Source organism: Rhodococcus sp. IEGM 1379, assembly GCF_030056815.1.
Taxonomy (GTDB): Bacteria; Actinomycetota; Actinomycetes; order Mycobacteriales; family Mycobacteriaceae; genus Rhodococcus_F.
The window spans coordinates 1-57671 of record NZ_JASHKR010000016.1; the positions used below are offsets into that span (position 1 = coordinate 1).

A 57671-nucleotide genomic window follows, 5' to 3' on the forward strand; every position below is an offset into this window, starting at 1 on the left:
GGCACTGACATTCATCGACACACTGTTGAGTTCTCAAAGAACACGCGCACACCGTCACCGCCGACCCTCTGGCCGGCTGCTCTGGGGCAACTTTTCCAGCTTATCGGATTCTCGGCACCGGCGCAAACCGGGCTGATCATCGTCGTGAACTGGAGGTGAAGCACAACCATACAGGATGGAAACTGCCTCGGATTTCGTCAGGCACTTCGTACAACCTCGTGTCACTCACCCTTGCAGGTGGGAGTCGGTGTCCGTGTCGCTCTGACTTGGAATAAGTTACGCGACCCGCGAAGCCTTTAACAAATCCGCAGGTCAGCGCCCCGCGTTTCGCCATCGTCCCAGCTAGGGCCCTCGCGGCCACAGCAATTCCCGAAAACTGTGCCAATGTGACGCCGGACACCGACCTTCCCACTCCCTTGTCCCCTATCCGAACCCGCGCGGCGTTCACGCAATATCGACGCAAAACTGCCGCATCTTCGAACAACACGACCCCCTTCCCGCCAACTGCGGAATCGGCTACCGGAACCTGGAAGCGCCTCGTCAACCTCGACTCCCCTTGAAGACGGTTCGGCGACCGATCCGACAAAACCCCAGGCTGAGCTGCCACGACGTCCCCCCAAGGCATTCGACCCAAACCCCATCAGATTTGGCCAGAGCCGCGAAAGCAGCCAGTTCCCACCAATTGGCATACAATTCGTCACGTGACGTAAAAGGTTGCCATCGCTGACGCGCCGTGGTGTCGGCCTCAACGTGCACGGCTTCTCCGGACCGAACCTCTGAGGTCACCCACTCCACATTTGCCCATTTGCCGGCAAATCCCTCCATCTCGCGTTGGCACAAGGAGAGGTCAGGATGCAGGTTGGGCACAATCCCGGCGCCAGACCGGCAATATGACCTTGCGCAGACAGCCGTGACATACCTCGATCCTGAGGTTGACGTGTGGCACCATATTCCGATGAGTCCTAGGCGCCATGTCTCCGACGATGAGCGGCGTGCACGGATATCCGTCCGCCATGCCTTAGCCCCGGAATTCCGCGTCGATTCACCTGAAGCTGCGACTCGGGCAATGACGGTTCTCCACGCCACCGAGTCCGCGACGGTCTACCTGTCCTGCTGGGCGCGCGTCCGGTCAGTCGATATCGTTGATATTGATCAAACCCTGTACGACGAGCGGACCGTTGTGAAGCAATTGGCAATGCGGCGTACCCTTTTCGCATTCCCCCGTGACCTGCTGTCGTCCGCCTGGCCAAGCGCGTCGGCCCGAGTCGCGAATACCGAGCGTGCGCGAATATCGAAAGATATTGTGAATGCCGGCCTCGCCATTGACGGCAATGACTGGCTTGATCGCGCCCGGGCAGAAGTTCTTGCACTGCTCGCCGACGCACCAGAAGGTCTTTCAGCTCTCGACGTCCGCCAGGCCGTGCCGATGATCGATGTGAAGGTCTCAGGAATATCGGGTGAGATCTGGTCTGCACCCAGGATTCTCACGCATCTCGGCGCAACCGCCGACATTGTGCGCGGAACAAACGTCGGCCGATTCCCCACCGCGCGTACACGATGGACTCTCACCCAGCACTGGCTCGACGACGCTTCCTCCCTGGGCAGCGCCGTCGACGGATACCGAGAAATCATTCGACGCTGGTTGTACACCTTCGGCCCCGGCACAGAAGACGACATCGTGTGGTGGCTCGGATCCACAAAGACAGTGGTGCGCACGGCGCTTGCCGAACTCGACGCCGTCTCCGTCTCGCTCGATGATGGCGGCACCGGTTGGCTGCTACCCGAAGACCTCGACGAGATAGTCGATCCAGGCCCTTGGGTGGCACTGCTCCCGGTGCTCGACCCGACGATCATGGGTTGGAAAGGCCGCGACTTCTACCTGGGCCAACACCGCAACCAACTCTTCGACAACCGCGGCAACGCCGGCACAACAGCCTGGGCGAACGGACGGGCCGTAGGGTGCTGGATCCAAGACGACGCCGGCGTCGTACAGGTTCGGTTACTCGAAACCGTTTCCTCCCAAGCGAAACACGCCCTCCAGACAGAGGCTGCACGACTGTCCGAGTGGCTGGGCGGCGTCAAAATCGGCACCGGATACAACTCACCCAGCATGAAATCGGAGTCAGTCAGCCCCTCCACCCAGCTGTGAACTCCTCACTGTGACAGTTCTATCTTCAGTTCGGCCCCGGTTGCAGAAACAACGTCGGCAACGGAGACACCGGGTGCGAGTTCACGCAATACCAAGGTTCCTTCGTCGGCTACGTCAATGACTGCAAGGTTGGTGATAATCCGATCCACGACGCCCTGCCCGGTCAGCGGCAATGTGCAGGCGTCGACGATCTTCGGATTACCTTCGCGGTCAGTGTGTTCCATGACTACGATCACGCGGCGGGCACCGTGAACGAGATCCATCGCACCGCCCATACCCTTGACCATCTTCCCCGGAACCATCCAGTTCGCGAGGTCGCCGGTACGTGAGACCTGCATGCCGCCAAGCACTGCGGTGTCGATGTGGCCACCGCGGATCATGCCGAAGGACAGAGCGGAATCGAAGTACGCCGCACCGGGATTGACTGTGACAGTCTCTTTACCGGCATTGATGAGATCGGCGTCGACATTGTCTTCAGTCGGGTACGGACCAGTGCCGAGGATTCCATTCTCCGAGTGCAGGACGACTCGCACATCCGAACCAAGGTATCCGGGAATCAGTGTGGGAAGGCCGATCCCTAGGTTTACGTATTCGCCGTCGATCATCTCGGCTGCCGCACGAGCAGCCATGTCCTGACGGGTCCAACCTGCAACTGCCACAGGCGCCTTCATCGTGTGACTCCTTCCGAAGCGCTGACGGTTCGCTTTTCGATTCGCTTGTTCTGAGGCCCGGTATGCACGACACGTTGCACAAACACACCCGGTAGATGCACTGACGCCGGATCGATCTCGCCCGGTTCGACGAGGCGCTCCACCTGAGCGATGGTTACCCGACCGGCCATCGCGGCGAGCGGATTGAAGTTCATCGCAGTCTTGTCGAACACGAGGTTCCCCTCGGTGTCACCCAATAGAGCGTGCACGAGCGCGTAGTCGGTGTTGATCGCTTCTTCGAGAACATATCGCTTGGTTCCGAAGACACGAGTTTCCTTGGGCGGGGACGCAATAGCGATAGAACCGTCGGCGTCGTACCGCCAGGGCATTCCACCTTCGGAGATCGGACTGCCCACACCAGCGGGAGTGAAGAACGCCGGAATTCCGGTACCGCCGGCGCGAAGGCGTTCCGCCAAGGTGCCTTGCGGTGTCAGTTCCACTTCGAGCTCACCGGCCAGATACTGGCGCGCGAATTCCTTGTTCTCACCGACATACGACGCGGTTACACGCCGAATTCGACCAGCGGACAGCAAGATTCCGAGCCCGTGATCGTCAACGCCACAGTTGTTGGAGAACACTTCGAGGTTTGTGGCAGTCGTTGCCGCGATCGCATTGATCAGCGAGTCGGGGATACCGCACAATCCGAATCCGCCGACGGCCAACGTGGCGCCGTCGACGATGTCGGCGACCGCATCAGCAGCGGACTCGTACATCTTCGTTGCCATCTTCTGCTTCCAATCTTGCGTCCATTGAGTGAACGCACTATTTCGGGTTCGTTCGATTGAACTATGACCAGGTAAACAGATCAATACTCACACCCATACCGGGCCAAGATTGGTCGATGGTTGAGCACTATCAAGAATTACGTTCAGTCAGTGAACGCTAAGATGGACATGTGCCATCTCCAGAAAAGTCTCCCCACATGGTCGCTCGCGTGGCCGCCGTTCTGCGGGCAGTCGCCGCGTCGGAACCTGCGGGGGCGTCAACTACCGAACTGAGCAAGATGGCCGATCTTGCTCGTCCGACGACACATCGCCTATTGGCGTCTTTGGCTACCGAGGGATTGGTGGACCGAGATGCGAAGAACGGACGTTGGTCATTGGGCCCCGAGTTGTACTTGTTGGGCGCAGCTGCAGGACACCGGTACGACATCATCGACAACGCTCGCAGCGTTCTTGACGAGCTAGCCAGTGCCACTGGCGAAAGCGCGTTTCTCTCGGCACGACGCGGCGACGAGACCGTGTGCGTGCTGTCCCAAGAAGGTAGCTTTCCTCTGAGATCCCATGTGCTCCATGAAGGAAAGCGATTTCCGCTCGGTGTCGCGTCGGCCGGCCTGGCAATCCTGAGTCACATGCCGGTAGGCGACGTCAATGACTACTTCAACCGGAAGGACCTTGCAGCCTCGTTGGGAGAAGGCCACAGCGAGGATGCAGTCCGCCGTCGAATCGCCTTGACCCGCACCACCGGTTACTCGGTAAATCCCGCACTCATCGTCGAAGCAAGCTGGGGCGTCGGCGCTGCCGTATTCGATCGGGGTGGACGCCCCGCTTGGGCCCTCAGCTTGACTGGCGTCGAGACACGCTTTCGTCCCGAACGGATCACCGAACTGGGAACCCTACTTCTCGAAAATGCCCATAAGCTGTCGACGCAACTGAGAACGGGGACAAGCGGATAGCTGGCCAAGGTCGACCCAGCAGCGCCCTGCATCGCCCCTACTTATCGTTCTGTCGACGCACCATCTCGGTGATCCAGCTCGGCGCAAACGGAGAAGTACAGTTCGGAGGCGTCGGGTAATCCTCGAGCACCCTCAGACGTTCACCGATATCGATTGCACGGGCGCGATACTCGGGGTGCTCGATCCCGATCTGAGCCAGGCAGTGATTCATCGCCCATTGCAGGCGATCCGGCGCATCTTTCATCTCCAACTCGATCACATCGAGTAGCCCAGAAAGATCAAGGCCCTCAGGCTCCTTCGCCACGCGTTCGGTGGTCAGCGCCCATCCGGCAGACGCAACCACTGGGTCCGGATCAGCCGACCAGACCACTCGCAACTCATCCGCGTGCGGACTCTTCTTCACTACATAGTTCACGTGCCAGTCATGCACTTTAGGGGTGCGAGACTCGCGCAGCATGGCGTCCAACTCGTCCTGGGTGAACGACTTTGGGCGGCAGATCAGGATCGCCAACAGCCTGGCCGCGGCGTCCCCTGTCTCCCAAAGCCGGCACGCAAGTTCTTGCTGCGTTTTCAACCGCTTCGCGAGCCCGCGCAGTTTCGTGAGATTGACACCGTGATCGTCACCGTGCTTCTCATTTACCTTGCGCGCCTTCGGATCTTCGAGCGCAGCCAACTCGGCCATCACCTCGGACACTGTCGTCTCGATCATCCCGGTCCCCTGTCAATAACGTGCGAGAGTCGCCGACAAGGAAAGCTCGACCAACCACACAGTCAGCGGATGCGCAGTCAAGTAGCAATCGATGAGACGAAAACAATGCCGCCATAAGTTCGCGCCACCCCAGAAGTCAGCGAAGATCCGAAGCTAAACAACTAAATTTTGGTGACAATTCGGATATGGTGCACTTTGTGGCCATTGCGCAAAATGGACGCACATGGCCAGGCGTCGTTCACAGGCAATGCCTGGAGAATACCTCGACGAAGGAGCCCTCGCATGAACCTGCCCACCGAACTGGCAGAATTCCTCGACATCGCGCTACGCGGCCGGATCGGCACCGTCGCCGAACTTGCCGACGCCACGGGCGCTTCCGTCGATACCACGGAGCAGGAAGTAGCACGCCTCGGAGAACTCGGATTCCTCTCCCTTGCAGACGGAGTCATCACCTACCGGCGCCCCGATGCCACCGTTGCGGACGCCACCCACCGCATTCTGGCCGGCCTGACACAAAACCTCGACGAGAACATCGCCAAGACGCAAAACCTACTCGACACGCTGCCACAACTGCTCCAAGCCTGGCAGCACGGCGACTCCGACATCCAAGGTCTACCCATCGACGTGACACGCGGACCGTGTGCACCCCAGGACATGTACGGACTGCAGGCCTCACGCTCGCGACCCCGCACCTCCTACACATGCATGCCCGACACCACACCGCTGTACACGATCCTCCGCGATCAGAACGCCCCCGAATCGTATTGGGAGAAAAACGCCCAGCCCGACCACGACATCCGCCTCATCGTCAGCACTACCGACGCCGCTTCCGAGTTGGGACGCAACCAAATCGCGATCGAAATCAAAGCCGGCTCACAAGTTCGGATGCACCCGAACCCGCCGAGCTTCTTCTGGATACTCGACCACAAGAGCGTCGGAATCCCCTTCTCCTGGGGCCAGGCCTGGCCTACCGGCATGATGGCCATCCACTCACCCACACTCGCCGACACCATGACTTGGATCTACAACCGCATCTGGGAAGAATCCATACCGGTCACCGGACACAAGGACCAGAAATGGGAGAACCCCTGGGATCCCATACTGCACCTGATGAATTCGGGTACGACGATGGAAGCCGCGTCGGTCGCTCTGGGATTGACCCCCCGAACAGGACGCCGCCGGGTCGCCGAAGCTATGCAACACTTCGGTGCGTCAAATCATTTCTCACTGGGCGCGGCCTGGAACGCGTCACGCAGCCTTACCCACAACGGGGACAACTGACGTCAAAGGCTGCAGTACAGCATCTTTCGTCCATCGCGACAGATGCCACCCGCTGGCAGCAATGGCTGGTTCGAACGAATCTTCATGCATCCCTTCAGCCCAGCCTTCTCACGCCGGCGGGTTCTTTCGACTCGCGCCGCCGTTGCGGGCTTCGATAGCCTCGACGGACTTCTTGAACTGCTTTCCCAGGACGCGGGTACCGAAGATGCTGAGCACCGCCGCGAGCATCCGCCCCTTGAGGTTCTTGCCATCGCGGATCACAACGGCGTCGACGTCGGTCATACCCGAAGGCTGCTGCATAAGAGTGTAGGTGTGGCCCGACTCGCCACCCCACAAGTTGGAGTCGGTGGTCGTCATCCGGACGCGATGGGGATCGGTCCAGTCGTAATGCAGTCGTTCCCAGATACCGCTCGAGCCCTCCGTGACATCCGCGTCATGGGGGCCTTCGTGGTGCACCTTGAGGTAACTGTCTGCGCTGTTGCCGAAGATTTCCTCGCGACCGGGCCCGAAGTCAGTTAGGCCGGCAAGGACCTGTTCGGGCGTCGCGGTGGTCGTTTGGTGAAGATGGATCGTGGTCATGGCGCCTTCCTCGATACTTGGATGATCCAATCCGGCCCTGAGGCCGAGGGTGACATATCCAGCACATCACTCGAGCGAGCGCCGCGAAAGGGGTTGCCCGACCCTGAGTGGCCGGAGGCGCAGAAGTCCAGTGCAGCAAGCGTCCCAGCCCAGGGTGTGATACAGCGCTGATCGGCCAACGTGGCGTCGATTTCTTCGGAGCTTTACGACAGGAAGCATTGAGAGACAATGTATTTCGGTCATATTTGCGGCATCCGATAATTCGGCAATCGGCAAGACAACGCCAGTAGTGAGTAACCTCGAAGTTGAGTGCATCAGAGAGGAACCACCCTCATGAAGCCCAGTACGGGAAGTCCTCAGCTCAGATAGCCCCACAGCGCTATCAATCCCCCGAATGGTTCGCATCGCATTGCTACCTCGTCGTGATCCAAGACGTGCGCGGACAAGGTAGCTCGAGTGGAATTTTCAGTGAATTCGCTCCCGATATGAACGACGGCTACGACTCCGTCGAGTGGGCAGCGGCGCTTCCGGGTTCGACCGGCAAGGTCGGGATGTACGGATCCTCGTACGTCGGAGCCACTCAATGGCTCGCGGCGACCCAACGCCCACCGCACCTGACCACCATCATTCCAGCGAATACCGCATCCGATTACTACGACGGATGGACCTACGAGGGCAGCGAATTCCGACTCGGGTTCGTCGAGTCGTGGGCCATGGGAACGATCGCGACAACCGCCGCGGAGAACCGTGGCGATCAAGCCACCCTCGACGAATTGACCGCCGCCGGCGCGGACATCAGCCGATGGCTCGCGGACCGTCACTACCAAACATTCCCACCGATGCAGCCCGCCAATCCCGCAGTCGCACCCTGGTTTTTCGACTGGATCAACCATCCGACCCGAGACGACTACTGGAAAAACATCTCCATCCGAGACAAGTATTCCAACGTCGATGTACCAGTCCTCGACATCGAAGGCTGGTACGACGCATTCCTGCAAGGAGGGTTGGAAAACTTCACCGGCATGACCGTACAAGGCGCGTCACTCGACGCTCGCCAGGACCAGCGGATAGTGATCGGCCCCTGGGATCATCTCTCGTGGGGAAGGCCGGACTCCAACGGATCGGCTCTACTGAAAGCAGCAGGTCCCGGTGGGAACAGCCCGATCAACGATCTGATGATCACCTGGTTCGACCACTACCTCAAAGGTGAGGCCAACAGCATCGGCAACTCACCACGAGTGGACTACTTCGTCATGGGTTCCAATACCTGGAAGAGCGCCCCCACCTGGCCTCTGCCGAACACACAGTTCACCACCTACTACCTCTCGGGGAACGGAACATTTCCCACCCGCCAAGGAACCCTCACCACCACCGCACCCACACAACCGCAAGCAGCTGATCCGTACCTCTACGATCCGGAAAACCCCACTCCGAGTATCGGCGGACATTCCTGCTGCGCCGCCGCTTCCGGACCACAGGATCCGTTCGACCAGGCACCGAACGAACAACGATCCGACATCCTGCTCTACGACTCACCCGCCTTCACCGAGCCCACGGAAATGGCCGGACCGATCACCGTCGACCTCTACGCCCAAACATCGGCGCCCGACACCGACTTCGCCGCGAAGATCGATGTCATCAAACCCACCGGCGAAAAAAATCAACCTCAATAACGGCATCATCCGAGCGAACTACGCGACTCCCTCGATCAACCCGAACCCCTTGCCCCCGAACAGATCAATGAATACTCGATCAAAGTCTGGCCCACCAGCTACGAACTTTCCCCCGGCGATTCGATCCGCGTTGAAATCAGCAGCGCCGACTACCCCCAATTCGCGGCCAACCCGAATACCCGCCTCCCACTGTGGATTTCAGACGCAACGGCGAATGCAAGCCAAAAGATCTACCACGACCCGCAACACCCCTCCGCAGTGAACCTGCCTATCATCACCAGCCCCGCCGACGGAACCGAAAGCTTCCCCCAATAAACACTTTTCACCGGTTGATCCGGGCCGGAGGCGTGCGTGCGTTACCAAGGGGCGGCAGATCACTGTTGCATCGGTTCCTTCGGTCACGGTCTGGTGCCCACTGTGCCTGTTGAAGTCGGTGCTGGTGCAGCCCGGGTCGCTGGCGTTGACCCGGAATTCCGGCAGGTTCTTCGCGTACTGAACAGTCATGGCGATCACGGCCGCCTTCGAACTCGCATAGAGCACGGCCCGCACAAAGTACTCGTCGGCTCCGGGGGCGCTCAGCGAGCGGGCGAAGCCGACGCCGGAGGCGACATTGACGATCACCGGGTTCATCGAGCGCCTCAGCAGCGGAAGTGCGGTCTACGTAAGTCGCACGATGCCAAGGACATTCGTGTCGAATACCTCCTGCATCGCGGCGGCGTCCAAGTCGTCGATACCGAACGACTTGCCGAGGACACCAGCGTTGTTCACGAGTACGTCGGCCCAGGCGTCCAGCGGATCGTGGACCGTCTCGGTGACCTGCCGGTCGGCGTGTTCAGCGCCGCGCATGACATCTTGTTGTGGAACCCGCTCTGGGCCGCACTGCTCGGTGACCCGTCGGCTCAGCCCGGACTCCGAAGAAACCTTGCCTGGCGGGTCTTCTCCGAAGAAGGAACCACTGTCACACATACCGCCGGCAGCGAGGACGAATTCAGAGCGGACCTCGTCGCAGACCTGCGATCTGCGGTAGGGCGTTACCCCGACGATGCCCCACTGCAAGACCTCGTGAACCGTCTCCTCGCGGAGTCCGACGAGTTCGCGACCCGCTGGGCGCAGGCGCACGTGGCCCTATACCGGTCCAGCCGAAAGACTGTGCACACCAAAACTATCGGAGACATCACGGTCGACTGCGATGTTCTCAGCGAGCCGGGTAGCGGCGACCTACGGATCGTCGTCTACACAGTCGAACCCGAATCTCCCGACGCATAGAAACTCGACCTACTTCGCGTCACCGGTCTGCAGGATCTGACGCACCATCAACGAATACCGGACACCGCCCGGTGAACCGTGGACACCGAAAACGCGAGAAGACCGATACAACGCCGCCAAGCCGTGCCATCACCACAGATCACAACACCCATGGCACCGCACGTCGGAAAGTCGCTACGGACGCGGACTACAGCGTGGCCAGCAACAACTAACCCCGCGCCATATCCACGAACTTGGACAAGTGAAGTTGGTGCGCCACAGTGATTGTCGCGGTCGGACCGTTTCGGTGCTTACCGAGAATCAGGTCGGCTTCACCACCACGAGGGTCGTCACGCTCAGTCGCGTCGGGGCGATACAGCAGGATCACCATGTCAGCATCCTGCTCCAGCGATCCCGATTCACGAAGGTCAGATACCATGGGGCGCTTGTCAGTTCGCTGTTCCGGACCACGGTTCAGCTGACAAATCGCGACCACGGGAACTTCGAGTTCCTTGGCCAGAAGCTTGAGGCTTCGTGAGAATTCCGAGACTTCCTGCTGACGCGACTCGACCTTTTTGCCCGAGCTCATCAGCTGCAGGTAGTCGATGACGATCAGACGAATATCGTGTTTCTGCTTGAGCCGCCGCGCTTTTGCGCGAATTTCCATCATCGTAAGGTTGGGGGAGTCGTCGATGAAGAGCGGCGCTTCACTGATCTCACTCATACGACGCGCGAGCTTGGTCCAGTCGTCGTCGGTCATCTTGCCGGAGCGCATGTCACCGAGCTTGATCTTCGCTTCTGCGGAAAGCAGACGCATCACGATCTCGGTTTTGCTCATTTCCAGCGAGAACATAACGCTGGCCATGCCGTGCGTGATGGAGCAGGAACGCAAAAAATCCATTCCGAGCGTGCTTTTACCGACACCAGGTCGGGCCGCCACGATGATCATCTGACCGGGGTGCAGGCCGTTGGTGATTTCGTCGAGATCCTTGAATCCGGTGGGCACACCGAGCGAAATACCGCCACGGCTGGCGATGGAGTCGATCTCGTCCATCGTCGGCTGCAGGAGTTCGGTAAGGGGCACGAAGTCTTCGGTAGTACGACGCTCGGTGACCTCGAAAATTTCGGCCTGGGCGCGGTCGACAACCTCGGCAACATCCTGGCCGTCGGTGCCGGCGTAACCGTATTGAACGATGCGGGTGCCGGCGTCGACGAGGCGTCGTAGCACCGATTTTTCGGCGACGATCTCGGCGTAGAAGGCAGCGTTGGCAGCGGTGGGCACTGTCTGGGTAAGCGTCACCAGATAGGAAGCGCCACCGATTTTGCGAAGCTCGCCGCGACGGTCCAACTCGGCCGAGACTGTCACCGGGTCGGCGGGCTCACCACGGCTGTAAAGGTCCAGGATCACGTCGTAGACGGACTGATGGGCCGGCCGGTAGAAGTCGCCTGGCCGCAGCACCTCGAGGACGTCAGCGATGGCGTCCTTACTGAGGAGCATGCCACCGAGAACGGACTGCTCGGCAACCATGTCCTGGGGTGGCTGGCGCCCGAATTCCTGATCGGGCTCGGATTCGGGGGGACCTGGGTAGTCGGAAGGTCCTCGATCATCAACAACAGCCATCAGAGAGACCTTCCCGTATAACACTTGACGACACTGCGAGAAAATCGCAGCGTCCTCTCTATTTGTACTCGCCCCGACCGACATCCCGCGGCTGGAAACAGCCGGTCTGCAGATAGACGCCGAGACGACGTTAGGGACTCGCCGACCCACAAACAAACCGGCCTGTGGATAACTCTGTGGAGTAATTGTGGAAACTCCTGAAAAACCGTGTGCACGATCTGTGGATAACCTGGGGACAACTTTGTAAGTTTCTCTCATAACACCAGCTAGATGCATGTGAGCAAATTCGCACGCCTGTTAGTGGAAAAAGTTTCTCCACAGTCGGCGCGTCGGCGTGTCGGGCGTGTTGCCGAGCCCGAATCATCACCGATCACCGAAGTTGAACGTCACACTGTGACGGTTATCCCCAACCTGATTTCGCGCCGTCCGACACACGAGACGCACACAAAAAGGTCGAGCCCCGCACACCGAAATGTGCAGGGCTCGACCGAAGAACCAGTTGACTATGCGCCAACGACGTTCAGGTTGAACTTGGCAACCACATCGGGATGCAGGTTCACGGCCACGGCATGCTTGCCCGTGTTCTTGATGTGAGCCTTCGGCAACGCGAGGGTGCGCTTGTCCAGGACCGGTCCACCGGCAGCCTTGATCGCAGCAGCGACGTCAGCAGCGGTAACCGAACCGAAGAGCTTGCCCGAGCCACTGGCGGTCTTGACCGTCAGCGAAACATCGAGTGCTTCAATTGCAGCCTTGAGCTCCTTGGCGTGATCCAGGCCGCGCACTGCGCGCAGTTCCTGTGCACGACGGATGCCTTCGACCTGCTTCTCGGCGCCACGGGTAGCGACAATTGCCAGCCGGCGGGGGAGCAAGTAGTTACGGCCGTAGCCGTCCTTGACCTCGACGGTGTCGCCAGGCGCACCGAGGTTGTCCACGTCAGCGGTGAGGATGAGCTTCATGTTCTTTCCTCCCTTTCCTTAGCGAGCCACGGTGGCGTAAGGCAGCAGTGCTACCTCACGTGAGTTCTTGACGGCAATGGCAACGTCGCGCTGGTGCTGGACGCAATTGCCGGTGACACGACGGGCACGGATCTTTCCGCGGTCGCTGACGTACTTACGCAGCAACGTCGTGTCCTTGTAGTTGATCTGCGTGTTCTTCTCTTTACAGAAGGTGCAGACCTTCTTCTTCATAACCTTGTCGCGCAAGGGCGGCTTCGGCATGTCTTTGCTCTTTTCTGGATGTCCCTGATCAGGTACGGATCAGAAAGGCGGTTCGTCGTTGCCGCCGCCACCGAAGGAGCCCGAAGCCTGAGGCGCACTGCCCCAAGGATCGTCTCCACCCGAAGGTGCAGCAGCCGGACGTCCGCCGCCCGATCCGCCGGAGGAACCTCCGAAGTTGCCGCCCGCGCCCCCACCACTGCCGCCACCACGGTTGGCCTTGTTGACCTTTGCCGTGGCGTACTTCAGGGAAGGACCGATCTCGTCAACTTCGAGCTCGACGACTGTTCGCTTTTCGCCCTCACGAGTTTCGTACGAACGCTGCTTGAGCCGACCGCTCACGATTACTCGTGAACCACGGGTCAAGCTCTCCGCGACGTTCTCGGCTGCTTCGCGCCAGATGTTGCAACGCATGAACAGCGCATCGCCGTCTTTCCATTCATTGGAATTACGGTCGAAGGTGCGGGGTGTGGATGCAACCGTGAAGTTTGCAACCGCAGCACCCGCCGGGGTGAAACGAAGCTCAGGATCAGCCGTCAGGTTTCCGATGACGGTGATGATGGTGTCGCCAGCCATGTGGTTCCTCCTGCATTTGATGTAAGTCTGTTGGGTGCGAGGTTAGAGCCCGCTACCGACAGAAATTACTTGTTGTGGCGCAGAACCTTCGTGCGCAGAACCGACTCGTTCAGACCGAGCTGACGATCGAGCTCAGCGACGGTGGCGGGAGTGGCGTTGATGTCGATCACCGCGTAGATACCTTCAGCATGCTTCAGGATCTCGTAGGCGAGACGACGCTTACCCCAGACATCGACCTTGTCGATCGTGCCGCCGTGCTGGCGCACAACATTGAGGAACGTATCCAGTGAAGGAGCGACAGTGCGCTCGTCCAGGCTGGGGTCAAGGATGACCATCAATTCGTAATGACGCATAAGACCTCATCACCTCCTGTGGACTAAGTGAAAACGGCCACGGACTATCCGTGGCAGGAGGGTCGTTGCGTCAGCAACCCTCGTAGGTTACACGAGGTGCCGCTGACCAGGGAAATCGCACCGCCTAGGGTTGGTCCATGCGAACGGACCGAAAAACATCGGCGTCGATCCTGACGCTCGTCGTCGGTCTCTGCGGACTGGCCATGACCCTGGGCTACTTCAACAAGGCACGATGCGCCGGCGCGCCCTTCGCGCCGGACGGTCGGAGCTTGAGCTTCGACATCAACAAGAACGTCGATGTTTGTTACTCCGATATCCAGCTGCTGTGGCTCGGACGCGGCATCGACCAACACCTCTTTCCCTTCATCACCGGCGGCATCACGCCCGAAGGTTTCCTCTACGGCGGAACCGTCGAATATCCGGTACTGAGCGGAATCTTGATGTGGTTGGGCGGAATCGGCTCCCACAACGACGCCGAGTTCCTTCTCCATTCTGCGTTGATCCTGGCACCGTTCGGCCTCCTGACCGCCTGGATGCTGGGCCGGATGAGCGGCGGGTACGCCCTGATCTGGTCGGCCACACCGCCGCTGGTGCTGTACGCGTTCCACAACTGGGAACTGCCCGTGGTGGCGACCAGCGTCGGCGCAATTTTCCTGATGACGTTCGAGCGCATCCCTTTTCGAACGCGAGCAATTCTGGCATCGATCATCCTGGCCGTCGGCTTCTGTTTGAAGCTGTATCCGGGGATGTTCGTTCTCCCGCTGGTCGCGTACGTATTGCTCCGGGGGACCGAAGGCAAGAAATACGACGTCCGCGGCGCCTTGATGACGGCGGGCGCGGCAGTGATGACCGTCGTCCTCGTCAACCTCCCGTTCGCGCTTATCTCCTACGACGGATGGCGCGCGTCGATCAGCTTCCAGGAGAAGCGCAGCGCCGACATCACCACCAACTCCCTGTGGTTCTGGGGGTTGCGACCGTTCTACGGCTTCGGCGTACGTGAAATGAACGCGGACTACGACGCTCTGGTGAGCATGCTGTCTCCACTGATGGTCCTGGTGTCGTTCGCGTTGGCGATGTACCTGGGTTGGCGACGGTACCTTCGCGACGGCTATTTCCCGTGGATCGCCGTGAGCGCCGCAATGCTGTGCGGATTCATCTTGCTGCACAAGGTGAATTCACCCCAGTACACGCTGTGGCTGCTGCCGTTCCTCGTGTTGTTCAAGATCCGCTGGTTCTGGATTGCGGCATACCTTCTTGCGGATGCCGCGCTGGGAATCGGCATCTTCCGCTACTTCTACCAACTGGACATGAACTTCGATCCGAGCAAATACGAGGCCGTCGTACAAGCAAGCGTGTGGGGCCACGTCGTATTGCTTATCGTGTTCTTCTTCCTGTTCCTGCGGGTGCCGCTGCGCTACCCATTGGCCGGGACAGGAGCCGACACGGATCAACCAACCTTGGAGCACGCACGATGACCGAATCCTGGTTCAAATCACGGACGTTGGCGGGCGAGCACGTTCGCCTCGAACCGTTGGGCCACGAGCACGCCGACGCCCTGGTGATCGCGTCGGACGATCCGAGCATCTTTCAGTGGACCGCCGCACCGATCGACACTCGCGCCGACGCAATCGCGTACATCGATGCGGCGTCGGAAAACCCGGAGCGTGTGGCTTTTGCACAGGTAGCGGTCAAGACGGGTGCCGTAGTGGGCACGACGTCGTTCTACGAGATCGACCCCACGCATCGCAGTCTCGCAATCGGTTACACGTGGCTGTCGAAGGCCGCTCAGGGAACCGGGATCAACCCCGAATCGAAGCTGCTTCTGCTTCGGCGAGCGTTCGACGATCTTGGTGCCGTCCGCGTCGAATGGCACACCGACGAGTTCAACAAACAGTCGCGCGCAGCAATCGCGAAGCTAGGAGCGCAGTTCGAAGGCCTCCTGCGCAAGCACCGCCAGCGCCCGGACGGAAGCTGGCGTACCACTGCCTTGTTTGCGATGACGGACGAGGATTGGCCGGCAATCGCATCGCAATTGGAGCGACGCGTCCGCAGCTAAGTCTCCCGGTTGCCCGCTTTGCCGGGCTCCGTGCCGCAAAATCGCAGAATGAGCGAACAGGGCGGATACGGATACCCGCAGCAGCAGTACCCACAGAATTGGCAACCACGACCGACCAACACACTTGCCGTCCTGGCATTGGTGTTCGCGTTCCTCGTTGCTCCACTAGGAATCGTCTTCGGACACATCGCGCGCAGCCAGATCAAACGGACCGGCGAACAAGGCGACGGACTGGCGCTGGCCGGTCTCATCATCGGGTACATCTTCACCGCTCTGGGCATCCTCTTCTTCATTGCCTGGGTCGCCTTTTGGGGTCTGTTCGCCAGTGCGGTAAACGAAGCGGCAAATAATGCGAACTCGAGCACATACAGCTCGCGCGCGAACACTTACAGCGCATCGCAGAGAGCCACCCCAACGCCCCGAACCACGGCGCCGCCGTCGACAGTGCCCCGGACAACCACAACAACTGCGCCCCGCGTGACCACCACGGCCGTCGGCCCACTACCGACCGTCACCGGCACGGACCGTCAGGGATTCATCTCCAACGGACCGAGCTGCAACGCGAACAACCCGGCCGTCGCTGTTGCGATCACCACCGGTTCACGAATCGTGGTTTGTGAAACCGGCGTCGGTCGCTATTACTACAAGGGTGAAAGGGGCAGCGACGGAGCAGTAATCGAGCTCGACGATCCGATTCGCACCCGAGAAGGTTTCGCCGCCAGCAATGGCGATGTCGTCTACCAACTCAGTCCCAGCGGATTGGTGATCCTGGACGGTGGATCCGAAGTGGCCAGCGAATCGGCCGTCGAAGTCTGGCTGAACTGAGTTCCGTCAGGACCCACACAGATCTCGGTACGGCACACCGGGAAGATAACGCTCCCACTCCTTCTCGGTGATGAGGGTTCCGGCGTTGCTGCAGATCCCCGCAGAAACTGCGTCCGGATCGGTGCCCCACAAGCGAATTGTCTTGTCGGGGCCACTGCCGGCAATCACGTTGGCACTACCCGCGAACTGAGCGTCGTTGACACGCACGGGATAGGCCGTCAGCTGCGCAAACCGCTGAGGGTATTCGGGATTCGTGATGTCCCACAACCACAGGGATCCACCGCTGACCCCGGCCGACAGCAAGGTGCCCGCCTGGTTGACGGCTACCGAGTAGATCGCCCCCTCCGGCCCCGTGATGCGCGACAACGCTCTCGGCTCCGACGGATTCTCCACGTTCCACAATTGCAGACTGTGGTCTGCACTGCCGGCTGCCATGACCTTGCCGTCCGCACTGAAAATAACGGCCTGGGCGTAACTTTCGAACCCACCGACCGTGGACGCGATCTTCGGCGCATTGCGGTCGGAGATGTCCCACAGATCTACTTCGTTCTGGGCGTTGGCAACTGCCAGAATGTCGTCGCCCGGCCGGAACGCCATCATCTGCGGATAAGACCCGGTATCGGTAGACGACAGCACTTTCGGCGCAGCCGGATCGGAGACGTCGACCAGGGCAAATCCGTTGTCGTCCTGTGAAGACACCGCCAGTAATGATCCCGACGGATCCAGGGCGACAACCGCTACGATTCCTTCGACGTACTTCTGCGGAGCGCCAGTCAGTTTCGGAGCTGCAGGATCACTGAGATCCCACAAGTACGCGCCGCCGGTACCGGTGCCGGCCACTGCCAGGTCACCGTCCGCTGACAACGCCGACGCCCCCGTAAATCGGTCCTCACCGAGCGGTGTCAACTCGGGCAGCAGTACCGGATTTTCCAGATCCTCGGTATTCCATGCCAATATCGCACCTCCCTTGGCGCCGATGCCCGCCAGGAGACGTGAACCGTCGGCAGCAAAAGGACTGGTGTAGATGGTGTCTCGCGCCCCCGCCCACACCGGTCCGGGCATCGCCCATACCCGTGTCACACCGTTGAGTCCGCCGGTAACGAGTGTGCGCCCGTCCTCGCTGTAGTCGACAGTAGTGATGGCACCGGTATCCGGCAGAACCTCGATCAGAGCGCCGGTATGAGGGTCCCAGACTCGCACGGTGTTGTCGGAACTGCCTGCAGCAAGCCTGGTTCCGTCCTTGCTGTAGTTGAGTTCGTTGACGTAGCTGGAGAACCCGGGCAAGGCTGCCACCGGAACCGGGTGCGCCGGATCGCTCATATCCCAGCGCGCAACTTCGCGGCCAGTGGTACCCGCAGCAAGTTCCCGCCCGTCCGGACTGAATGCAACACCGAGGTAGTGGACGGTTGTGCCGTCTGGTTCGGTCGCGAAAATCGTTGGCGCGGCGGGATCTTCCCACTTTTCGACGTCCCACACCCGCAGGGTTCCCTGTCGCCCGCCTGCGACAAGCAACCGGCCGTCGGGGCTGAACGTAGCCGTCGCAATTCCCGTCGCCGGATATGGAAGGGGTGGCAAGGCAACAGCATCGGTAGAACTATCGATATTCCAGCGCAACACGTCCGGCGTCGAGGTCCCAGCTATCAGCTTTGTACCATCCGGGCTGAACTCCAAGTCCTGCACCACGTGGTCCGCGTCGACGAACAGCGTTCCGCGCACCGGGTTTTCGGGGTCCGACACATCCCACAATGCGCCGCCGCCGGTGCCGCCCGTAGCCAACAGTCGCCCGTCCGGACTGAAGGACACGGCGAACAATGCCGTCCCCTCGGACACCCCGAGGAATTCCGACTGCGGTGTTACCGATACAGCGCCGTCGACTACAGGGTACAGGCGAACCATTCCGTCGGAACTCGCCACGGCCACAACGGTTCCCGCATTATTGATGCGCGCCTTCATCGCGCCGGGCGGACCCACGATGCGCGTCGCGGAATGAACTCCGGACGCATCGAGTAGTGCCGAGCGCGCCTCGGTGGTCTCGTTGACATCGAACGCCGCCAGCGCAAGCTGCGCCGCCAACGACGGATCCTTGTCACGCATACGGATGGCCTCGGTAGCGACCTGACGAGACATCGCCTCATCGCGGGCCGCATCTGCCTCGACACGTTGATGATTGGCGCCGATACCCGCGACGGTGGCGACTACCGCCAACACCAACGCAATTACCGACGCGGCAGCCAACGCCGAGACAAGCCGTCGTAGCACAATCGTCCGTCGGCGATCAGCACTTTCCTGCTGATCACGATGCGCGATACTCGCGGCCAGGAAATCTCGCTCGGTGACGTTGAGATCAGCGGCCCTCGTCTCGCTCGGCTCCAGCGCCGGACCGAGATCACCCGCACTCAGCCACTCTTCGGTCAGTTGGAGCCTGGCGGGCCCGAGCAACGAACCTGGGTCGCGTCCACTGTCTTCCCAGACCTGCGCCGCATAGGTGAATCTGCGGTGCACTGCCAATCCGGCACGATCCGAATCGATCCACGTACGCAACCGACTCCAGGCCGACAGCAAGACCTCGTGCGAAACCTCCACGGTCTCCTCGTCGACGGTGAGTAGGCGTCGCAACGCAAAGTGGTCGATGACGGTATTGACGTCGTCGACGTCGTCACCGAGAAAAAGTTCGGCACGAGGAGCGCGTCGCCGCGTCTGCGTGACCTCGTCGACGTTGACCAATCGCAAGAAGATTCTGCACGCCAGCTTCTGTTGCCGCTCGGTCAGTTGCCCGTACACCTCCTCGGCGCTCTGCTGAACAGCTCCCGCGATTCCGTCGGTGGCGTAGTAGTCGGACACAGTCAGGGTTTTGCGTGTGGACCGTTGCCACGTACCCAACAAGGCGTGCGACAGGAGGGGGAGCGAACCGGGATCGCTCGCCGTGTGCGAGCCTCGCGGCGAAAGCTCGCTGATCAGAACCTGAACCAGTTCGGGTTGAACCGTCATCCCTGATTTGAGCGCCGGTTTGACGATCACCTCGTGCAACTGCTGCTCGGTGAGCGGGCCGACCACCATCGGAGAATCGTCGAGTAGCGGGAGCAACAACGGCTCCTCCGCGGCGAGTCCGTAGAAATCGGCACGCAACCCGATCACGACAACTGCGTTCTCACCGGCCTCCGACAGCGCCCGCAGAAACTCCTCACGCCGATCGCGATCGCACTGCGTCCACAGTTCCTCGAACTGATCGACGATCAGAACCGTGCGTTGGTCACCGACAGTCGGGATCGTGCCCGAACCCGGCGCCACGATCTCGACGTTCCATCCGTCGAACCGCGGATCGTCGCTGCCGACCTTGGGAGCGAGGCCCGCCCGAAGCAACGACGACTTACCGGAACCGGACGCCCCGATGACCATGAACTGACGTCGACTCTCACCCCGAATCGCCGACGCCACCCGCTCGGCCAAAACCGAGGTGAGTTCCTCGCGGCCGAAGAACCAATCCGCGTCCTCCTGCCGGAAGGATTCGAGTCCTCGGTAGGGAACCGTGGTGTCGCCGCGTCGACGCGCCGTCAACTGCCTTACTCGTTGGACTGCGCTGAGCCAGCGCTGGCGCTGCTCCTCGGAATCAACCCCGCAGGCCTCGAGAAGTTTGTCGAACATCGGCGTACTCGCCGGCGTCGGCAAGTGCTGTCCGGAGAACCAGCCGCTGACTGTTCCGTGGAGTCCGCCCGAACGGTCGACTGCTTCGCGGACCGTAAGCCCAGCGACCTTTCTCAGCGCGGTGAGCGCCTCAGCAAACTGCCCCCGCGACTCGATTTCTTCCGGATCGATCAGTTTGCCTGTGCCGGGTCCCGGCTGAGATTCCATAGCGAGGAACTTTATCCGAGCAGGTCAGCGAATTGTCCGTTGTATGGACTATGTATCGACCGCGTCGCGGACACAAACCTTTGCCAGATTGCTGGACATACTGGACAGACCGCATTTCGGCTGCTCGCAGCCCTCTCGCAAATATTTGCCGACTCCGGCACTTCCAGACCAGACAGCAACCGAAAGGCTTCATTCGTCATGGAATTCATCCACTCCACACGAACCCCCAACGGTTGCCTGATCCGCGTCGTCGACCGACGCCCGCTCAACCGCACACCGCGCCTGAGCGCACGAGAAATCGAAGTTTTGCTCGCCTGGCTTCGATCGGACTCCAAAGGGGAAGTAGCCGTGCTACTAGGTGTCGGCATCGGCACGATCAACACGCACATCGCCCGAATCCGCGCCAAGTACATCGGCGTCGGCCGACCCGCTCCGACCAAGGCTGCGCTGTTTGCCCGGGCCGTCCAGGACGGCCACACCACGCTCGAAGAATGGTGAATTACGCCGGCTGAAGCTCGGCCTCTTTCACCTTCGGCTGTGCCGGACGCAACCAACGTGGGAACCACGACGGCTGCTTGTCGGGCGCCTGATCGAGGACGCCGCCGGCAGGATCGTCGATGAACCCGTACCGCACCAAGTCCTCGTCCGGACGGTAAATCTGGCGCAGCACCACCGCGCACAGAACCAGAACGGCAATATCTCGGATCACGACTGTTCCGGTGAACCACTGCTCGGGCAGTCCCTTGTTGGAGACACCGAGGTAATACATCATCCGCGGAACCCACACCAACGCGTCGATAGTCATCCAGGCAAGAAGCAACCGGCGATGCGGCAAGGCCAGAACCGCCAGCGGCACCAGCCACAGTGAGTACTGCGGACTCCACACCTTGTTGGTCAGCAGGAATCCCGCGACCAACAGGAAACACAATTGCGCGACGCGAGGGCGTCGTTGCGCCGTCAGCGCGACATACCCGACGCCGACACACACGACGGCAAACAGAACGAACGAGACTGCGTTGAGGTTCGACGGTGACTCACCCTGTGCAAGCGGACCGTCCAGACCCGTCCACGGCGTAAACGACATGATGACGTTGTAAATCGAATCGGGATCGGCCCCGCGCTCGGAATTGAGGCGGAAGAACTCGTACCACCCGTTGGGGAACAAAGCCGCGATCGGCAGGTTCACCGCAAGCCACGCCGCGAGGGCACTGAGCGCCGTCACCAGCCACTCACGAGTTTTTCCGGTACGCAGACACAGGACCAACAACGGCCCGAGCAACAACAGCGGATACAGCTTGGCCGCACCGCCCAACCCCAACAAGATGCCCGCCAGAACAGGCCGCTTACGCGCCCACGCCAACAAGCCACCCATCGCGAAGGCCGTCGCCAAAGGATCGAAGTTCGTGAAGACATGCACGATCACCAACGGCGAACACGCGACCATCGCGCCGTCCCATACGCGTCGGCCGGCCAGGAGCGTGCTCGCCCACACCGTCACCAACCACGCCAAAGCCAAACCGAAAGCGACCACGTTGAAGTAGAGCGCCACCTGAATTGCGCCGGGCAGCCACGTGACCGAATCCCACGCCTTCGCTACCTTCATCGAGCCGTACTGATAGAGCCCCGACAACACCGGATACTCCATGTACCGCGTCTGAATCGAACCGTCGCCGCGCGTCTCTTCCCACGATTTCTTGTACGGGAACGCACCCTGATCGAGTCGCTCCGCGCCGTACAACGGCACCGTGTCCGAGTAACACAACGCGACGTACTGACGCGAGCCACTCCAGTCCAGACCCATCTGGCCCTGATCACCGAACGGCGCCTGCTGAATACACGCGGCCTTCGTCGACCAACCCATCGCCAAAAACACCACGGCCAACAGCAGAATTACCCGCATCGGCGTAAAAAAACGGGTCCGGCCGATCAGCGCATGCCGACCGACCGGACCACCGACGGTTCCCGACAGTGCAGACACCATCGGATCGTTCCGACTCGGAACATCACGCCAATCAGCTGACCGCGCATCCTCCGCCAACGGGGCAGGGGATTCGGAAGTCCGAAGTTCTGCCGGAGTTGTCGGATCGGCGTCATCTACATTGGCGGCCACTCCGCGAGGCTACCGCCTCGACTACTGTCCGGGGCTCACACCTGCCGGAGTCTCCTCGGTAGTAGTCACCGCACCCGACTCCGCGGTTGTTGTCGGGGGACGCGCCACTCCGGGTACCGGAATCGTGATACCCGGCAATATCTCGATATTTGTGGTCGTCACGACCACCGGCGGCTGCGTCGTTGTTGTCGGAGCCTCCGTAGTCGTCGGCGGAGCAGTCGTCTTCGGCGGAGCCGGAGCCGTGTACTCGGGAACACCACCAGCCTGACCGTTGATCTTGCCCGGCTTCGGGAACTTCTCGTTGTCCGTGCCGTCGAGCGCGCCGTCCATCGTGTCCTTCCAGATATCGGAAGGCAGACCGGAACCGTAGATCATTCCGCCGTACGAATTGGTGATGGCCTGACCGTCCGTCGTACCGACCCACACTGCCGTCGACAGTGAAGGCGTGTACCCGACCATCCAGGCATCCTTGTTCGCACCCGTGTCACCGAGCTGCGCCGTACCCGTCTTCGACGCCGACAGACGCCCACCGGCCAAGTTGTGGCCGTTCGAGTAGCCCGCGATGGGCTGCATCGCCGACGTCACGTTGTCTGCGACAGCCGGATCGATCCGCTGCTCGCCGGCGGGCGTGCCACGGTCCAGGAGAACCGTTCCGTCGGCCGCCACGACCCTCTCCACGAAGTGCGGAGCATGGAACGTGCCGGAAGCGGCGAGAGTCGCATACGACGACGCCATATCCAGTACCCGAGACTGATACTGGCCCAAAACAATTCCGTTGTTAGGCCCGGAACCGTCCGACTCCGTGAGCGACGGGCCGACGCCCGGAATGTTCTCCGGGATACCCGCCTTGTGCGCGATGTCCGCGATTTCCTGCGGGCCGTTGCCGTCAAGGCTGAGCATCTGACGGTAGAAGCTGGTGTTCAGCGAACGCTTGAGCGCCTCTGCAATGGTGCAGGTTCCACAACTTTCGCCTTCGACATTGCCGATCGAGATACCGTTGATCGTCAGCGGCGAGCTGTCGTACATCTGCGACAGCGGAATGCCCTGATCCAGGGCTGCCGCCAAACCGAATACCTTGAACGACGAACCCGTCTGCAAGCCGGCGTTGGCGAAGTCGTAACCGATTCCGTCCTCGCCGCCGTAGTAGGCCCGAACCGCACCACTACGCGGATCGACCGACACAACTGCGGTCCGCAGATCGTCCGGCTCACCCTTCATGTTGGAGCGCACCGCGTCCATCGCCGCGGCCTGAGCCTGCGGATCGATAGTCGTGGTGATCTGCAGGCCTTCGGTATTGAGCGACTGCTCGTTGATGCCGGCATCCGTCAGCTCACGGACAACCTGATTCTTGATCAGACCCTCCGGCCCCGTGATGCCTTGGCTTCCGTTGTCTACCTGAGCAAGTGGAATGTAGGCGGGATACTTCATCGGCGCGCGCGATGCCTGATCCAACGTCCCCGCGGTCACCATGCCGTCGAGCACGTAGTTCCAACGCGATTCCGCGCCAGTCGGATTGGTCTCCGGATCGAGAAGCGACGGCAACTGAATCGACGACGCCAAGACGGCGCCTTCCTCGACGGTCAGCTGGTCGACAGGCTTACCGAAGTACGCCTTGGACGCAGCCCCGATCCCATATGCACCGCGACCGAAGTAAATGGTGTTCAAGTACGCCGCAAGGATGTCGTCCTTGGACCACTCGTTTGCCATCTTCGACGAGATGACAAGTTCCTTCATCTTTCGCGTCAACGAACGCTCCGAACCGACAACCGCCGTCTTCACATACTGCTGAGTGATCGTCGATCCACCACCCGCGCTGTCCCGGCCGAGGACATTGTCACGAGCCGCGCGTGCAAAACCGGAAATCGAGAATCCGGGGTTCGTGTAGAAATTCCGATCCTCGGCAGCAAGCACTGCGTTGCGCACATGAACCGGAATCTGATCGAGCTGTACCTCGGTGCGGTTTCCCTCCTCCGGCGGAACGACAGTACTGATCACTGTGCTTCCGTCCGACGCAAAGATCGTCGCAACCTGATTGGTCTTGAGGTCACCCGGCTTGGGCACGTCCTGCACGATGTACGCCGCCATGAAAGCGAGAACCGGCAACACCATGCCGAGCGCCACCAACACGTACGCCGAGCGGCGAACTGTGCGCCACTTCGACTTCTTCTTCACAGCGTCCTTCTGTCCCTTCGGGGGTCGACCACCAGTGCCGTCGCCACCACCGGAACCGCTTGTCGGTGGCTTCGTCGGCGGGGGACCGGCCGGCGGACGCCCGCCGACATTCGTGCGGGTGGTTGCGGCGGTTTTATCGACGCGAGGAGTCGCTGCTGCTGCAACGCGCTGTGTCGGTTCCCCACCCGGAGTGGGGCGATCCTGCGGCGGGCGACCTTGTTGTGCGCCTTGCTGCGGACGGCCCTGTGGCGGCGGACCCATCGGACGACCCTGTTGCCCACCTTGTTGCGGACCTTGTTGCGGACGACCTTGCGGCGGACCCATCGGTCCACCCTGAGGCGGGCCTTGCGGACGCCTCTGCGGGGGCGGACCCATCGGACGCCCCTGCGGCGGAGGGCCCATGGGACGGCCCTGTGGCGGACCCATCGGACGGCCCTGCTGAGGACCTTGCTGCGGACGCCCCTGCGGCGGCGGCCCTGATTGTCGGCCTTGCTGCGGGCGACCCGGCCCCACGGGGCGATCATCGGGGTTGTTGGTGGGGGAACTCACGAAATCAAATCTCCAGTGGTCATGGACCGATCACATGAGACTTCGATCGGGCCCTTCTTCGGGTGTGGCGTTACTCGCTGGCGGTGCGCCGGCTCACAGACTGCTCTCGTCTGCTCGGTGGACGTGCTCGCCGCGGTCGCGGCGGCGCAGGGACTGCGCCGAGCACATAGGACTGCACCAAGTGGTTCCAGCTGCAGGAACGGCACACTTCTACGTCGTGCACCGTGAACTCCTCTGCTGTCTCCGCAAGCCGAGCGAGCTCGTCCGTCGTACGGGCTGATCCCGAAACCTGGCCGAGCTTCTCGCCGAACACCCAGGACACGAGCGTCAACTGTTCCTTGCGGCAGATGGGACAGAGAACATCACTGCCCCGGCCGTGGAACTTCGCGGCTCTGAGTAGGTACGGATCGGCGTCGCACACTTGCTTGACACCGGTCCTACCCGCAGACACCTCGGCCAGCACGGACCGACGCGCAAGCGCGTAGTCCACAACTTGCCGCTGTATCCGCACCTGACCAGAGTACGTGCGTCCGAGAGGCAGCGGACTGTTCGGGAGGGTCACGATGAACACATTTTTACTCCATGACTGGGCACTACCAGCGGAGATGAAGTTCACCTGTGAGTTCTCCGCAATCGGGTTCGCGGCCAAACGTACGGAAAACCCCCGAAATCACACATTCGGCGTGGATCTATCCGTGACATCTTGGTACACATAGCGCCCAGGTGTGTGGTTTTATATATCGGCGCGATATAGTTAGGCATCGCATCAAGCGGTTAGGTCCACAGACTCGGGAGGTGTCAGTTGCTCGAACTCGCAATTCTCGGGCTACTCCTCGAGTCACCGATGCACGGATACGAGCTGCGCAAGCGGCTCACCGGTCTACTCGGCGCATTCCGTGCGTTCTCGTACGGATCGCTGTACCCGGCACTTCGGCGCATGCAGGCCGACGGATTGATCTCGGAAGACGTCGACAACGCCACCGGCACGCTCAAGCGTCGGGCGCGCCGCGTCTACCAGCTCACTCCGGAAGGACGGCAGCGGTTCACTGAATTGGTCGCCGACACGGGACCGCAGAACTACACCGACGACGGCTTCGGCGTTCACCTCGCCTTCTTCAGCCGCACCCCCGCAGAAGCGCGGATGCGAATCCTCGAAGGCAGACGACGCCAGGTCGAAGAGCGCCGCGAAGGGCTTCGCGACGCCGTCGGCCGGGCCAGCGGATCGCTGGACCGATATACCCGCCAGCTCCACCAGCTCGGACTCGAGTCGAGTGAACGCGAAGTGCGTTGGCTCAACGAATTGATCGCAGCTGAGCAATCGACAACAGGAATTTCCCAGAAAGAAGGAGAGCCCGACCATGGGTGAGAACAGCACCGCGGTGCGCGTAGCAATTGTGGGCGTGGGTAACTGTGCCTCGTCCCTGGTTCAGGGCGTCGAGTACTACAAGGATGCGGACGAGACGGCCACCGTTCCCGGCCTCATGCACGTCAAGTTCGGCAAGTACCACGTCCGCGACGTGCAGTTTGTCGCCGCTTTCGACGTGGACGCCAAGAAGGTCGGCTTCGACCTCTCCGAGGCCATCCTCGCCAGCGAGAACAACACCATCAAGATCGCTGACGTCCCGCCGCTCGACATCCCCGTCCTGCGCGGCCCCACACTCGACGGCATCGGCAAGTACTACTCCGAGACCATCGAACTGTCCGACGCCGAGCCCGTCGACGTAGTTCAGGCCCTCAAGGACGCCAAGGTCGACGTCCTCGTTTCCTACCTGCCCGTCGGTTCCGAAGCGGCTGACAAGTTCTACGCTCAGTGCTGCATCGACGCAGGCGTCGCCTTCGTCAACGCACTGCCCGTCTTCATCGCCTCCGACCCGGAGTGGGCTGCCAAGTTCAAGGACGCCGGCGTCCCGATCGTCGGCGACGACATCAAGAGCCAGGTCGGCGCAACCATCACTCACCGTGTGATGGCGAAGCTGTTCGAAGACCGTGGCGTCGTACTGGACCGCACGTACCAGCTCAACGTCGGCGGCAACATGGACTTCAAGAACATGCTCGAGCGTGAGCGTCTGGAATCCAAGAAGGTCTCCAAGACCCAGGCCGTCACCTCGAACCTCACCGGCGCTCTCGCCGGCAAGGTTCACGACCGCAACGTCCACATCGGTCCCTCGGACTACGTTGAGTGGCTCGACGACCGCAAGTGGGCATACGTCCGGCTCGAAGGCCGCGCCTTCGGCGATGCTCCCCTGAACCTCGAGTACAAGCTCGAGGTCTGGGATTCGCCTAACTCCGCCGGCATCATCATCGACGCCGTCCGTGCAGCCAAGATCGCACTGGACCGCGGCATCGGCGGACCGGTGTACCCGGCTTCCGCTTACCTGATGAAGTCCCCGCCGGTCCAGATGGCTGACGACAAGGCTCGCATCGAGCTCGAAGCGTTCATCATCGGCGCCGACGAAGCTTAAGTCTCGACACAAAAGTGGCCCGCACCGATTGGTGTGGGCCACTTTTTTGTGTGGGACTACTTCTTGATCCAGGCCTCGTCCAGCAGTAGTTCATCGCTTGACGCACCCGTACGTCTGCACCCGGATGTCCTGCGCGATTGTTGATCTGGCCCACCATCGACAGACTGGCGACCTCGACAGAGACAGCGTTAATGATGTTGTTCCGGTGGAAGTTTCGATACTACGAATCTTCGATGATGACAGTTGGTGTCAGGGATTGTGCGGAGCAGTCAGCGCACCGACGGCCATTTCGATCAGATGCGTAACCATGTCGTCGAAAGAAGCGGCGCCGGCAAGCAACCCCTCTTCCTGGCGTTGTTCGTATGCCGCGAAAGCCGAGACCATCATGTTCATGATCAGATCCACCCGAGTCGCAGCCGCATCTTCCGGGAGATGCACCAGTGCACGGCGGAGCCTGACGATGATCTCACGACTGACGCCGCTGATATCGGCAAAATCGCGGCTCGTGAAGTCGACCCGCGGTGTCATACGTGCCGAGAATCGTGCGTAATGCGAACCGTCCGTGACACTTCGGAGATAATCGGCGAGCGGGACGATCGACACTTCGATGAGCGAACGGATGTCTTCTCCGCGCCCTTCACTGTCGACGACCTCGAGATACGCACTGCGCGCTTCGTTCAGTTTGGCCAGACGACGACGGAAGACTGCAAGGAACAACCCGTCACGGCCGCCGAAGTAGTACTGCACGGCGGACACGTTCTTCTGTCCGGATTCGATCACGATCTCACGCAGAGAAACCTCGTCGACACCCCGTTCGGCAAACATCCGATCTGCTACATCGGTGATTGCGTCTCGCGCTGGACTCGGCTTGCTCATGTAATGGACCATATGATGCACGACATTAAAAGTCAACGAAATTTGAGACGTCGGTGACACCGATAGACTTTGAATGAACGCTCACACGTGAATCGAGGCTCCCATGTCGATGTCGTCGCTCCCGGTGCTCGACCTCGCACTGTCCGAGAATCCGGACACCGCCGAACTGTTCCGCAAACAGCTCCGCGACGCGACGCACGAGATGGGTTTCTTCTATCTGGTGGGCCACGGAATCTCCGATGACCTGCAACGACGCCTGCTGGACGTCGCCCGTGAATTCTTTGCTCTCCCGACTGCCGAGAAACTGGCTATCGAGAACGTCCGCAGCCCACACTTTCGTGGATACACCCGCCTCGGCGGAGAACTCACCGAAGGTAACCAGGACTGGCGCGAACAGATCGACATCGGCACCGATCAACCCGCTACCCAACTCAGCGACGATTCACCGGCGTGGGAGATCCTGCAAGGCCCCAACCTGTGGCCCGACGCGCTTCCCGAACTCCGCGAAGTCATCACCGAATGGAACGACGCACTCACATCCGTAGCGCTGAAGCTTCTGCGGGAGTGGGCAGTTGCCTTGGGGCAGGATCCGCACATCTTCGACGAGGCGTTCGCCGAAGACCCGTCCATCCTGATCAAGGTGGTGCGCTACCCGGGCAGGCCACCAGGTGCGGGAACTCAGGGCGTCGGCGGACACAAGGATGCCGGAGTGTTGACCCTGCTGTACATCGAACCCGGCAAAGGCGGCCTACAGGTAGAGCACGACGGTGAGTGGATCGATGCGCCGCCGATCGACGGTGCACTTGTGGTCAATATCGGCGAACTGATCGAGGTAGCAACCGGTGGATACCTGAAAGCCACGGTGCACCGGGTCATTTCACCGGAAGGCGGCGGTGAGCGAATCTCGGTGCCATTCTTCTTCAACCCGAACTATGCGGCACAGATCCCGGAATTCGATCTCCCGCCGGAACTCGCAACGCGCGCCACCGGAATCACCGTTGACGCAAACAATCCCATCCACGATTCCTACGGCGCCAACGCACTCAAAAGTCGCTTGCGGGCGCATCCCGACGTGGCGGCGCGGTGGTGGCCGAAAATCGTTGCAGCCCAAGGCTAAGGTCACCGTTCACGCCCGGTGCGCCTCGTGCGACTGTGGCCGGTACCGTTCCTTGCGCCCACGCGGCGGGGCCGGCACCGGTCGCACTGAGGTGGTTGACAAAGAAGGTGCCCGCCGATTCGACGCGACTCCTCTCGAAATAGGTGCGCACCTTCTCCCACTTGACGGCAATGCCGGCGAGGTTCTCGAGCTCGTAGTCGTCCTGTATCGCCACCCGGGGATCGCCCCAGCGCGGCCCGAAAGCTGTTGTCGCTGAGAAGTCTTGCAGCACCACGATTTTGCCGCGGGCCGCGCCGAGGGTTGGTAGGCCCTCCACATCGCCGCCAGGTGCCGTCCAGAGGTGTTCGGCCAGCAGGTCACACGTCTCGGGATTCTCGCGGATGTACCAGTTCAGTGTCGATTCGAACGTGCGCGTGTTTTCCGCTGCGGTGAACTCCTCCTTCACTCGCATCAGAATGGTCTCGCCTGGGTTGCCTCGGAGGAAGGCGCTGACCTGGCGCACGACGTCGGCGAAATTCGCGTGCAGATATTCGACGTCGTGATGGATTGCAAACGTGTCCCGAAAGTGCCTGCACCGGATGTCGATTGCTCGAATCCCGGCCGAGAGTTGCATTGGTAGATCGCGGTCCTGGGTGGCGGCAAAAATACTGGCACCGCACGCCATCGAATCGTGAGTGCCGGGGGTCGAAAGCGCGCTCAGTGTCGTCGTATCGGCCAACCGGCTCATCCAGTCCGGAGCGACGGAGTCTGCCAGATCACCGCCGGCAGTGCTCCCGGCAGACACGGTTCCCGGGGACGCCGAGTGCGAATCTTCGGAACCTGAAAGTGATTGTGCACCAGCTGATCCAGGCCTCATAACCAGCCCGATTGCGGGCAGGAATGCGAATCCGCGCATTGCAGACCGGCGGGAGACAGTCGCGGGTCCGGGCACGGCGACCTCATCGAGTCCGGGGAATGTACGCCGGACGGTGCTACCGGGCTGCTCGTATCGAATCAATGAACGGCTCATCTCTGATCTCGTCACTGTTCATCCGGATCGAGAGTGGACGATTGTTATACCAGGAGAATTCGACGAATTTCGCAGAATTGAGCGAATAGCAGTTTCGGAAGTCCGATGCTGGTGGTCGCGTAACACTGCCCTCCTAAGTCATGCACGTTCACTGGCGGGATGCGAACTGAACTGTTCGGCCAGCGGCGGAGCGTCCCACATGCCGGTGACGACCTCGATATATACGCCGGGCCGTACGCCGGCTCCGCACCCAGATCCACCCCCAACCCAACTCAGACGACGGTCAATGCTCGAAGCAAGCAGTAATGTCCGTAAATTGTTGCAGCCCAGGGCTATACGTTTCCATCCGTTGCCGAGATCGACCGACAACATTCATTGCGTCGGCACACCCGACGGTTGCGGCCCATCCGTACGAACAAAGCCTCATTTGGTGTCGCTCGCTCGAAAATTAAGTGCCACAGAAGGTTTGGAAGGTTTCGCTGAATGACTGCGGGGCGGCCGTGGTGTAGTCGGACCACTCGTCGCGTCGATCGAACGGATGCGTGACGACCTCCAGTAGCTTCTCGAAGGGAACGAGGTTGCCGTCGGTCGCGGTGCGCAAGGCCGCATCAAGCTGATGATTGCGTGGAATATACAGCGGGTTGACACAGTCCATCGCGTCCGCGGTCTCCACTGCCCCGCGCCCCTGCTTCGTCAGGGCGCCGTGCCACCGCTCCAACCAGGACCCGATGCGCTCCCGTGGCACGAGGCCGTCGAGGGGCTCCGAATTTCCGCGCAATTCGTCCGCAAGTGCACGGAAGGTGCCCGTCCAGTCTGCACCGTGTTCCACCATCAACGTCAGCAGATCGTCGACCAGTGCGTGATCGATGGTCTGGCCGGCCAAACCGAGCTTGGCCGCCATACCGGCCACGTAGTGGCCCTCGTACCGCTCGTCGAAAGTATCGAGAACTGCTGACACCGCGGCAATCGCATCATCGGGTGTGGAATCGATCAGCATCAACAGTGATTCCGCGAGACGTGCCAGATTCCACTTCAGAACAGCGGGCTGATTGCCGAACGCATAGCGGCCCCCGCGATCGATCGAACTGAACACAGCCGACGGATCGAACGCGTCGAGGAAGGCACACGGACCGTAGTCGATGGTCTCCCCCGAAATGGTCGTGTTGTCGGTGTTCATCACCCCGTGAACGAAACCGATGAGCATCCACCTCGCCACCAGTGACGCCTGCGCCTCGACCACCGCCTCGAAGAACTTCAGGTAGCGATTGCTTTCACCCGTTGTCGGCAGTTCGATCAGCTCCGGGTAGTGGCGGGCAATCGCGTAGTCGGCGAGCGGCTGCAAGATCGCACCCTGCCGGACCGCGTATTCAAAGGTGCCCACCCGAAGGTGACTGGACGCGACCCGTGCGAGCACAGCACCGGGTTCGGCGCCGCTGCGGCGTACATCCTGGCCCGTTGCGACCACCGACAGCGCCCGCGTCGTGGGACTGCCGAGGGCATACATCGCCTCGCTGACCAGGTATTCGCGCAGCATCGGGCCGACAACGGCAAAGCCGTCACCGCCCCGAGAGAACGGCGTGCGCCCCGAGCCCTTGAGATGCAGATCCACTCGCCGACCATCACTGTTCACCAGTTCACCGAGCAGCAACGCCCGACCATCCCCGAGGATTGGTGCGTACCCACCGAACTGATGACCCGCATACGCCATCGCCACCGGTTTCGCCCCGACCGGCACCGTCGACCCGGACAGGACGCCAATCCCGTCGTCGCTTCGCAGTGCCTCGACTTCCAACCGCAGCGACCCCGCGAGTTGCTCGTTCACAACGAGCAACTGGGGATCCGGCGCCTGAGCGCCTTGCCACGGCACCGTCAAAGCGCCCAGCTCGTCAGCGAAGGTGCTCTCGAGGCCGGCCACCGCTGGGTCGGTGCCTACTGTGGAATTCTGGATTGCAGCCATCACACGAGGGTAGTCACCACGCGAGCTGTCCCGTCGCTCACGACCGACAGCTCGAAAAACTGAGCAGGCCCGAACGCAATACAACGATCGGATAGCGAACCCCCGAATACCCGAACCGGAATAGTCACCACAAGCAATGATTCGTTCGAGAACCGTTACCGCACATCGTTTCAGCCAAACCTGACGCTCATCATCGACCCCGAGAAAACTTTCCATCGAGAGGAAACTGTGAAAACAGAAATCAGTTGCGGGCCCGCATTCGCGATAGCGGAGATCAGTGTCCCCGCCGGCGGATCAGTCCGCGTCGAAGCCGGAGCAATGGCGATGATGCGGGGCGACCTCGCCATCACCACGTCGACCCGAGGCGGCTTCATGAAAGGTCTCCGCCGCTCCCTGGGTGGGTCGAGCTTCTTCGTCAACGACTTCAGTAGTGATCGCGGTGGTGTCGTAGGCGTCGCCGGCGCACTGCCTGGCGACATAGTCGAAACCACCATCGACGAAGGGACACCACTGCTCGTCCAGTCCGGCTGCTGGCTCGCATCCGATGCGACCGTCGACGTCGACTCCAAATGGGGCGGTAGCAAAGGATTCTTCAGCGGAGCCGGGCTTGTTCTGCTGCGGTGCAGCGGAAGGGGTGAGATCCTGCTCTCCAGCTACGGCGCCATCCGGCCGGTGACACTCACCGCGGAAGAGACCATGACACTCGATTCCGGTCACGTCGTCGCGTTCGACGAGTCCGTCCAATACCGCATCCGCAAGGCCGGCGGCTGGAAGTCGATGATCCTCGGCGGCGAAGGCATCGTCACCGAATTCACGGGACCAGGCCGAGTCTGGATGCAGACCCGCAGCGCAACAGACCTGGTCGATTGGCTTCGCACCCGGATGCCATCGAGCAGCAGTAGCAGCACTAGTAGTAGCAGCAACTGAGCGCGACCGAGCCAGAAACACCACATCGGCCGACCCGAGCAAACTCGGGTCGGCCGAAACCAACACTTACAGTGCTGCGGCGACCTTCCACGCAGTATGAATTGCACCCTCGATGTAATCGACCTCGACGGCGTCACCCACAACGTGGACATCGGAAACCACACCCACCAGTGCGTCGGCGAGCGGCGCCTGCGCCGAGACACCCGATGCGACGACAACCATGTCAGCCGGCGCCGTCAGTGTCTTGTCACCGACACGGAACTCGACGTGCTCCTTGGTGATTCGCTGCACGGTCGCGTTGCGGTGGATGGTCACACCCACCTCTTTTGCGTGCCGAACAGCAGTCCAGCGACGCGGCATAGCCATCGGCACACCCAACTGCTGACCTTCCTCGACCAACGTCACGTTACGGCCACGCTCAGCCAGGAACTCCGAAAGTTCCAGTCCGACAAGAGAACCACCGATGACCACGACGTTCTTGCCCATCGGCAGGAACTTGCGAGTCACGGTGCGGATTGCGGCGGGGCTCTTGGTGATGCCGGAGAGCTTGCCCAGTTTGGCCATGATCCGAAGGAAAGGCGGCACCTGCGACGTGTCACCGGCACCGGTCATCAAGGCGCGCAACGTGTCACCGGTGTGCACGTGCGGCAAGTCGCCACCCGGAACACTGGGCCGATCACGAACTGCGCCGGTGGCCACCACAACCACGTCCGCATCCAGCGCCTTGATCGAAGCGACGGTGGCCTCGGTGTTCAACCGGATGTCAACACCCAAACGCTCGACCTCGACCTTCAGCCACTTCAGCAGACGCCCATTGTCCGGCGTCGTAAGGCTGGAGAACCAGAGTGTGCCGCCGAGGCGATCGGACTTGTCCAGCACCGTAACTCGGTGTCCGCGCTCGCTGGCCACGCGAGCAACCTCGAGTCCGCCGGGACCCGCGCCGACAACAACAACGTGCTTCGGAGTAGCGGTGCGCACGAGCGGAAGCATTGTTTCGTTGCCCAAGACGGGGTTCACCGCACACAGCGGAGTCTCGTCCCAGAAGTTTTCCTGAACGCACACATAACAATTGATGCAGGGACGGACGCGCTCCGGCGTTCCGGCCTTGAGCTTGTTCACCAAGTCCGGATCAGCGAGCAACTGGCGCCCCATCGCCGCAAAGTCCGTGCGCCCTTCCGCGATCATCTTCTCGCCGACCTCGGGGAGCATACGTCCGACGGTGATCACGGGGATCGATATCGCCTGCTTGATTCGCGTCGCATTGTCGGTGTAGTAGCCGACCTTGTCGGGCAAGGGGCCGTCGGTGAAGTTGGCAAAAGCATTCAGTGCGGTACCGGTGACGTGGATGGCGTCAGCGCCGGCCTCCTCGAACATCTTTGCGGCCGCAACAGCCTCGTCGACGGTCAGCCCGTCGGTTTCGCCATACTCTTGACCGGCCAGACGCACGATGACGGCAAGCGAATCGCCGACCTCCTCCTTGACCGCGCGAACAACTTCACAAGACAAGCGAGCCCGATTCTCCATGGAACCGCCGTACTCGTCGCTGCGCTGATTCGTGTACCGACTCAGGAACGCCCCGAGGACGTAGTTGTGGGCACAGTGAATCTCGACTGCGTCGCCGCCCGCGGCCTTCACCCGTCCGGCAGCCTCGGCGAACATGCGGACCAGCCAATCGAGATCTTCCTTGGTGGCCTCGTGGTAGGTCGCCTTCTTGCCCTCGTTGATGGCACCCATCTTGCCCAGTTCTTCGGGCGTGCAATCAGCCATCGCACTCATGTCACTCGGCGGCTTCGGCATGGACGGCACCAGCTGCGGTCGGCCGTCGAGGGTGTCGATGCGCGCCACCTTGCCGTGGTGCGTCATCTGTACACACAGCTTGCTGCCAGTGGCGTGAACGGCGTCGGCCAACGCCTTGATTCCGGGGATGAACCGGTCTTCCGAGAGCCCCGGCTCCTTGCGGCTGGTGCAGCCCATCGGGTACGCAACAGCGCAGCAACCGGTGATGATCAGGCCCGTTCCGCCGGCTGCACGCGCCACGAAGTGGTCGATGTCGCCCTGCTCGATTTCACCGTCGTGGCAGAGGTTCATGTCCATTGCGGGCAGAACAACGCGGTTGGGGACGCTGATGGGACCAATGGTCCCGGGGGCGAGCAGGTGCGGGAAGGTCTGGTTGCGGATCACGAGTAGACGCTAAATCTCATTACAACGTCGCATTGCGCAATTCCCGATCAACGGGATTTCACCGGGCGTGATCCTCGAGACAATCCCTAATTACCTCCAGTGCATATTCCAGATCCGCGGCGTCGACTCTGCCGTATCCGATCACCAGGCCGCCCGGCGTCGTGTGAGTACGGGCAGACTCCTCGACGGTGGGTACCTCCACTCCCTGCCGAAGTGCCTCGGAAGCGACAGCCTCGGCCACACTCGCGTCCAGCATGAGCGTCGTGTGCATGCCGGCGCCCAGGCCGCGCAATTCTCCGAACCTGGACAAAGCATTTTCGACGGACCGATCTCGCTCCCGGTATCGACGACGCGCAGTGCGGACGGCCCGATCCCACTCGCCGTCCCTCAGTAGCGAGAGCAGTGCCCGCTGCAGCGGAACCGAAGGGAAGTCGCCGATACTTTCACGATGCGCCGTGATTCTCTCGACCAGTTCTGCCGGAGCAACCAACCAGCCCAGTCGAATTCCAGATCCGAGAGTCTTGGCGACAGTCCCGAGGTACACCACCCGATCGGGAGCAAGCTGCGCCAGTGCGGGCAAAGGCGCTACATCGTAACGGAATTCGAACTACCCGAACATATCTCACTACTCACCTGAGCGAGTGGCGACGCGGTAGCGTGCGAGAGCCGTTCACACGACCGTCTCGGTGCGGAACGATCATGGCCGGAGTTCGCGGCACCGCTGCACCGGAATCCGCTGCTCCGCCGCGGGTCTCGAGAAATGGACGAACCAGGTCGAGAGGTAGCGGGAACACGATAGTGGAACTGTTCTCGTTACCGATCTCGTGCAGCGTCTGCAGATAACGCAACTGCAGGGTGGTCGGATTACGACTGATCACCTCGGCCGCGTCGGCAAGCTTCGTCGACGCCTGGAATTCGGCTTCGGCGTTGATGATCTTGGCTCGCCGTTCACGTTCGGCCTCTGCTTGTCTTGCGATGGCGCGCTGCATATTTGCCGGAATCTCGACGTCCTTGATCTCCACCGTGGTGACCTTGACACCCCAGGGTTCGGTCTGCTGATCGATCACCTTCTGCAGGTCTTCGTTGAGTCGTTCGCGTTCGGAGAGAAGGTCATCGAGCTCGGCCTTACCCAGGATGGAGCGCAACGTCGTCTGCGCGATCTGCGACGTAGCGGCGAGGAAATCTTCGACCTCGACGATCGCACGGTCCGCGTCGACTACCCGAAAGTAGGTGACGGCCGTGACCTTGGCCGGCACGTTGTCGCGGGTGATCACTTCCTGGACAGGGATTTTCAGCGTCACAGTCCGCAGGCTTACCCGCTCCATCCGGTCGACACCCGGAATCAGCACCACCAGACCCGGCCCCTTCGATGTGATCAACCGGCCGAGGCGGAACACCACAGCGCGCTCGTATTCTCGCAAGACACGAACCGACATGCCCACCAGCACCACGACGAACAAGACGATGATGGACAAGACAACAAGAATGGTGGTCATAACGGCAACTCCCACGGTTCACGACGGCGTACCGACAACGTCAAGCCACGGATCCGCTCAACTACGACGGATTCGCCCGTAGTCGGCGCGGGGTCTTTCTCGTACCCGAACTCCATTTGGGCCCTCCACAATTCACCAGCCATCTCGACCTGCCCCTGCGAGCCGGACCAGCTACGAACCGTCGCATCAGACCCGATCAGGGATTGCGCCCCGGTACGCACGGGCGCACGCCGAGCCGTCAGCACTTTCCGGCTCGCCACCCCCGCCACACCCAAGCCGGCCGCCGCGGCCCCCGCCGTCACCGGGATCGCGATCAGCTGACCGGTATCGCCGGACGTGAAAAGCAACCAGACGCCCGCCGCGGAGATGAGCGCCCCCAAGCCGCCGAGCACCCCCGCAGTCGGGGCATGTGCCTCGACCACGATCAACAAGACACCCAACAGCAGGGCCATAACGCCCAACGTCGTCATCACTCGTCTCCCACGATCACGAGGGCACGGTCGCTTCGCGTAGCCATCTCGCGGTCGGGCCCTCGAGTTCCACGGTAATCACGTTTGTCGCGGTCTGCCACCAACTGACGGAAGTTCTCCGCGGGCCCCGAATTGACCGATTGCCCACCGGTGACTGTCATCTATCTGATCGGAAAAACTGCATATTAGTTGCATTTGGCGCAAATACTGCTACCTTCACGGCTAACTCTCGGCACTCGAATTCGGCAAAAGGATTTTACTCGATGCTCTCTACCTACGCGGCCGTGTCGAATAAGTTTTCGCACTACAAGAGCATGGTCACCCTCGCCGCGACATCGAACCCCAGCGCCAAAAGCCCAACCGTCGAGCCATCGCCGCGCTCAGTCCGCAATCATGGCACCGACTACATGAACACCTTCAACACCATTGAACTCGGCGATAACCGGGAACCGTACGGAGTCGCCGTTTCTCCGGACGGCAAGCGTGTTTATGTGACAACTCTCTTCCGCGGCACCGTCGAAGTGATCGACACGGCCACCAACTCCGTGGTGACATCCGTTCGCGTCGGCGGAATCGCGACAGGCGTGTCGGTGACACCCGACGGAAAATACGTGTACATCGGCGAAGGCCACGGCCACATTTACGCGATGAACACCTCCACGTTTACCCTGACCACCGTCCTCGCATCGTCGAACTACCCCGGCAAAGACGTTGCCGTCACGCCGGATGGTCGATACCTCTACGCCCTCGACAACGTGTTCAACGAGATTCTGGTGATCAGAACCGACACCCGTGCGATCGCAGCCACCATCACGCTCGACGAGGCACCGCAGAGCATCACCATCGCGCGCAGCAGCGGACTCGCCTACGTCGGGACCGATACCGCTTCGAAAGCCCCTTCCGGTTCAGTTACCTTGATCGACACCGCAATTCACATGATCGTCGATACCATCCCGCTCGCCGACGGAGTGAAGTCCATGTTCCTCGCGTCCGACGAGAATCATGTCTACGCCGTCACCGATACCGCCGCCGTCGCATTCGACACGGCGACCCACACATTGGTGAACTCGACGCCGTTGAGAAAATCCCCGGAGGGCGTTGCCATCACGCCCGACGGTCGCTACGCGTACATCGCGAACTCATCGGGCAGTCCGGCGGCGGTCCTGACGCGCGTCCACTTGTCGGAGTCGCTGCAAACGAGCACGCTGGAACGAAGGGGAGTGCAACCTTCGATCGGAGCGCAGAAATGAGCACCGCGATCAGCGAGATCGCACCGGACATCTACCGACTGTCGATCTTCGTCGAGGAAGCAAATCTGGTGATGACCAGTTTCTCGTCGATGGCGAGGAACCACTCCTCTTCCATGAGGGACAGCGGGCGTTGTTCCCGTCTGTCTCCGATGCGATCTCGCGCCTGATCAGTCTCGACAAGCTGAAGTGGATAACGTTCGGACACGTCGACGCCGTCGAGTGTGGGTCTATGAACTCGTGGCTGGCGGTCGACGGGTCCGACACATCGACACGTCCCGCACGGTTGGGACGCGGGTTTGATGTTCGAGGAGACGACGCCGACGTTGTTCTGTGGTGACCTGTTCACGGCATTCGGTCATCATCCTGCGTTGACGGAGGAAGGAGATCATCACTCCCGCACTCGACGCCGAGGATCTGGCACATGCCACCTGCCTGACGCCGGCACTCGGTCCCACTATCCGCGCATTGGCCTAGGTCGAACCGAAGATTCTCGCGTCGATGCACGCACCGGCCTTCTCCGGGAACTGCACAGACACGCTGCGCGAACTAGCCAACGCCTATGACACACGCTTCGTGGCCCAAACCGAAAGTTATCGCAGTTGAGCCGACAGCGGCAGTTCGGCAACCTGTCCGAGCCCACCACTAAGGTTGACCTCGAGAGGTTGAGCAGCGTCGTCTCTGCCCTCGAAAGGTTGGAGGCTCGATGCCCGAAAGCACATTCGATCTCGAAATCACTACTGCGTGGACTGCGTTCGGCAAGCGCTTGTCTGCCTACATTACGGCGATGGTCGACAACGACTCTCTGGTAATCGAATCGCAGTACGACTCCATGGACGGCCTCGCCGACGCACCCGCCTGTATTCGGTTCTTCGCCTGGAACAAGACGAAAGTTCGCGCTGAGGTGCCGGCCAACCTGCTCCTGCATCCACTGCGGACGCTCGATCCCAAGGATCACGAAAAGCTGGTCGCGCTGGGTTTCCACCGCCCCGACCAGTGTGAGCACGAGGATTCCGGCAACGGTTCGATGTCGTTCTACATCGACTCCGATCGCAGCAAGCCCGAGGTGCTGGTATCCAAAGCGCTTCGGATTCTCGACGAAGTGTGGAGCATCGCTCACCCGAGTTTTCTCCTCGCGCGAAGCAGCGGCCGAGAAGATATCCCTGCATTCACCGTGGGCCCACAGAGGATCGACGCGGGAAATTCGTTGAGCATTCTGGTCGACGCTGCACTCGAACAACTCCTCGGGCACACACCCGAGCGTGACGACGACGGCGATATCCCGCTTGTAGGAGGTGAGCAGGTTACGTACGTCCGCGTTCTCGGCGACGACGGCTACGTCGAGGTCTTCTCACGCGTGGTTCATTCCATTGCCGACCTCGATCAGGCGGCTGTTGTTCTGGCGCAATTGAATCGCCAATGGCCCACGCTCAAGCTGATCCTGGTGGAGCAGAGCGTTCTCGGTGTTGTCCGAGTCGACGGCGCACCCTTCGTATCCGAGCATCTTCTGCGGGCCCTGCGCTCCCTCTCGGATCTGTCCGAAGTTTCAGACCAGCTCGCCGCAGAATTGGGCGGGCAACCGATTCGTGTCGAGGACAACACCGACCCGAGCCTCTCCGATTTCGAAGATGCCGCCAGCGATTTCGATGCACACGAATGCCATGAGTTTCCACCGGCACTCATGTCCATCCTCGAACTCGGCGCCGACGTCACGGGCTCTCTCACCCCGGACGAAGTCGCAAAAATCTGCGGACACGACCGCGACACCATCCTCGAATACCTGCGCATCAGCCAGGAGCAGGAAGCGTCGTGGCACCAGGCCCTGACCGATGCAATCGGCCGCGGAGGCGACGACGTAGAGCTGTGCACCGGCGAAAAATTCGCCTGGACCCAGACGATCCAACACCTACGTCGTGCACTCCGCACTGTTGTGCTTCCGGAAAACGACGGCAGTGCAAAGCAACTGGGCCTTTTCGACGAACCGATCTAGAGCGGGACTCAGCCAGGCAGCGGAATAACGATGCCCGGAAGAATCTCGATCGAACGGGGCCGCTGCGGAGCCTGCGGGATCTGCGGAATCTGTACCGGAGGTAGTCCGGGAATCGCGATCGTGTTGGTGGGATCCGCATTATTGGTCCCGCCGCCCCCGCCGCCCCCGCCGTTGGACGAGGTGACACCCGAGTTGGACGGGACACCGGCCTGTCCACCGATCGGGTCGGGCCACGGGAAGGTCTCGACGTCCGAGCCCTTCAAGGCACCGTCCATCGTGCTCTTCCAGATATCGGCCGGCAGCCCGGATCCGTAAATCAAACCACCGTAGGAGTTGGTGATGGACTGTGCGTCCGAGGTGCCGATCCATACTGCGGTGGACAGCGACGGCGTGTAGCCGACCATCCAGGCGTCCTTGTTCTCGCCGGTGTCACCGAGCTGAGCGGTGCCGGTCTTGGCTGCGACGGGACGGCTACCGGCCAGCGCGTGACCGTTGGAGTACGACGCGATCGGCAGCATCGCCTGCGTGACATTTTCTGCGACTGCTGCGTCCAGTCGACGCTCACCGGGGGAGTCCGGGCGGTCGAGGAGGACCTCACCGTCGGCTGTCACCACTTTCTGGATGAAGTGCGGCTGCTGGTAGACCCCCGAGTTGGCGAGAGTCGCGTACGCGGACGCCATGTCGATGACGCGGGACTGATACTGCCCGAGCACGATTCCGTTTTCCGGCGGGTCACCGGCTTGCGTGAGCGTCGGGTAGTCGAGGCCGGGGATGCGCTCCGGGATTCCGGAGAGATGTGCAGCGTCGGCGATCTTCTGCGGACCGTCCTCCATCGAGAGCATCAGCCGGTAGAAGCTGGTGTTCAAGGAACGCTTCAGGGCTTCGGCGATGGTGCAGGTGCCGCACGATTCTCCGCCGACGTTTCCGATGGTGACACCGTTAATGGTCAAGGGTGAGCTGTCGAAACGGGCGGAAAGCGGGATGTCTTCCTTCAAGGCCGCGACGAGTCCGAAGACCTTGAACGCCGAACCCGTCTGGAGTGGCGCCTGCGCGTAATCGAAACCAGCGCCGTCCTCGCCGCCGTAGTAGGCGGACACTCCACCGGTCCGTGGGTCGATGGACACGGCTGCGGTACGAAGTTCCTCCGGCTCGCCGTTCATGTTCTTACTCACGGCATTGAGCGCAGCCTGTTGAGCCTGCGGGTCGATGGTGGTGGTGATCTGCAGACCCGCTGTGTTCAGCGTCTCATCGCTGATCCCGGCGTCGGAGAGCTCCTTGAGGACCTGCGTCTTGACGTGTCCCTCGGGTCCGGGGGCCTGATTCAGATCTGTAGGACGGTGAGCCGACGCGACGACGGGGAACGTCATCGCCTCACGATCTGCTTTGGTGAGCGTCCCCAGATCGACCATGCCGCCCAGCACGTAGTTCCATCGCGCTTCGAGCGCCGGAAGATTGGTTTCGGGGTCGAGGAATGACGGACTCTGGATCACGGATGCCAGAACTGCGCCTTCACCGACGGTCAGGTCGCTGACGGGCTTGTCGAAGTACGCCGTCGACGCGGCCGCGATGCCGTAAGCCCCGCGACCGAAGTAGATGGTGTTCAGGTATGCCGCGAGGATGTCGTCCTTGGGCCACTCGCGTGCCATCTTGGCGGAAATAACCAGCTCACGAAGCTTTCGGTCGATGCTTCGTTCATCACCGACCAACACGTTCTTCACGTACTGCTGGGTGATGGTGGATCCGCCGCCGGCGCTTTCCTTGCCCATGATGTTGTCTCGGGCCGCGCGTGCGAATCCCGAAACCGAGAAGCCGGGGTTGGTGTAGAAATTGCGATCCTCGGCAGAAAGAACTGCGTCACGAACATGAATCGGGATGGCTGACAACGCAACCTCGGTGCGGTTGCCCTCCGGGGGCACCACCTTGCCGAGCACCGTGGTGCCGTCGGCCATGTAAATGGTGGACACCTGGTTGGTCTGCATGTCGGACGGCCGCGGAACCTCGGTGCGAGAGTAAGCAACAGCAAAAACCGACGCCGGCACGATGACCATCAGGAGTACGAGTACGTAAATCGTCCGCCGAACGAACCGCCACTTGGAACGCTTCTTCTTGGCCGGAGTGGCCGCATTGCGGGGGCGACGCGAAGACGACTCGCCGCCACCTGCCGCGTTCGATCTGTTCGATGGACTCACTCACACACTCCCGGTCGTGGACCTGACCTACGGCACCATTTCACCAGGGCGTTGTCTCGATCAGATAACTCCCCGCAACTCCGATACCGAAACGTCACACTACCGGCTTCATACGCCCGACGCTCCGCGCGGCCGGGCCGTCTACTGCCCACGCTCCGCACGGACGCGCGAACTATTGCCCACGCTCTGCTCGGACGGCTTTCCGATAGCCGCGGAACGCGGATCCGAGAGCAATCACGCAACCCAGCAGCACTAGCGACTGCATGACTCCGGAATCGCCTGTGGCGATGGCGACTACCGCACCGATCAATGCCATGAGTGTGAAAACAGAAATGAAGCCGGCGATCAGCTCCATACGCTGGGACTTGGAAGCCCGCATCACGACTTGACGCCGCCGGCAGTCAGACCTGCGATGATGCGGCGCTGGAAGATCAGCACCATGATGACGAGCGGGACCATCACGAGCGTGCCACCAGCCATGATCGAGGTGTACGGCGTGACAAACGGGTCGGTTCCGGAGAACTTGGCCATCGCCACGGTGACGGGCGCGGTTTTGTCACTCGAGAGTTGGAGCGAGAGCAGGTACTCGTTGACCGTCGCGATGAACGCCAGGATCGCCGTCGTGAACAGTGCCGGCGCCGCGAGCGGGAGCATGATCAGCCGGAAGGCCTGGCCACGGGTAGCGCCGTCGATGCGTGCGGCTTCTTCGAGTTCCCAGGGAAGTTCGGAGAAGAACGACGTCAGCGTGTAGACCGTCAGCGGCAGAACAAAGGAAATGTTCGGGATGATCAGCGCTTTGTAGGTGCCGATCCAGCCGATGTCGGTGAACAATTGGAACAGCGGCGTCACGAGTGCGACGACGGGAAACATCGATGCACCGAGGATGATTCCGGTGACGAAGTATTTGCCACGGAACTGGAAACGCGAGAGTGCGTACGCCGTGAAAACACCGATGACCAAGGCGATCAGGGTGGTTGCGCCGGCGATGACGAGGCTGTTCATCAGTGCCCGCGTGAAGTTCACTTTGGCGTCGGGATCAAGCGCTGCCGTGAAGTTCGACCACGTGAAGTTGTTGGGCCAGAGTGACGTCGAGAAGGTTTCCGACGGGTCGCGAAAAGCTGTCACGATCATCCAGTAGCAGGGCGCAAGTCCCCACACGATGATCAGTACGACGCCGATGTAGGTGCCGATCTTGCCACGCAGTGACTTGTTCATACCGGCTCCCCCTTTCGCTGCTTTTCCTGCGTGCTGACCGCGTTGGCACCGAGGAATCGGACCAGAATGAAGGCCACAGCGAAGATGATGAGGAATGTGATGGTCGAGAGTGCCGACGCGGAATTGGCGCCGACGCGCATCTGATCGACCACCAGAACCGAGATGGTGGACGTTGCGGGGTTGGAGCCCATCATGATGGCGGGCAGATCGTACATACGCAGTGCGTCCATGACGCGGAAGAGCACGGCCACCATCAGCGCGGGTTTGACCAGCGGCAGAGTGATCATGCGGAAGCGCTGCCACGCCGTGGCACCGTCCACCTTGGCCGCTTCATAGACGTCGGCGGGAATCATCTGTAAGCCGGCGAGGATGAGCAGGGCCATGAACGGCGCTGTCTTCCAGACGTCGGCGACGACGATCGCGAATCGCGCCGGCCAGGGGTCGGCCGTCCACAGGATGTTGGTGCCGAGAATCTTGTTGGCGATGCCGTCGTTGGCGAAGATGAAGAACCATAATTTCGCGGTGACTGCGGTGGGGATGGCCCACGGAATCAGGACGGATGCGCGCAGCAGACCGCGCCCACGGAACGTCTTGGCCATGATCAACGCCATCGAGAGACCGATAACCGTCTCGAGAAGGACAGTGACGACGGTGAATCCGAACGTATTGCCGATCGACTGCCAGAACTGCGAGCCGAGCGTGCCGGGCGGGCACGGAATGGAACCCGCGGCCGTGTTGCAGGACTCGGTGATCCAGTTCTTGTAGTTGTCGAACCACGTGAACGAACCGCTGACGAACATCCCCGTCTCGGGATCGAGCTTCTTGGCGTCACTGTGCATCGACATCCAGATCGCGCGCCCGAGCGGGTACACGATGATGATCGCGAGCACGATCAACGACGGAGCGACAAACGCCCACACGGGAATCTTGCGACGCTTCTTCGGCTTGTCTGTCGAATTACCCGGTACCGCGGGGGGCGGCTTCCCCGGCATGGCGGGCGGACCCGGCGGCGGCGTGTCGACAAGGTCAGGCAGAACCTCGGTCAGGGCCGACCCCGGCGCCTGTGGCTCCAGGGTTTTTTCCAGAGTCGGAGTTTTTTCCAGAGAAAAATCCGGTGCGCGATGCCTCCCACCAACGCCCGAACGGTCGGAGCCGGTTGACCCGGCCCCGACCGGGGGGTTGGCAGGCACAGCCGCGGAAGGATCCTGCGGTTCTGCCATTGCCTATTGCTCCTGGTAGATCAGTTACCGGCGGTTTCGATGCCGGCCTTGGTGTCCGCCAAAGCCTGCTCGACGGTCTTCTCGCCGCGGATAGCAGCGTAGGTGTTGTCGGAGATCGACTTGGACACCTGCGTGTAGTACGGCGTGACGGGACGCGGCTGAGCCGTGGCCAGTGCTTCCTTCAGTGTCGCGAAGTACGGGAACTCTGCGAGCACTGCCGGGTCGTCGTAAACAGCCGCGAGGACGGGCGCGCCGCCGACCGCGGTGAAGTACGTCTGCGACTTCTTGGTCTGCATGAACTCCAGGAAGTCACGCGCCGTCAGCGGTGCATCCGAGTACGCGCTGATGCCGACGTTGTAACCGCCGACGGTCGAAGCACCCGGTCCGTCGACACCTGGCAGAACTGCGTAGCCGTACTTGCCGGCGACGGAGGTCTTTTCACCGTCCACCGAGAAGCCTGACCAGCTGCGCATGAAGAGTGCCTTGCCGTCGCCGAAGGAGTTCTGCGACTCACCCTCCGAGTAGGTCAGGGCCGACTGCGGGATGGTCTTGTCGGCAAACGAATCGACGATGAACTGCACGCCGGCCTGCGTCTTGTCGTCGATGGCCGGGGTGATTCCGTCCGGTCCGACCCACGGTCCACCGTATGCGTTGGTGATCTCGGTGGTGTTGACCGTCAGGCCCTCGTAGTTCTTGAACTGGCCGATGTAGCAGTCGATACCAGCTTCGACGGCCTTCGGGCAGTTTTCCTTGAGCTCGGCCAGCGTGGTCGGAGCCTTCTCGACGAGGTCCTTGCGGTAGTACAGGAACGCGGCGTTGGTGTTCTTGGGCGCAGCGTAGAGCTTGCCGTTGTAGGTACCCGAGGCGACGGTCGACGGCAGGAGGCCGGACTCGTCGATCTTCAGGTCACCTTCGAGCGGCTTCAGCCAACCGTTTGCAGCGAACTGCGCGGTGTTGACAACGTCGACGCCGATGAGGTCGTACTCGGCACTCTTGGCCTGCATACGCTGCGTGATGTCGTCGACCTGCGCGTTGGCTTCCTTGGCCAGCGGCTTCAGGGTGACCTTCTCGTCCGGATGCTCGGCATTCCAGTCGGTGATGATGTTTTCGAGCGCCTCGTTCAGGGCATCCTGACCTTCGACGATCGTGATCGGGCCGCGGCCTTCGCTCGAGGTCGACCCTCCTGCGGCAGCTGTGGTGGTGCTGGTGTCGCCGCTTCCGTTGTCGGACGAGCAGCCTGCCAGTACCAGCATCGACACTGCCGCCGCTGCAATTGCAGCTCGGCGCATCGCCTTCGAGTTCAGAACCATGGATTCGCTCCCCGTTGTATACGACAAATAGACGGTCACCGAGAGTCGGCTCACGGCATGCGCCATAAGTACCGGCTCCCGGCGTCGGCCCTTACTGTGGCACGAGACACCCCTACTTGTGGGTATTACGACCAACCTGAATCGTTCATGTGTCGTATGAGAGGTTCCTCGACCCGGGTTGTCCGGATTGTCTAGCCGAGCCTGTTCGGATTGCCTAACCCAGGCGTCGACCGTCACTGGCTGCGAAGATATGCACCTTTTCGGGATCGACACGCAGATTTACTCGATCGCCCTTCTCGGGCGGATTGCGCCAGTCACCACGCGAAACGATCTGCTGCGACACGCCCCCGATGGTGGTGCGGCCGTAGACGTAGGCGTCGGAACCGAGCTCTTCGACGACGTCAACTTCCATCGGCAGGCCGTCGGCAGCGACATCGAGGTGTTCGGGGCGAATTCCGAGTACTACCTCGGTCTCGGGTGTCCCGTTCAATGTTTCACGGGAAACCGGCACAATTACGTCACCGAACGCCACACCACCGTCGACAAGCGGGAGGGTGAACAGGTTCATTGCGGGTGAACCCATGAAACCGGCGACAAACACGTTTTTCGGCCTGTTGTACAGCTCGCGCGGCGACGCACACTGCTGCAGGATTCCCTTTTCGAGGACGGCGACGCGGTCACCCATGGTCATGGCTTCGACCTGGTCGTGAGTCACGTAGACCATCGTGGTTTCGAGACGTCGCTGCAACTGAGCGATCTGCGTACGCGTCTGGACGCGCAGTTTTGCGTCGAGGTTGGACAGCGGCTCATCCATCAGGAAGACCTGCGGCTGACGAACAATCGCGCGGCCCATGGCAACTCGCTGACGCTGACCACCGGAAAGTGCCTTCGGCTTGCGATCCAAGTACGGCTCGAGATCGAGCATCTTCGCGACTTCTTCGACGCGAGCGCGGATCTCCGCCTTGTTCGTGCCCGCCAACTTGAGCGCAAATCCCATGTTCTCGGCCACCGACATGTGCGGGTAGAGCGCGTAGTTCTGGAACACCATCGCGATGTCACGTTCTTTGGGTTCCTGGCCCGTCACGTCGCGGTCACCGATGAGGATGCGCCCGCTGTGGACGTCCTCGAGACCGGCGAGCATGCGCAGCGTCGTCGACTTTCCACAGCCCGACGGGCCGACGAGAACGAGGAATTCGCCGTTCTCGATCTCGAGGTCCAAATTGTCCACCGCAGGGGTGTTCGAGCCGGGGAACAGGCAAGTTGTGCCCTCGAATGTCACTGAAGCCATGACTGTTAAATCCCTTCTACCGGCAGGAACGTGCCGGACGATCCGAGTTGAGGGTGGGTACGTGCCCCAGCAGCATAAGCTGCCGTGTCGGTCTGCGGGCGTACTCTGCAGCGGTGAGTTCGGAGAAGATGTTGACCCGCATCGGTGCACTGCTACGCCAAGCGGAATCCACCGACAATCCACATGAGGGTGAAGCCTTCATGGCAGCCGCGCAGCGGTTGGCCACCAGTTCCGCCATCGATTTGGCTGTTGCTCGCGCGCACACCGCGTCGTCGGAGAAACGTGCGACGCCCACTCAACGGCTCATCACCATCGGCGAACCCGGCAAGCGCGGACTGCGCACCTACGCGCAGTTGTTCATCTCCATTGCCGCCGCCAATGACGTGCAGTGCGATATCGCGCAAACCGGCGCGGTGATCTTCGCGTACGGATTTGCCGGCGATATCGACGTGTGCGAGGCCCTGTACTCGAGCCTTCTGTTCCAAATGGTGCGCGATTCCGACGCCTATATTCGCTCGGGCGAGTATCGAGGCGAGACGACGATCCGGACTGTCGTCGAAACTCGCGGGCGTCGTCGCGTCAGCTCGCAGGTTCGTAAACCGGTGGCGGGAGTGACAGCTCGCCTCAACTTCCAGATGGCGTATGCGTCGCGGATCGGTGCACGATTGACGGAAACCAAGCAGGAAACGGAGAAGAAAGTAGTCGCCGAGTCATCTTCGGACACTGCTTTGGTGTTACGTAACAAGGAAATTGAACTCAAAGACTACTACTCCTCCAACTCCAAAGCCCGGGGAACCTGGAAGGGCGGCGGACGCGCCGACGCCGGGCATTCGTCGCATGCACGTAAGGCCGGAGATCGCGCCGCGATGGCCGCTCGACTGGGAAATCTGCCCGAAATCGGCGGCGTGCGGGAGCAGCTGGGCTCGTGAGAGATTCCCAGCGCAGTTCCGTCTACGACGCAGAAACTTTGGTGCGCAGCATGTTCGATCGTGCCGATGAACGCAACCTTCGAACTGTGGAAATTCTCGGATCCTCCGTCACCTTGCCGGTGGAACGCAAATTCGGATCCGTGGAATCGGTTCAGGCGTATTGCGATCAGGCCCTCAGGCTGAATTGGGTAGCTGAAACCTGGACCCGCGCAAGTATTTCGGTCGCCGTGCGCTCCCGCGCCGGCAACACTGCTGCCCACTACTCGAACGAGGTTATCGCCGTACCGATTGATCGTGACGGCCGGTGGGCGATGCGGGAACTTGTTGTCCTGCACGAGCTTGCGCATCATCTCGGCGATGATGATGCGCCTGCCCATGGAGCATCCTTCGTCGACCGCTATCTGACTTTGGTCGGCGAGATCATCGGACCCGAGGCGGCATTCGTGCTGCGGGCCATGTACCTGGCCGGCGGCGTCAAGACCGGCTGACCATGTCAGCCCTCGGCGAATCTCCTGGCGACCTGGCCGGACGCCTGGAATACTCGGCACATGGACACGCCGCACAAGTTGGCCCTGGTCAAGGATACCTCTGAGCATTCCGGCACCGCGGCGCCTGCACAGAAGGCCCCGCTGATTCGAGAAGCTTACGGACGCGTACTGCGTGAGGTCAGGCGTGATCAGGATCGAACCTTAGGCGATGTTGCTGCCGAAGTCGGAATGTCGAAGCAATACTTGTCCGAGGTCGAACGAGGCAAGAAGGAACCGTCCTCGGAGATCTTGCGCTCTATCTGTAATGCACTCGGAATGCCGTTGGAACACTTGCTCTTCCGCTCGGGAAACAAGATCGTGGCACTCAATTCCATCTCGTTCGGACACACGCCGCGGCCGATATCCGGGCCCGTCCTGATGGCGGCCTGAGTCAATTCCCTTCAATAAGCACGTCGGCCAAGCCGTAAGCGATCGCGTCGCGTGCCGTGAAGATCCGGTCTCGGTCAGTATCCTTCCGGAGTCGCTCGACGCTCTGACCGGTGTGCTTGCTCAAGATCGTTTCGGTTTGCTCGCGGATTCTCATAATTTCAGCTGCCTGAAGCGCCAGGTCCGAGATAGTGCCACTGCCTTGCGTCGACGGTTGGTGCAGCAGCACCCTCGAATGGGCGAGAACATGGCGGTGCCCCGGCGTGCCGGCGGCGAGCAGTACCGCAGCAGCCGACGAAGCCTGCCCCATGCAGTAGCTGGCGATCGTGGGCTTCATGAACTGCATAGTGTCGTAAATTGCCAGCATCGCAGTGGTAGAACCACCCGGAGAGTTTATGTACAACCCGATTTCGCGATCCGGGTTGTCTGCCTGCAGATGCAGCAGCTGAGCCATCACAACGTTCGCGACGCCGTCGTCGATCTCCGTGCCGAGAAAGACGATACGTTCGTTGAGCAACCGGCTGAAGATGTCGAAAGACCGCTCGCCCGTGGGTGTTCGTTCGATAACGCTGGGAATCGTATACTGGGACATGATGTTCACAGTCCGATCTTGGGGAACATTGCCTGCGGCGCGATTTCGGCGAACGTAGTCACGACGCGATCGACAATTCCGTACTCACGTGCTTGCTCGGCGGTGAACCACCGATCACGATCACTGTCGGTCTCGATCTCTTCTACGGTCCGCCCGGTTTCAGCGGCAAGAATCTCCTGGGATTGACGCTTCATCATCTCGAGACTCTCGGCCTGAATCGCGATGTCTACCGCCGTACCGCCGATCCCCGCAGAGGGCTGGTGCATCATGATTCTGCTATGCGCCAAGCTTATTCGTTTGCCTTTTGTACCGGAACAGAGAAGTACCTGACCCATACTGGCGGCGAATCCCATTGCGACCGTCACCACGTCGTTGGGAACGAGCTTCATGGTGTCGTAGATGGCAAGGCCCGCGAATACCGAACCGCCGGGCGAATTGATGTAGAGGACGATGTCACGCTTGGGGTCGGTGGTGGCAAGAAGCACCAGTTCGGAACACACGCGTTCGGCCATGTCGTCGTTCACTTCGCCGGTAAGCAAGATGGTGCGTTGGCGGAAGAGCCTATCTGTCAACAGGTCACGGTAACCAGTATCGGTGGGTGCTGAAGTAGTCATGCGGTCATTCCTACCGGCGGTGTGCGGCTCGGCTCCTGATTGTCTGCTGTGGGCAGACCCCCGTTCCGAGCGAACGTACCTTTCGTTCGATCTGAGGCGATCGACGTACCGTTCGCTCGAAAAATGGGGGGCGCCAGACACCGGCATAGATGGCCCAAACCGGCAGGAACGTAGCGGCCAACGGGCATCTCCGGCCATGATGGGTAGAGATAACCATTTCCTCTCGGCAGGAGCGTGGCATGACTCGTCCGGTACGCATCGGTGTTCAACTCCAACCTCAGCACGCGCCCAATTACGGGCTGATCCGCGACGCCGTCCTGCGATCGGAGGACGCGGGCGTCGATATCATCTTCAACTGGGACCACTTCTACCCCCTGACGGGAGATCCGGATGGCGCACATTTCGAGTGCTGGACCATGCTCGGGGCCTGGGCGGAGCAGACGTCGAACGTAGAGATCGGCGCCCTGGTGACTGGCGGCGGCTACCGCAATCCTGATCTGCTGGCCGATATGGCACGCACCGTGGACCACCTGAGCGGCGGACGCCTGATCCTCGGCATCGGAGCCGGATGGTTCGAGAAGGATTACGACCAATTCGGTTACGACTTCGGCACTCCCGGCTCGCGTCTGAAACTTCTCGGCGAATATCTACCGCGGATCACAAAGCGTCTGGCCAAGGGCAATCCGTCGCCGACGCGCAATATCCCGGTTCTGATCGGTGGTGGCGGAGAGAAGAAGACACTGCGTCTGGTGGCCGAATACGCCGACGTCTGGCACAGCTTCGGGGACCGTGAGACGCACCTGCGCAAGTCCGGGATCCTGACCGACCATTGCGCTGCCGTCGGGCGCAATCCAATGGACGTGGAGCATTCTGCGCCGTGGCCAGGGCTGGAGAATGCGGCAGACCTCGTTTCCGACGGCGTCACGTTGTTCACCGTCAGTGCGAGCGGACCCGACTACGACCTCACGACGCTCGTCGAGGCCATCGGATGGCGAGATGACAACACGGCCCCCTCACTGAGCGGGCTGGCCTGACTGCATTTCACGAAAACCGGAACCTCAACCCTGCAACTCCGTAGTGTCCTGATTGCGAAGCGCCGTTCACTTGGTCGCCTCGCCAGCACATCTACGGGAGGCACCAATTGACGCGCTCGAAGTTGGTCCGGAACTACCGAATCTCGATTCTCGGTATCTGCGTCGCCCTACCCCTCTCACTCTCTGCCATGCCGGCGGCAGCAGACATTCCTAGCCCCTCGGTGACAATTCGCGTCGACGCTACGAAGCCGGGTCGTGTCATTCCGCAAGACTTCCTCGGGCTGTCTTTCGAAGCCAACCTCATGCATCAGGCGTGGATCGATCCTGCGGCCGGGAACGTCGATACTCTGCTCGAGAACCTCGGCACCGGCAATATGCGCTTCAGCGCAAATCAGGTGGACAACACCGCATGGATGCCGGATCCCGATGCACCGGTCCCGGCCTGGGCCAAAGACGGTCAACACGTCACTCCCGACGACCTGTCTCGGGTCGGCAAACTAGCCGATGCTACCGGGTGGAGCGTCGACCTCGGCGTGAATTTCGCACACTTCGATCCGGCTGCCGCCGGGGACCAGGCCCGCGAAGCCCAGGATCGAATCGGTAACTCTCTCCGATCAATTCAGATCGGAAACGAGCCCAACTTCTATCTCATCGCGCCCATCAGCAACGCCGGAGATCGCCGTCCCTTACTTCCGGCGACCTACGTGCCGGATGCTCGGGCCTACCGCGACGCGATCCGCGCCGCCGCTCCGGGAGTGCCGATCGAAGGACCCAATACTGCCGGTGCCGGAATCGGCAACCAACTGATTGATCCGGTGATCGCCGCAGCCGTGGTGAATCCGTGGCTGGACACCTACATTTCCGCATTCGGTTCGGAGAGCAAGTACCTCAATCAGCACTACTACCCGTACGTGAACACCGCGAGGGTCGGATTCACTTCGGCCAGTTCCGATCTCATCGGCGGACTCCCCAGTGTCGACAAACTGATGTCGCGCGAAAACTCCGTGAAGCAAACAACGTTGATTCGAGACTTCGTCGCCAAGGCCGAACATGCCGGGCTCGAACCGAAACTGGCCGAAACAAACTCGGTGGCAAAAGAAGGGAAGGAAGGAGTCACCAACTCCTTCGGCGCGGCATTGTGGACAGTCGATTATCTGATGACCGCAGCGCGTGAGGGTGTCACCGGTGTAAACCTGCACAATCAACCCGACGATTGTGAAAGCTACTCACTCATCTGCTTTGCCGACGACAATACCCGCCAATCCGGTCAGGCTCAGGCCAACCCGAACTACTACGGCCTGCTCATGCTCAGCCGGCTTGTCGGTGGCCAGATCTTGCCCACCACAGTCGAATCCGGCGCAGCAAATGTTTCGGCATATGCGGTCCGCATGCCCGACGGTACCGTCAAGGTGATCGTCAACAGTATGGATCGGGTATTCACCGGTGATGTCAACGTCGAAATCGTTGGTGAAGACGGTACTTCCGCGTCCGTCGAACGATTGACCGCAGTTTCGCCCGACGCCGTCGACGGTGCCACGTTCGCCAATTCCACGGTCGCGAAAAACGGCACCTTCACACCGAGTTCGAACGAAAACGTACTCGGCACCGACGGACGGTACCGAGTACGTATCGATGCTCCCAGTGCAGTGTTACTGACGGTCAATTAAGCGCGAGCAAGGATCCCTGCGAAATCTGTTCCCACCGGTAGGGTTCCGTACTCGTGGCCACGATCGGCACCCAATCGTCCGGCAATGAATGCATCGGAAGACGCAGCCGGCGAATAACGCACCATCAGCGAAGCCTGCAGCGCCAAGGCCATAGCTTCGACGACGCTACGCGCGCGGAACTGCGCGTCGGCGGGTGCCATCGTGGCGAGTTCGCCGAGTTGACGACGCACCCGGTCGAGGTGCTGATCGAGGACGGTGTTGTTGCCGCGAGCCAGATTGACTTCGTGGTCGAAGGCTGCGACGGAATCAGATTCACGGGTCATGGCGCGCAAGACGTCGAGAGCGATGACGTTGCCGGAGCCCTCCCAGACCGCCATGACGGGCTGCTCGCGGTAGCGGCGAGCCAGTGGGAAGTCTTCGGTGTATCCGTTGCCACCGAGGCATTCGAGGGCCTCGTAGGAGTGGTGCGGTCCACGCTTGCAGACCCAGTACTTCGCAACGGCGGTTGCGAGACGACGGAACGCCTTTTCCCGGTCGTCGGCGTCGTTGTCCTGAGCGCGCGCCAACCGAAGACCGGTGATGGTGGCGGCTTCGGACTCGAGTGACAGGTCTGCCAGGACGGACGTCATGGCCGGCTGATCGGCCAGTACGGCGCCGAATGCGCTGCGGTGGCGGGCATGCCACACGGCCTCGGCGACGGACTGGCGCATGCCGGCGGCGCTGCCGAGGATGCAGTCGAGTCGAGTTTGCGACACCATTTCGATGATGGTCCGCACGCCCCGGCCGGGTTCACCGATCATGATGCCGACTGTGCCGTCGAGCTCGATCTCGGAGGACGCGTTGGACTTGTTGCCCAGCTTGTTCTTGAGGCGCTGGATGCGGAAGACGTTGCGGGTGCCGTCGGCCAGGATGCGGGGAAGAAGGAAGCAGGAAAGTCCTTCGCCGGCAGCACCTTCAGCCTGGGCCAGCACGAGGAAGGCGTCGGACATCGGTGCAGAGCAGAACCACTTGTGGCCGGTGAGCAGATAATCGGCACCCGGGCCACCACGGCCGGCAGGCTTGGCGATGGTGGTATTGGCCCGCACGTCGGAGCCGCCCTGCTTCTCCGTCATGGACATACCGAAGATCGCGGATGCCTTTCCGGGAGCATCCAACTCGGGAGTGTAGCTACGAGAGAGGGCGCGGGGCTTCCAGATGACAGCCACGTCGGGCTGCAGCTCCAGCGAAGGAATGACCGCGTGTGTCATCGAGATGGGGCACGAGTGACCCGGCTCGACCTGCGCGAACATCATGAAGGCCGCTGCGCGAGCAACATTGGCGCCCGGCTTCGGGTTTTCCCAGGCCGAGGTGTGCGCGCCGTGAGCTACCGCCGCCGAGATGATGCGGTGGTAAGACGGGTGGTATTCCACCTCGTCGATGCGGTTGCCCCAGCGGTCGAACGTGTGAAGCTCGGGGATGACGGTGTTGGCCAGCTCGGCGTCGTGCTGGAATCCTGCACTGCCGACCAGTTCGCCGATATCGGTGAGTTCGTCTGCAGCCCAGCCGGCATCGTGACGGACCACGCCTTCGGCGAGCACCGGATCGAGGAGGTACTCGTTTACGTCGGTACGGGGTACGGACTGATTGAGCACAGCATGCGTGCGATGCGGAGCCGGATGGGTGACGGTCTTCTCGGAAATTTCAGTCATGATTGGCCTTTCAGCTCGCACTGCGGATGAGGTGCTTCTGGATCTTGCCGGTGGGCGTACGCGGGAGAACCGACGTGAAGACAACTTCACGCGGAATCTTGTAGCGTGCCAGTTTGTCCGAGAGATAGGCCTTGATGTGGTCGGCATCGATGACGCCGGGTTCGCGCCACACAACGTGCGCAACAACGGTTTCGCCCCACTCCACGTTGGGCTTTCCGACTACGGCCACATCGATCACGTCGGGGTGACCCGAGATCACGTCTTCCACTTCCTTGGAGTAGACGTTCTCGCCGCCGGTGATGATCATGTCCTTGGCGCGGTCCACGATGAAGAGGTATCCGTCTGAATCGGCACGAGCGAGATCGCCGGTGCGGTACCAACCGCCGTCCGCGAAGGCTGCAGCGGTGGCTTCGGGATCGTCAAGGTAGCCCTGCATGACGGTGTCGGCACGCAACCAGATCTCGCCGATCTGCTCGGGTGCAACGTCTTTGCCGTCTTCACCCACCAGACGCAGATCCACAGCAGCGAGTGCAAACTTTCCGATGGAGCCAGCCTTGGTCAACTGCTCTTCGGGGTACAACACCGTTCCGACGGGGCCGGTTTCGGTCATGCCGTACACCTGACGGAACTCGGTGGTACCGTATGAATTCACTAGTCGCCGTGCAACATCGGCACCGATGGGACCGCCGCCGTACAGCCAGGCGCGGACGCTACCGAGGTTGTAGTCGGCAAAATTCGGCACCATGTTGAGCGCGGTGGTGTAGATGACGGGCGGACCGAAGCACAACGTAATCCGCTGTTCCTGAACCGTTTCCAGGAACTTGACCGGATGGTATTCGCGCAGCAGAACAATGGTTCCACCCATGTACAGCGTCGACATGAACCAGTTGTTCAGTGGTGAGGCGTGCCAGATGGGCACGGCCATCAGCAGTCGTTCGTCGCGAGTGGTCGAGACTGCCAGACCGGCAGTGATGGCTACTCCCACTACATTCCGGTGACTGTGCACGCAACCCTTGGGTGCGCCGGTGGTGCCCGAGGTGTAGAGGATTTCAGCGGGATCGTTTTCGTCGATCTCGATGCCGTCCACTGCGTCGGCAACAACAATGGCGTCGTCGAAGAATTCGAAGCCCTTGACTGCGGAGTCAGTACTGACCAGCTTGGTCGTCGTTTCGAGGCGGCTGACAATCGGCGCCAGTTCACCGTCGAAAACACACACCGACACCTTCGCGTGTTCGAGAACGTACGCAACTTCAGGTGTCTGCATCTTGTGATTGATCGGAACCACAACGGCGCCCAGACGCCAAGCGCCGAGCATCGCGTACACAAAACCCGGAGTGTTGAAGCACATCAACGCAACTCGGTCGCCGTGCTTGACACCCAGAGTTGCCAGATACCCGGCAGCACGACGGCTTCCGTCGTAAACCTGCTGATACGTGTGCCCCCGGCCGCCCGAGATCAAGAACGGTTTGTCCGGCGACTTGGTGACATTGCTGTCGAATACACGAACGATGTTCATCTGGAAGATCCTTAGAAGTTCTTGTCGGGAAAGGAGATTCAATCCATTGAGCTGTTGAGTACGGCGTCAGGGATCTGAAGGGTGGCGAAGATGACGGCAACCGCTTCCTCGAGCGAGTAGCCGAAACTCTCGCCGGTGGCCGTCTTCTGGATGACGAGGCCGAAGATCGCAGACCAGAAGGCCTTCGATTCGACGTCGATGCCCGCACGCAGTTGCCAACCGGTGCGGACCAAAGTGCGGAGCAAAGCGGTTTCACCCGAGGCATGCAGCGTCCGCAAGGTATCGGAGATGAGCGCGCGCAGTTCGCCGCGGCGGCCCGTCATGATCATGGCTTCGACAAAAATTTCGACGCTCGGAGCCCCCGGACCGAGTAGGGAACCCACCAGCTTCTCGGTGTAGTCCCCGACGGTGTGGGCG

At 61.1% G+C, this 57671-nt stretch carries 53 protein-coding genes and 2 pseudogenes (1 of these 55 running past the window's edge); 21 read left to right on the forward strand and 34 right to left on the reverse strand.

What is annotated here, in order from left to right:
* The first annotated feature begins 955 nt into the window (after nt 1-955).
* Nucleotides 956-2149, forward strand: a complete 1194-nt coding sequence (locus tag QM600_RS11695; protein WP_283261629.1) for a winged helix DNA-binding domain-containing protein — start codon at nt 956-958, stop codon at nt 2147-2149.
* Nucleotides 2150-2154: 5 nt separating this feature from the next.
* On the opposite strand, the gene QM600_RS11700 is transcribed toward QM600_RS11695, so the two are convergent.
* Together QM600_RS11700 and QM600_RS11705 are read right to left on the reverse strand one after the other, a co-directional pair.
* Nucleotides 2155-2820 carry a 3-oxoacid CoA-transferase subunit B gene (locus QM600_RS11700; protein ID WP_283261630.1) on the reverse strand — a complete coding sequence of 222 codons (666 nt, stop codon included), beginning with the start codon at nt 2818-2820 and terminating at the stop codon, nt 2155-2157.
* A complete protein-coding gene (locus QM600_RS11705; protein WP_283261631.1) occupies nt 2817-3584 on the reverse strand; it encodes a CoA transferase subunit A in 768 nt (255 codons plus the stop codon). The genes QM600_RS11700 and QM600_RS11705 overlap by 4 nt, the downstream gene beginning before the upstream one ends.
* A 197-nt stretch (nt 3585-3781) precedes the next feature.
* Between QM600_RS11705 and QM600_RS11710 the strand changes: the two genes are divergently transcribed.
* Nucleotides 3782-4534: an IclR family transcriptional regulator gene (locus tag QM600_RS11710; protein ID WP_283261632.1), complete on the forward strand. Its 753-nt coding sequence runs from the start codon at nt 3782-3784 to the stop codon at nt 4532-4534.
* A 37-nt stretch (nt 4535-4571) separates the two neighbouring features.
* Here the strand turns inward: QM600_RS11710 and QM600_RS11715 are convergent, their stop codons facing one another.
* Entirely contained in the window at nt 4572-5243 is a 672-nt protein-coding gene (locus tag QM600_RS11715; protein WP_283261633.1) for a DNA alkylation repair protein, read from the reverse strand.
* 282 nt (nt 5244-5525) lie between these two features.
* Between QM600_RS11715 and QM600_RS11720 the strand changes: the two genes are divergently transcribed.
* Entirely contained in the window at nt 5526-6524 is a 999-nt protein-coding gene (locus tag QM600_RS11720) for a hypothetical protein (protein ID WP_283261634.1), read from the forward strand.
* A gap of 108 nt (nt 6525-6632) precedes the next feature.
* Here the strand turns inward: QM600_RS11720 and QM600_RS11725 are convergent, their stop codons facing one another.
* Nucleotides 6633-7103, reverse strand: coding sequence for a hypothetical protein (locus tag QM600_RS11725; protein ID WP_283261635.1), 471 nt, complete (start codon nt 7101-7103; stop codon nt 6633-6635).
* A gap of 305 nt (nt 7104-7408) precedes the next feature.
* Here QM600_RS11725 and QM600_RS11730 point away from each other — a divergent pair.
* Nucleotides 7409-9091 (forward strand): annotated as a pseudogene (locus QM600_RS11730) (CocE/NonD family hydrolase).
* On the opposite strand, the gene QM600_RS29865 reads toward QM600_RS11730, so the two are convergent.
* Both QM600_RS29865 and QM600_RS29870 read right to left on the reverse strand, forming a co-directional pair.
* Nucleotides 8975-9406, reverse strand: a complete 432-nt coding sequence (locus tag QM600_RS29865) for an SDR family NAD(P)-dependent oxidoreductase (protein ID WP_502942944.1) — start codon at nt 9404-9406, stop codon at nt 8975-8977. The pseudogene QM600_RS11730 and the gene QM600_RS29865 sit on opposite strands and share 117 nt — an antisense overlap.
* A gap of 27 nt (nt 9407-9433) precedes the next feature.
* Nucleotides 9434-9622 (reverse strand): SDR family NAD(P)-dependent oxidoreductase, encoded by a 189-nt coding sequence (locus QM600_RS29870; protein ID WP_502942945.1) that lies wholly within the window; start codon nt 9620-9622, stop codon nt 9434-9436.
* Here QM600_RS29870 and QM600_RS29875 point away from each other — a divergent pair.
* Nucleotides 9605-10042: an MmyB family transcriptional regulator gene (locus tag QM600_RS29875; protein ID WP_502942946.1), complete on the forward strand. Its 438-nt coding sequence runs from the start codon at nt 9605-9607 to the stop codon at nt 10040-10042. The genes QM600_RS29870 and QM600_RS29875 overlap by 18 nt on opposite strands.
* Before the next feature lie 208 nt (nt 10043-10250).
* Here the strand turns inward: QM600_RS29875 and dnaB are convergent, their stop codons facing one another.
* From dnaB to rpsF, 5 genes are all read right to left on the reverse strand, one after another.
* Nucleotides 10251-11642 (reverse strand): replicative DNA helicase, encoded by a 1392-nt coding sequence (gene dnaB, locus QM600_RS11740; RefSeq protein ID WP_094270505.1) that lies wholly within the window; start codon nt 11640-11642, stop codon nt 10251-10253.
* A gap of 503 nt (nt 11643-12145) precedes the next feature.
* Nucleotides 12146-12598 (reverse strand): 50S ribosomal protein L9, encoded by a 453-nt coding sequence (gene rplI, locus QM600_RS11745; RefSeq protein ID WP_283261637.1) that lies wholly within the window; start codon nt 12596-12598, stop codon nt 12146-12148.
* A gap of 18 nt (nt 12599-12616) precedes the next feature.
* Nucleotides 12617-12859: a 30S ribosomal protein S18 gene (rpsR, locus tag QM600_RS11750; protein WP_003941245.1), complete on the reverse strand. Its 243-nt coding sequence runs from the start codon at nt 12857-12859 to the stop codon at nt 12617-12619.
* A 39-nt stretch (nt 12860-12898) separates the two neighbouring features.
* The gene (locus tag QM600_RS11755) at nt 12899-13432 is read right to left on the reverse strand and encodes a single-stranded DNA-binding protein (protein WP_094270507.1); all 534 of its coding nucleotides are present in this window, start codon (nt 13430-13432) and stop codon (nt 12899-12901) included.
* 65 nt (nt 13433-13497) lie between these two features.
* Nucleotides 13498-13785 carry a 30S ribosomal protein S6 gene (gene rpsF / locus QM600_RS11760; RefSeq protein WP_003941237.1) on the reverse strand — a complete coding sequence of 96 codons (288 nt, stop codon included), beginning with the start codon at nt 13783-13785 and terminating at the stop codon, nt 13498-13500.
* 137 nt (nt 13786-13922) lie between these two features.
* Here rpsF and QM600_RS11765 point away from each other — a divergent pair, with 137 nt between their 5' ends.
* Genes QM600_RS11765 through QM600_RS11775 form a run of 3 tightly spaced genes read left to right on the forward strand, consistent with a single transcriptional unit; the run spans nt 13923 to nt 16666 of the window.
* Entirely contained in the window at nt 13923-15260 is a 1338-nt protein-coding gene (locus QM600_RS11765) for a glycosyltransferase family 87 protein (protein ID WP_283261638.1), read from the forward strand.
* Nucleotides 15257-15841 carry a GNAT family N-acetyltransferase gene (locus tag QM600_RS11770; RefSeq protein WP_283261639.1) on the forward strand — a complete coding sequence of 195 codons (585 nt, stop codon included), beginning with the start codon at nt 15257-15259 and terminating at the stop codon, nt 15839-15841. Before QM600_RS11765 ends, QM600_RS11770 begins: the two co-directional genes overlap by 4 nt.
* Nucleotides 15842-15889: 48 nt before the next feature.
* The gene (locus QM600_RS11775; protein WP_283261640.1) at nt 15890-16666 is read left to right on the forward strand and encodes a DUF4190 domain-containing protein; all 777 of its coding nucleotides are present in this window, start codon (nt 15890-15892) and stop codon (nt 16664-16666) included.
* Between the two features lie 6 nt (nt 16667-16672).
* On the opposite strand, the gene QM600_RS11780 is transcribed toward QM600_RS11775, so the two are convergent.
* The gene (locus QM600_RS11780) at nt 16673-20515 is read right to left on the reverse strand and encodes an nSTAND1 domain-containing NTPase (RefSeq protein WP_283261641.1); all 3843 of its coding nucleotides are present in this window, start codon (nt 20513-20515) and stop codon (nt 16673-16675) included.
* Nucleotides 20516-20713: 198 nt separating this feature from the next.
* Between QM600_RS11780 and QM600_RS11785 the strand changes: the two genes are divergently transcribed.
* The gene (locus QM600_RS11785) at nt 20714-21013 is read left to right on the forward strand and encodes a helix-turn-helix transcriptional regulator (protein ID WP_283261642.1); all 300 of its coding nucleotides are present in this window, start codon (nt 20714-20716) and stop codon (nt 21011-21013) included.
* 1 nt (nt 21014) lies between these two features.
* Here the strand turns inward: QM600_RS11785 and QM600_RS11790 are convergent, their stop codons facing one another.
* The 3 genes from QM600_RS11790 to QM600_RS11800 all read right to left on the reverse strand — a co-directional run bounded on the left by QM600_RS11790 (nt 21015) and on the right by QM600_RS11800 (nt 25857).
* Nucleotides 21015-22625 (reverse strand): glycosyltransferase family 87 protein, encoded by a 1611-nt coding sequence (locus QM600_RS11790; protein ID WP_283261643.1) that lies wholly within the window; start codon nt 22623-22625, stop codon nt 21015-21017.
* A 21-nt stretch (nt 22626-22646) separates the two neighbouring features.
* Nucleotides 22647-24797, reverse strand: coding sequence for a transglycosylase domain-containing protein (locus QM600_RS11795; RefSeq protein ID WP_349307258.1), 2151 nt, complete (start codon nt 24795-24797; stop codon nt 22647-22649).
* 619 nt (nt 24798-25416) lie between these two features.
* Nucleotides 25417-25857 carry a DUF5318 family protein gene (locus QM600_RS11800; protein ID WP_094270513.1) on the reverse strand — a complete coding sequence of 147 codons (441 nt, stop codon included), beginning with the start codon at nt 25855-25857 and terminating at the stop codon, nt 25417-25419.
* A 291-nt stretch (nt 25858-26148) separates the two neighbouring features.
* On the opposite strand from QM600_RS11800, the gene QM600_RS11805 reads away from it, so the two are divergent.
* Both QM600_RS11805 and QM600_RS11810 read left to right on the forward strand, forming a co-directional pair.
* Nucleotides 26149-26712: a PadR family transcriptional regulator gene (locus tag QM600_RS11805; protein ID WP_283261645.1), complete on the forward strand. Its 564-nt coding sequence runs from the start codon at nt 26149-26151 to the stop codon at nt 26710-26712.
* The gene (locus QM600_RS11810; protein ID WP_283261646.1) at nt 26705-27808 is read left to right on the forward strand and encodes an inositol-3-phosphate synthase; all 1104 of its coding nucleotides are present in this window, start codon (nt 26705-26707) and stop codon (nt 27806-27808) included. The genes QM600_RS11805 and QM600_RS11810 overlap by 8 nt, the downstream gene beginning before the upstream one ends.
* A 249-nt stretch (nt 27809-28057) precedes the next feature.
* Here QM600_RS11810 and QM600_RS11815 read toward each other — a convergent pair whose 3' ends face one another.
* Entirely contained in the window at nt 28058-28684 is a 627-nt protein-coding gene (locus tag QM600_RS11815; protein WP_283261647.1) for a TetR/AcrR family transcriptional regulator, read from the reverse strand.
* Between the two features lie 103 nt (nt 28685-28787).
* Here QM600_RS11815 and QM600_RS11820 point away from each other — a divergent pair, with 103 nt between their 5' ends.
* Nucleotides 28788-29801, forward strand: coding sequence for an isopenicillin N synthase family dioxygenase (locus tag QM600_RS11820; protein ID WP_283261648.1), 1014 nt, complete (start codon nt 28788-28790; stop codon nt 29799-29801).
* Here the strand turns inward: QM600_RS11820 and QM600_RS11825 are convergent.
* Both QM600_RS11825 and QM600_RS11830 read right to left on the reverse strand, forming a co-directional pair.
* Nucleotides 29728-30810 (reverse strand): phosphatidylinositol-specific phospholipase C, encoded by a 1083-nt coding sequence (locus QM600_RS11825; protein ID WP_283261649.1) that lies wholly within the window; start codon nt 30808-30810, stop codon nt 29728-29730. The genes QM600_RS11820 and QM600_RS11825 overlap by 74 nt on opposite strands.
* 448 nt (nt 30811-31258) lie before the next feature.
* Nucleotides 31259-32767, reverse strand: a complete 1509-nt coding sequence (locus tag QM600_RS11830; protein WP_283261650.1) for a protein adenylyltransferase SelO — start codon at nt 32765-32767, stop codon at nt 31259-31261.
* 228 nt (nt 32768-32995) lie between these two features.
* Here QM600_RS11830 and QM600_RS11835 point away from each other — a divergent pair, with 228 nt between their 5' ends.
* Complete coding sequence (locus tag QM600_RS11835) at nt 32996-33694, forward strand: TIGR00266 family protein (RefSeq protein WP_283261651.1); 699 nt, start codon at nt 32996-32998, stop codon at nt 33692-33694.
* 66 nt (nt 33695-33760) lie between these two features.
* Here QM600_RS11835 and QM600_RS11840 read toward each other — a convergent pair whose 3' ends face one another.
* The 5 genes from QM600_RS11840 to QM600_RS11860 are packed head-to-tail and all read right to left on the reverse strand — an operon-like array spanning nt 33761 to nt 38002.
* Entirely contained in the window at nt 33761-35875 is a 2115-nt protein-coding gene (locus tag QM600_RS11840; RefSeq protein ID WP_283261652.1) for an oxidoreductase, read from the reverse strand.
* A gap of 58 nt (nt 35876-35933) precedes the next feature.
* Entirely contained in the window at nt 35934-36455 is a 522-nt protein-coding gene (locus QM600_RS11845) for an aminotransferase class I/II-fold pyridoxal phosphate-dependent enzyme (protein WP_283261653.1), read from the reverse strand.
* A gap of 49 nt (nt 36456-36504) precedes the next feature.
* Entirely contained in the window at nt 36505-37371 is an 867-nt protein-coding gene (locus tag QM600_RS11850) for a slipin family protein (protein WP_283261654.1), read from the reverse strand.
* Nucleotides 37368-37841 (reverse strand): NfeD family protein, encoded by a 474-nt coding sequence (locus QM600_RS11855; RefSeq protein ID WP_283261655.1) that lies wholly within the window; start codon nt 37839-37841, stop codon nt 37368-37370. The genes QM600_RS11850 and QM600_RS11855 overlap by 4 nt, the downstream gene beginning before the upstream one ends.
* Nucleotides 37841-38002 (reverse strand): hypothetical protein, encoded by a 162-nt coding sequence (locus QM600_RS11860; protein WP_283261656.1) that lies wholly within the window; start codon nt 38000-38002, stop codon nt 37841-37843. The genes QM600_RS11855 and QM600_RS11860 overlap by 1 nt, the downstream gene beginning before the upstream one ends.
* Before the next feature lie 102 nt (nt 38003-38104).
* On the opposite strand from QM600_RS11860, the gene QM600_RS11865 reads away from it, so the two are divergent.
* From QM600_RS11865 to QM600_RS11875, 3 genes and pseudogenes are all read left to right on the forward strand, one after another.
* Nucleotides 38105-39091 carry a YncE family protein gene (locus QM600_RS11865; protein ID WP_283261657.1) on the forward strand — a complete coding sequence of 329 codons (987 nt, stop codon included), beginning with the start codon at nt 38105-38107 and terminating at the stop codon, nt 39089-39091.
* Nucleotides 39088-39694: pseudogene (locus QM600_RS29880) on the forward strand (MBL fold metallo-hydrolase). Before QM600_RS11865 ends, QM600_RS29880 begins: the two are co-directional and overlap by 4 nt.
* A gap of 100 nt (nt 39695-39794) precedes the next feature.
* Nucleotides 39795-41078: a T3SS (YopN, CesT) and YbjN peptide-binding chaperone 1 gene (locus tag QM600_RS11875; RefSeq protein ID WP_283261659.1), complete on the forward strand. Its 1284-nt coding sequence runs from the start codon at nt 39795-39797 to the stop codon at nt 41076-41078.
* A gap of 8 nt (nt 41079-41086) precedes the next feature.
* On the opposite strand, the gene QM600_RS11880 is transcribed toward QM600_RS11875, so the two are convergent.
* The 6 genes from QM600_RS11880 to QM600_RS11905 all read right to left on the reverse strand — a co-directional run bounded on the left by QM600_RS11880 (nt 41087) and on the right by QM600_RS11905 (nt 48300).
* Nucleotides 41087-43267, reverse strand: a complete 2181-nt coding sequence (locus QM600_RS11880) for a transglycosylase domain-containing protein (protein WP_283261660.1) — start codon at nt 43265-43267, stop codon at nt 41087-41089.
* A 172-nt stretch (nt 43268-43439) separates the two neighbouring features.
* A complete protein-coding gene (locus QM600_RS11885; protein WP_283261661.1) occupies nt 43440-43622 on the reverse strand; it encodes a hypothetical protein in 183 nt (60 codons plus the stop codon).
* A gap of 23 nt (nt 43623-43645) precedes the next feature.
* Complete coding sequence (locus tag QM600_RS11890) at nt 43646-44482, reverse strand: carbohydrate ABC transporter permease (RefSeq protein ID WP_283261662.1); 837 nt, start codon at nt 44480-44482, stop codon at nt 43646-43648.
* A complete protein-coding gene (locus QM600_RS11895) occupies nt 44479-45702 on the reverse strand; it encodes a carbohydrate ABC transporter permease (protein ID WP_502942949.1) in 1224 nt (407 codons plus the stop codon). Before QM600_RS11895 ends, QM600_RS11890 begins: the two co-directional genes overlap by 4 nt.
* A 20-nt stretch (nt 45703-45722) precedes the next feature.
* The gene (locus tag QM600_RS11900; protein WP_283261663.1) at nt 45723-47012 is read right to left on the reverse strand and encodes an ABC transporter substrate-binding protein; all 1290 of its coding nucleotides are present in this window, start codon (nt 47010-47012) and stop codon (nt 45723-45725) included.
* A gap of 214 nt (nt 47013-47226) precedes the next feature.
* Entirely contained in the window at nt 47227-48300 is a 1074-nt protein-coding gene (locus QM600_RS11905; protein WP_283261664.1) for an ABC transporter ATP-binding protein, read from the reverse strand.
* 113 nt (nt 48301-48413) lie between these two features.
* On the opposite strand from QM600_RS11905, the gene QM600_RS11910 reads away from it, so the two are divergent.
* Genes QM600_RS11910 through QM600_RS11920 form a run of 3 tightly spaced genes read left to right on the forward strand, consistent with a single transcriptional unit; the run spans nt 48414 to nt 50146 of the window.
* Nucleotides 48414-49229, forward strand: coding sequence for a DUF2786 domain-containing protein (locus QM600_RS11910; RefSeq protein WP_283261665.1), 816 nt, complete (start codon nt 48414-48416; stop codon nt 49227-49229).
* Nucleotides 49226-49717 carry a TIGR04338 family metallohydrolase gene (locus tag QM600_RS11915; RefSeq protein WP_283261666.1) on the forward strand — a complete coding sequence of 164 codons (492 nt, stop codon included), beginning with the start codon at nt 49226-49228 and terminating at the stop codon, nt 49715-49717. The genes QM600_RS11910 and QM600_RS11915 overlap by 4 nt, the downstream gene beginning before the upstream one ends.
* 60 nt (nt 49718-49777) lie before the next feature.
* Nucleotides 49778-50146, forward strand: a complete 369-nt coding sequence (locus QM600_RS11920) for a helix-turn-helix domain-containing protein (protein ID WP_283261667.1) — start codon at nt 49778-49780, stop codon at nt 50144-50146.
* A 1-nt stretch (nt 50147) separates the two neighbouring features.
* On the opposite strand, the gene QM600_RS11925 is transcribed toward QM600_RS11920, so the two are convergent.
* Both QM600_RS11925 and QM600_RS11930 read right to left on the reverse strand, forming a co-directional pair.
* Nucleotides 50148-50735 carry an ATP-dependent Clp protease proteolytic subunit gene (locus tag QM600_RS11925; protein ID WP_094274664.1) on the reverse strand — a complete coding sequence of 196 codons (588 nt, stop codon included), beginning with the start codon at nt 50733-50735 and terminating at the stop codon, nt 50148-50150.
* Nucleotides 50736-50740: 5 nt separating this feature from the next.
* Nucleotides 50741-51349, reverse strand: a complete 609-nt coding sequence (locus QM600_RS11930) for a ClpP family protease (RefSeq protein ID WP_283261668.1) — start codon at nt 51347-51349, stop codon at nt 50741-50743.
* Nucleotides 51350-51588: 239 nt separating this feature from the next.
* Here QM600_RS11930 and QM600_RS11935 point away from each other — a divergent pair, with 239 nt between their 5' ends.
* A complete protein-coding gene (locus QM600_RS11935) occupies nt 51589-52383 on the forward strand; it encodes an LLM class F420-dependent oxidoreductase (RefSeq protein WP_283261669.1) in 795 nt (264 codons plus the stop codon).
* 107 nt (nt 52384-52490) lie between these two features.
* A complete protein-coding gene (locus tag QM600_RS11940; protein WP_283261670.1) occupies nt 52491-54050 on the forward strand; it encodes a glycosyl hydrolase family 79 C-terminal domain-containing protein in 1560 nt (519 codons plus the stop codon).
* Here QM600_RS11940 and QM600_RS11945 read toward each other — a convergent pair.
* The 3 genes in view from QM600_RS11945 to QM600_RS11955 are tightly spaced (at most 38 nt apart) and all read right to left on the reverse strand, a layout consistent with a single transcriptional unit that may run on beyond the window.
* Entirely contained in the window at nt 54047-55738 is a 1692-nt protein-coding gene (locus QM600_RS11945) for an acyl-CoA dehydrogenase family protein (protein ID WP_283261671.1), read from the reverse strand. The two genes, QM600_RS11940 and QM600_RS11945, sit on opposite strands and share 4 nt — an antisense overlap.
* A gap of 10 nt (nt 55739-55748) precedes the next feature.
* On the reverse strand, nt 55749-57254 hold the full coding sequence (locus QM600_RS11950; RefSeq protein ID WP_283261672.1) for a class I adenylate-forming enzyme family protein: 1506 nt from the start codon (nt 57252-57254) through the stop codon (nt 55749-55751).
* Nucleotides 57255-57292: 38 nt separating this feature from the next.
* Nucleotides 57293-57671, reverse strand: the 3' portion of a protein-coding gene (locus QM600_RS11955; RefSeq protein WP_283261673.1) for a TetR/AcrR family transcriptional regulator C-terminal domain-containing protein. 257 nt of this gene lie beyond the right edge of the window; the window shows 379 of its 636 coding nt (coding positions 258-636); its start codon lies off the right edge, out of view; the stop codon is at nt 57293-57295.

Excerpts from the sequence above, each read along its gene's own strand:
- QM600_RS29865 (WP_502942944.1), bottom strand. The coding sequence starts at position 9,406 with ATGAACCCGGTGATCGTCAATGTCGCCTCCGGCGTCGGCTTCGCCCGC.
- QM600_RS11715 (WP_283261633.1), bottom strand. The coding sequence starts at position 5,243 with ATGATCGAGACGACAGTGTCCGAGGTGATGGCCGAGTTGGCTGCGCTC.
- rplI (WP_283261637.1), bottom strand. The coding sequence starts at position 12,598 with ATGAAGCTCATCCTCACCGCTGACGTGGACAACCTCGGTGCGCCTGGC.
- dnaB (WP_094270505.1), bottom strand. The coding sequence starts at position 11,642 with ATGGCTGTTGTTGATGATCGAGGACCTTCCGACTACCCAGGTCCCCCC.
- rpsR (WP_003941245.1), bottom strand. The coding sequence starts at position 12,859 with ATGCCGAAGCCGCCCTTGCGCGACAAGGTTATGAAGAAGAAGGTCTGC.
- QM600_RS29870 (WP_502942945.1), bottom strand. The coding sequence starts at position 9,622 with ATGCGCGGCGCTGAACACGCCGACCGGCAGGTCACCGAGACGGTCCAC.
- QM600_RS11855 (WP_283261655.1), bottom strand. The coding sequence starts at position 37,841 with ATGACGACGTTGGGCGTTATGGCCCTGCTGTTGGGTGTCTTGTTGATC.
- QM600_RS11755 (WP_094270507.1), bottom strand. The coding sequence starts at position 13,432 with ATGGCTGGCGACACCATCATCACCGTCATCGGAAACCTGACGGCTGAT.
- QM600_RS11705 (WP_283261631.1), bottom strand. The coding sequence starts at position 3,584 with ATGGCAACGAAGATGTACGAGTCCGCTGCTGATGCGGTCGCCGACATC.
- QM600_RS11720 (WP_283261634.1), top strand. The coding sequence starts at position 5,526 with ATGAACCTGCCCACCGAACTGGCAGAATTCCTCGACATCGCGCTACGC.
- QM600_RS11700 (WP_283261630.1), bottom strand. The coding sequence starts at position 2,820 with ATGAAGGCGCCTGTGGCAGTTGCAGGTTGGACCCGTCAGGACATGGCT.
- QM600_RS11945 (WP_283261671.1), bottom strand. The coding sequence starts at position 55,738 with ATGACTGAAATTTCCGAGAAGACCGTCACCCATCCGGCTCCGCATCGC.
- QM600_RS11825 (WP_283261649.1), bottom strand. The coding sequence starts at position 30,810 with ATGAGCCGTTCATTGATTCGATACGAGCAGCCCGGTAGCACCGTCCGG.
- QM600_RS11900 (WP_283261663.1), bottom strand. The coding sequence starts at position 47,012 with ATGGTTCTGAACTCGAAGGCGATGCGCCGAGCTGCAATTGCAGCGGCG.
- QM600_RS11780 (WP_283261641.1), bottom strand. The coding sequence starts at position 20,515 with ATGGAATCTCAGCCGGGACCCGGCACAGGCAAACTGATCGATCCGGAA.
- QM600_RS11775 (WP_283261640.1), top strand. The coding sequence starts at position 15,890 with ATGAGCGAACAGGGCGGATACGGATACCCGCAGCAGCAGTACCCACAG.
- QM600_RS11725 (WP_283261635.1), bottom strand. The coding sequence starts at position 7,103 with ATGACCACGATCCATCTTCACCAAACGACCACCGCGACGCCCGAACAG.
- QM600_RS11925 (WP_094274664.1), bottom strand. The coding sequence starts at position 50,735 with ATGTCCCAGTATACGATTCCCAGCGTTATCGAACGAACACCCACGGGC.
- QM600_RS11695 (WP_283261629.1), top strand. The coding sequence starts at position 956 with ATGAGTCCTAGGCGCCATGTCTCCGACGATGAGCGGCGTGCACGGATA.
- QM600_RS11850 (WP_283261654.1), bottom strand. The coding sequence starts at position 37,371 with ATGACCACCATTCTTGTTGTCTTGTCCATCATCGTCTTGTTCGTCGTG.
- QM600_RS11930 (WP_283261668.1), bottom strand. The coding sequence starts at position 51,349 with ATGACTACTTCAGCACCCACCGATACTGGTTACCGTGACCTGTTGACA.
- QM600_RS11820 (WP_283261648.1), top strand. The coding sequence starts at position 28,788 with ATGTCGATGTCGTCGCTCCCGGTGCTCGACCTCGCACTGTCCGAGAAT.
- QM600_RS11865 (WP_283261657.1), top strand. The coding sequence starts at position 38,105 with ATGCTCTCTACCTACGCGGCCGTGTCGAATAAGTTTTCGCACTACAAG.
- QM600_RS11875 (WP_283261659.1), top strand. The coding sequence starts at position 39,795 with ATGCCCGAAAGCACATTCGATCTCGAAATCACTACTGCGTGGACTGCG.
- QM600_RS11935 (WP_283261669.1), top strand. The coding sequence starts at position 51,589 with ATGACTCGTCCGGTACGCATCGGTGTTCAACTCCAACCTCAGCACGCG.
- QM600_RS11860 (WP_283261656.1), bottom strand. The coding sequence starts at position 38,002 with ATGACAGTCACCGGTGGGCAATCGGTCAATTCGGGGCCCGCGGAGAAC.
- rpsF (WP_003941237.1), bottom strand. The coding sequence starts at position 13,785 with ATGCGTCATTACGAATTGATGGTCATCCTTGACCCCAGCCTGGACGAG.
- QM600_RS11920 (WP_283261667.1), top strand. The coding sequence starts at position 49,778 with ATGGACACGCCGCACAAGTTGGCCCTGGTCAAGGATACCTCTGAGCAT.
- QM600_RS11950 (WP_283261672.1), bottom strand. The coding sequence starts at position 57,254 with ATGAACATCGTTCGTGTATTCGACAGCAATGTCACCAAGTCGCCGGAC.
- QM600_RS11885 (WP_283261661.1), bottom strand. The coding sequence starts at position 43,622 with ATGGAGCTGATCGCCGGCTTCATTTCTGTTTTCACACTCATGGCATTG.
- QM600_RS11905 (WP_283261664.1), bottom strand. The coding sequence starts at position 48,300 with ATGGCTTCAGTGACATTCGAGGGCACAACTTGCCTGTTCCCCGGCTCG.
- QM600_RS11785 (WP_283261642.1), top strand. The coding sequence starts at position 20,714 with ATGGAATTCATCCACTCCACACGAACCCCCAACGGTTGCCTGATCCGC.
- QM600_RS11830 (WP_283261650.1), bottom strand. The coding sequence starts at position 32,767 with ATGGCTGCAATCCAGAATTCCACAGTAGGCACCGACCCAGCGGTGGCC.
- QM600_RS11765 (WP_283261638.1), top strand. The coding sequence starts at position 13,923 with ATGCGAACGGACCGAAAAACATCGGCGTCGATCCTGACGCTCGTCGTC.
- QM600_RS11770 (WP_283261639.1), top strand. The coding sequence starts at position 15,257 with ATGACCGAATCCTGGTTCAAATCACGGACGTTGGCGGGCGAGCACGTT.
- QM600_RS11710 (WP_283261632.1), top strand. The coding sequence starts at position 3,782 with ATGGTCGCTCGCGTGGCCGCCGTTCTGCGGGCAGTCGCCGCGTCGGAA.
- QM600_RS11810 (WP_283261646.1), top strand. The coding sequence starts at position 26,705 with ATGGGTGAGAACAGCACCGCGGTGCGCGTAGCAATTGTGGGCGTGGGT.
- QM600_RS11890 (WP_283261662.1), bottom strand. The coding sequence starts at position 44,482 with ATGAACAAGTCACTGCGTGGCAAGATCGGCACCTACATCGGCGTCGTA.
- QM600_RS11815 (WP_283261647.1), bottom strand. The coding sequence starts at position 28,684 with ATGAGCAAGCCGAGTCCAGCGCGAGACGCAATCACCGATGTAGCAGAT.
- QM600_RS11895 (WP_502942949.1), bottom strand. The coding sequence starts at position 45,702 with ATGGCAGAACCGCAGGATCCTTCCGCGGCTGTGCCTGCCAACCCCCCG.